This window comes from Campylobacter felis, from assembly GCF_030250085.1.
GTDB classification, from domain to species: domain Bacteria; phylum Campylobacterota; class Campylobacteria; order Campylobacterales; family Campylobacteraceae; genus Campylobacter_D; species Campylobacter_D upsaliensis.
In genome coordinates this window covers 1-56,481 of record NZ_JANURX010000010.1, presented here as the reverse complement: position 1 = coordinate 56,481, position 56,481 = coordinate 1, and the positions used below count along the sequence as shown (strand labels likewise).

The 56,481-nt window shown below is 35.9% G+C and carries 63 protein-coding genes and 1 pseudogene (1 of these 64 only partly in view); 40 read left to right on the top strand and 24 right to left on the bottom strand.

Annotated features, from left to right (window positions below):
• Positions 1–495: the beginning of an Asp-tRNA(Asn)/Glu-tRNA(Gln) amidotransferase subunit GatB gene (gene gatB / locus NYG92_RS06545; RefSeq protein ID WP_289233890.1), read on the bottom strand. It extends 924 nt beyond the left edge of the window; 495 of the gene's 1,419 nt are visible here — the first part of the coding sequence; the start codon lies at positions 493–495; the stop codon falls past the left edge of the window.
• 98 nt (positions 496–593) lie between these two features.
• Here gatB and NYG92_RS06540 point away from each other — a divergent pair, with 98 nt between their 5' ends.
• The 14 genes from NYG92_RS06540 (at position 594) to NYG92_RS06475 (ending at position 15,554) form a co-directional block, all read left to right on the top strand.
• Positions 594–1,316, top strand: coding sequence for a class I SAM-dependent methyltransferase (locus NYG92_RS06540; protein WP_289233895.1), 723 nt, complete (start codon positions 594–596; stop codon positions 1,314–1,316).
• Positions 1,309–1,980: an SAM-dependent methyltransferase gene (locus tag NYG92_RS06535; RefSeq protein ID WP_289233889.1), complete on the top strand. Its 672-nt coding sequence runs from the start codon at positions 1,309–1,311 to the stop codon at positions 1,978–1,980. The genes NYG92_RS06540 and NYG92_RS06535 overlap by 8 nt, the downstream gene beginning before the upstream one ends.
• Positions 1,973–3,931, top strand: a complete 1,959-nt coding sequence (locus NYG92_RS06530) for a formyltransferase family protein (RefSeq protein ID WP_289233888.1) — start codon at positions 1,973–1,975, stop codon at positions 3,929–3,931. Before NYG92_RS06535 ends, NYG92_RS06530 begins: the two co-directional genes overlap by 8 nt.
• Before the next feature lie 29 nt (positions 3,932–3,960).
• Entirely contained in the window at positions 3,961–5,082 is a 1,122-nt protein-coding gene (locus tag NYG92_RS06525; protein ID WP_289233887.1) for an N-acetyl sugar amidotransferase, read from the top strand.
• A gap of 291 nt (positions 5,083–5,373) precedes the next feature.
• Positions 5,374–6,045 carry a class I SAM-dependent methyltransferase gene (locus tag NYG92_RS06520; RefSeq protein ID WP_289233886.1) on the top strand — a complete coding sequence of 224 codons (672 nt, stop codon included), beginning with the start codon at positions 5,374–5,376 and terminating at the stop codon, positions 6,043–6,045.
• On the top strand, positions 6,042–7,040 hold the full coding sequence (neuB, locus tag NYG92_RS06515) for an N-acetylneuraminate synthase (protein WP_289233885.1): 999 nt from the start codon (positions 6,042–6,044) through the stop codon (positions 7,038–7,040). Before NYG92_RS06520 ends, neuB begins: the two co-directional genes overlap by 4 nt.
• Positions 7,033–8,187 carry a UDP-N-acetylglucosamine 2-epimerase gene (gene neuC / locus NYG92_RS06510; RefSeq protein ID WP_289233884.1) on the top strand — a complete coding sequence of 385 codons (1,155 nt, stop codon included), beginning with the start codon at positions 7,033–7,035 and terminating at the stop codon, positions 8,185–8,187. Before neuB ends, neuC begins: the two co-directional genes overlap by 8 nt.
• The gene (locus tag NYG92_RS06505) at positions 8,184–9,218 is read left to right on the top strand and encodes a nucleotidyltransferase family protein (protein ID WP_289233883.1); all 1,035 of its coding nucleotides are present in this window, start codon (positions 8,184–8,186) and stop codon (positions 9,216–9,218) included. The genes neuC and NYG92_RS06505 overlap by 4 nt, the downstream gene beginning before the upstream one ends.
• A complete protein-coding gene (locus NYG92_RS06500; protein ID WP_289233882.1) occupies positions 9,199–10,116 on the top strand; it encodes a Gfo/Idh/MocA family protein in 918 nt (305 codons plus the stop codon). Before NYG92_RS06505 ends, NYG92_RS06500 begins: the two co-directional genes overlap by 20 nt.
• Entirely contained in the window at positions 10,113–10,814 is a 702-nt protein-coding gene (locus tag NYG92_RS06495) for an acylneuraminate cytidylyltransferase family protein (protein WP_289233881.1), read from the top strand. The genes NYG92_RS06500 and NYG92_RS06495 overlap by 4 nt, the downstream gene beginning before the upstream one ends.
• Positions 10,801–11,559, top strand: a complete 759-nt coding sequence (ptmA, locus tag NYG92_RS06490) for a flagellin modification protein PtmA (RefSeq protein WP_289233880.1) — start codon at positions 10,801–10,803, stop codon at positions 11,557–11,559. The genes NYG92_RS06495 and ptmA overlap by 14 nt, the downstream gene beginning before the upstream one ends.
• Positions 11,559–13,451, top strand: coding sequence for a motility associated factor glycosyltransferase family protein (locus tag NYG92_RS06485; protein ID WP_289233879.1), 1,893 nt, complete (start codon positions 11,559–11,561; stop codon positions 13,449–13,451). The genes ptmA and NYG92_RS06485 overlap by 1 nt, the downstream gene beginning before the upstream one ends.
• On the top strand, positions 13,448–14,419 hold the full coding sequence (locus tag NYG92_RS06480; RefSeq protein ID WP_289233878.1) for a GDP-mannose 4,6-dehydratase: 972 nt from the start codon (positions 13,448–13,450) through the stop codon (positions 14,417–14,419). Before NYG92_RS06485 ends, NYG92_RS06480 begins: the two co-directional genes overlap by 4 nt.
• Positions 14,412–15,554, top strand: coding sequence for a LegC family aminotransferase (locus NYG92_RS06475; protein WP_082200553.1), 1,143 nt, complete (start codon positions 14,412–14,414; stop codon positions 15,552–15,554). Before NYG92_RS06480 ends, NYG92_RS06475 begins: the two co-directional genes overlap by 8 nt.
• Here the strand turns inward: NYG92_RS06475 and NYG92_RS06470 are convergent.
• Positions 15,551–16,231, bottom strand: a complete 681-nt coding sequence (locus NYG92_RS06470) for a F0F1 ATP synthase subunit A (protein WP_139454674.1) — start codon at positions 16,229–16,231, stop codon at positions 15,551–15,553. The two genes, NYG92_RS06475 and NYG92_RS06470, sit on opposite strands and share 4 nt — an antisense overlap.
• A 174-nt stretch (positions 16,232–16,405) precedes the next feature.
• Between NYG92_RS06470 and infA the strand changes: the two genes are divergently transcribed.
• Entirely contained in the window at positions 16,406–16,624 is a 219-nt protein-coding gene (infA, locus tag NYG92_RS06465; RefSeq protein ID WP_004275892.1) for a translation initiation factor IF-1, read from the top strand.
• Between the two features lie 15 nt (positions 16,625–16,639).
• Here the strand turns inward: infA and NYG92_RS06460 are convergent, their stop codons facing one another.
• The 4 genes from NYG92_RS06460 to purM form a co-directional block, all read right to left on the bottom strand.
• On the bottom strand, positions 16,640–17,473 hold the full coding sequence (locus NYG92_RS06460; RefSeq protein ID WP_289233877.1) for an ABC transporter substrate-binding protein: 834 nt from the start codon (positions 17,471–17,473) through the stop codon (positions 16,640–16,642).
• Positions 17,457–18,086 (bottom strand): glycosyltransferase family protein, encoded by a 630-nt coding sequence (locus NYG92_RS06455; protein ID WP_289233876.1) that lies wholly within the window; start codon positions 18,084–18,086, stop codon positions 17,457–17,459. The genes NYG92_RS06460 and NYG92_RS06455 overlap by 17 nt, the downstream gene beginning before the upstream one ends.
• 149 nt (positions 18,087–18,235) lie before the next feature.
• Entirely contained in the window at positions 18,236–18,433 is a 198-nt protein-coding gene (locus NYG92_RS06450; protein ID WP_289233875.1) for a hypothetical protein, read from the bottom strand.
• Positions 18,430–19,416, bottom strand: coding sequence for a phosphoribosylformylglycinamidine cyclo-ligase (gene purM / locus NYG92_RS06445; RefSeq protein ID WP_289233874.1), 987 nt, complete (start codon positions 19,414–19,416; stop codon positions 18,430–18,432). The genes NYG92_RS06450 and purM overlap by 4 nt, the downstream gene beginning before the upstream one ends.
• Before the next feature lie 61 nt (positions 19,417–19,477).
• Between purM and coaE the strand changes: the two genes are divergently transcribed.
• Genes coaE through NYG92_RS06430 form a run of 3 tightly spaced genes read left to right on the top strand, consistent with a single transcriptional unit; the run spans position 19,478 to position 21,505 of the window.
• Entirely contained in the window at positions 19,478–20,065 is a 588-nt protein-coding gene (gene coaE / locus NYG92_RS06440; protein ID WP_289233873.1) for a dephospho-CoA kinase, read from the top strand.
• Positions 20,062–20,811 (top strand): diaminopimelate epimerase, encoded by a 750-nt coding sequence (dapF, locus tag NYG92_RS06435; RefSeq protein WP_289233872.1) that lies wholly within the window; start codon positions 20,062–20,064, stop codon positions 20,809–20,811. Before coaE ends, dapF begins: the two co-directional genes overlap by 4 nt.
• Positions 20,786–21,505, top strand: coding sequence for a glucosaminidase domain-containing protein (locus NYG92_RS06430; RefSeq protein ID WP_289233871.1), 720 nt, complete (start codon positions 20,786–20,788; stop codon positions 21,503–21,505). Before dapF ends, NYG92_RS06430 begins: the two co-directional genes overlap by 26 nt.
• Here NYG92_RS06430 and NYG92_RS06425 read toward each other — a convergent pair.
• Genes NYG92_RS06425 through NYG92_RS06375 form a run of 11 tightly spaced genes read right to left on the bottom strand, consistent with a single transcriptional unit; the run spans position 21,473 to position 30,870 of the window.
• A complete protein-coding gene (locus tag NYG92_RS06425; protein WP_289233870.1) occupies positions 21,473–22,492 on the bottom strand; it encodes an ATP-binding protein in 1,020 nt (339 codons plus the stop codon). The genes NYG92_RS06430 and NYG92_RS06425 overlap by 33 nt on opposite strands.
• 1 nt (position 22,493) lies before the next feature.
• Entirely contained in the window at positions 22,494–23,003 is a 510-nt protein-coding gene (locus NYG92_RS06420) for a DUF2393 family protein (protein ID WP_270966505.1), read from the bottom strand.
• A complete protein-coding gene (locus NYG92_RS06415) occupies positions 23,003–23,533 on the bottom strand; it encodes a DUF2393 family protein (RefSeq protein WP_289233869.1) in 531 nt (176 codons plus the stop codon). The genes NYG92_RS06420 and NYG92_RS06415 overlap by 1 nt, the downstream gene beginning before the upstream one ends.
• A 9-nt stretch (positions 23,534–23,542) precedes the next feature.
• The gene (locus NYG92_RS06410; RefSeq protein ID WP_027304462.1) at positions 23,543–24,628 is read right to left on the bottom strand and encodes a prohibitin family protein; all 1,086 of its coding nucleotides are present in this window, start codon (positions 24,626–24,628) and stop codon (positions 23,543–23,545) included.
• Positions 24,629–24,637: 9 nt separating this feature from the next.
• Positions 24,638–25,552 carry a branched-chain-amino-acid transaminase gene (gene ilvE / locus NYG92_RS06405; RefSeq protein ID WP_289233868.1) on the bottom strand — a complete coding sequence of 305 codons (915 nt, stop codon included), beginning with the start codon at positions 25,550–25,552 and terminating at the stop codon, positions 24,638–24,640.
• A 49-nt stretch (positions 25,553–25,601) separates the two neighbouring features.
• Positions 25,602–26,447, bottom strand: a complete 846-nt coding sequence (locus NYG92_RS06400; protein ID WP_289233867.1) for an ATP-grasp domain-containing protein — start codon at positions 26,445–26,447, stop codon at positions 25,602–25,604.
• A complete protein-coding gene (locus NYG92_RS06395) occupies positions 26,447–26,884 on the bottom strand; it encodes a pseudoazurin (protein WP_034956056.1) in 438 nt (145 codons plus the stop codon). Before NYG92_RS06395 ends, NYG92_RS06400 begins: the two co-directional genes overlap by 1 nt.
• The gene (locus tag NYG92_RS06390; RefSeq protein ID WP_027304466.1) at positions 26,868–27,647 is read right to left on the bottom strand and encodes an ABC transporter ATP-binding protein; all 780 of its coding nucleotides are present in this window, start codon (positions 27,645–27,647) and stop codon (positions 26,868–26,870) included. Before NYG92_RS06390 ends, NYG92_RS06395 begins: the two co-directional genes overlap by 17 nt.
• Entirely contained in the window at positions 27,634–28,692 is a 1,059-nt protein-coding gene (locus tag NYG92_RS06385) for a FecCD family ABC transporter permease (RefSeq protein WP_027304467.1), read from the bottom strand. Before NYG92_RS06385 ends, NYG92_RS06390 begins: the two co-directional genes overlap by 14 nt.
• A complete protein-coding gene (locus tag NYG92_RS06380) occupies positions 28,682–29,776 on the bottom strand; it encodes an ABC transporter substrate-binding protein (RefSeq protein ID WP_289233866.1) in 1,095 nt (364 codons plus the stop codon). Before NYG92_RS06380 ends, NYG92_RS06385 begins: the two co-directional genes overlap by 11 nt.
• The gene (locus tag NYG92_RS06375) at positions 29,773–30,870 is read right to left on the bottom strand and encodes an ABC transporter substrate-binding protein (protein WP_289233865.1); all 1,098 of its coding nucleotides are present in this window, start codon (positions 30,868–30,870) and stop codon (positions 29,773–29,775) included. The genes NYG92_RS06380 and NYG92_RS06375 overlap by 4 nt, the downstream gene beginning before the upstream one ends.
• 196 nt (positions 30,871–31,066) lie before the next feature.
• Between NYG92_RS06375 and NYG92_RS06370 the strand changes: the two genes are divergently transcribed.
• The 18 genes from NYG92_RS06370 (at position 31,067) to NYG92_RS06285 (ending at position 46,068) form a co-directional block, all read left to right on the top strand.
• Positions 31,067–31,273 (top strand): tautomerase family protein, encoded by a 207-nt coding sequence (locus NYG92_RS06370; protein WP_004276739.1) that lies wholly within the window; start codon positions 31,067–31,069, stop codon positions 31,271–31,273.
• On the top strand, positions 31,270–31,728 hold the full coding sequence (gene bcp, locus NYG92_RS06365; RefSeq protein ID WP_220726258.1) for a thioredoxin-dependent thiol peroxidase: 459 nt from the start codon (positions 31,270–31,272) through the stop codon (positions 31,726–31,728). The genes NYG92_RS06370 and bcp overlap by 4 nt, the downstream gene beginning before the upstream one ends.
• Entirely contained in the window at positions 31,728–32,810 is a 1,083-nt protein-coding gene (locus tag NYG92_RS06360; protein WP_289233864.1) for an epoxyqueuosine reductase QueH, read from the top strand. Before bcp ends, NYG92_RS06360 begins: the two co-directional genes overlap by 1 nt.
• Complete coding sequence (locus NYG92_RS06355) at positions 32,807–33,664, top strand: hypothetical protein (protein ID WP_289233863.1); 858 nt, start codon at positions 32,807–32,809, stop codon at positions 33,662–33,664. The genes NYG92_RS06360 and NYG92_RS06355 overlap by 4 nt, the downstream gene beginning before the upstream one ends.
• 72 nt (positions 33,665–33,736) lie before the next feature.
• A complete protein-coding gene (gene fabZ, locus NYG92_RS06350; RefSeq protein WP_289233862.1) occupies positions 33,737–34,177 on the top strand; it encodes a 3-hydroxyacyl-ACP dehydratase FabZ in 441 nt (146 codons plus the stop codon).
• Between the two features lie 7 nt (positions 34,178–34,184).
• Positions 34,185–34,976, top strand: coding sequence for an acyl-ACP--UDP-N-acetylglucosamine O-acyltransferase (gene lpxA, locus NYG92_RS06345; protein WP_004276744.1), 792 nt, complete (start codon positions 34,185–34,187; stop codon positions 34,974–34,976).
• Positions 34,969–36,198, top strand: coding sequence for an ATP-dependent Clp protease ATP-binding subunit ClpX (gene clpX / locus NYG92_RS06340; protein ID WP_270977603.1), 1,230 nt, complete (start codon positions 34,969–34,971; stop codon positions 36,196–36,198). Before lpxA ends, clpX begins: the two co-directional genes overlap by 8 nt.
• Positions 36,199–36,208: 10 nt before the next feature.
• Positions 36,209–37,249 (top strand): rod shape-determining protein, encoded by a 1,041-nt coding sequence (locus tag NYG92_RS06335; RefSeq protein ID WP_027304477.1) that lies wholly within the window; start codon positions 36,209–36,211, stop codon positions 37,247–37,249.
• A complete protein-coding gene (gene mreC / locus NYG92_RS06330; RefSeq protein WP_289233861.1) occupies positions 37,239–37,988 on the top strand; it encodes a rod shape-determining protein MreC in 750 nt (249 codons plus the stop codon). The genes NYG92_RS06335 and mreC overlap by 11 nt, the downstream gene beginning before the upstream one ends.
• A 68-nt stretch (positions 37,989–38,056) precedes the next feature.
• Positions 38,057–41,338, top strand: a complete 3,282-nt coding sequence (gene carB, locus NYG92_RS06325; RefSeq protein ID WP_289233860.1) for a carbamoyl-phosphate synthase large subunit — start codon at positions 38,057–38,059, stop codon at positions 41,336–41,338.
• A gap of 4 nt (positions 41,339–41,342) precedes the next feature.
• Positions 41,343–41,507: a hypothetical protein gene (locus tag NYG92_RS06320; RefSeq protein ID WP_289233859.1), complete on the top strand. Its 165-nt coding sequence runs from the start codon at positions 41,343–41,345 to the stop codon at positions 41,505–41,507.
• A gap of 56 nt (positions 41,508–41,563) precedes the next feature.
• Positions 41,564–41,983 (top strand): PI-PLC domain-containing protein, encoded by a 420-nt coding sequence (locus tag NYG92_RS06315; RefSeq protein WP_257416658.1) that lies wholly within the window; start codon positions 41,564–41,566, stop codon positions 41,981–41,983.
• The gene (locus NYG92_RS06310) at positions 41,976–42,602 is read left to right on the top strand and encodes an HAD family hydrolase (RefSeq protein ID WP_289233858.1); all 627 of its coding nucleotides are present in this window, start codon (positions 41,976–41,978) and stop codon (positions 42,600–42,602) included. The genes NYG92_RS06315 and NYG92_RS06310 overlap by 8 nt, the downstream gene beginning before the upstream one ends.
• Positions 42,599–43,324, top strand: a complete 726-nt coding sequence (locus NYG92_RS06305) for a glycosyltransferase family 2 protein (RefSeq protein ID WP_139454893.1) — start codon at positions 42,599–42,601, stop codon at positions 43,322–43,324. Before NYG92_RS06310 ends, NYG92_RS06305 begins: the two co-directional genes overlap by 4 nt.
• Positions 43,317–43,649 (top strand): nuclear transport factor 2 family protein, encoded by a 333-nt coding sequence (locus tag NYG92_RS06300; RefSeq protein ID WP_139021255.1) that lies wholly within the window; start codon positions 43,317–43,319, stop codon positions 43,647–43,649. Before NYG92_RS06305 ends, NYG92_RS06300 begins: the two co-directional genes overlap by 8 nt.
• On the top strand, positions 43,646–44,992 hold the full coding sequence (locus NYG92_RS06295; protein WP_289233857.1) for a DUF8374 domain-containing protein: 1,347 nt from the start codon (positions 43,646–43,648) through the stop codon (positions 44,990–44,992). The genes NYG92_RS06300 and NYG92_RS06295 overlap by 4 nt, the downstream gene beginning before the upstream one ends.
• Before the next feature lie 48 nt (positions 44,993–45,040).
• Positions 45,041–45,346, top strand: coding sequence for a cupin domain-containing protein (locus NYG92_RS06290; protein WP_432264805.1), 306 nt, complete (start codon positions 45,041–45,043; stop codon positions 45,344–45,346).
• The gene (locus NYG92_RS06285; RefSeq protein WP_257405233.1) at positions 45,343–46,068 is read left to right on the top strand and encodes a glycosyltransferase family 2 protein; all 726 of its coding nucleotides are present in this window, start codon (positions 45,343–45,345) and stop codon (positions 46,066–46,068) included. The genes NYG92_RS06290 and NYG92_RS06285 overlap by 4 nt, the downstream gene beginning before the upstream one ends.
• Here NYG92_RS06285 and dcd read toward each other — a convergent pair whose 3' ends face one another.
• The gene (dcd, locus tag NYG92_RS06280) at positions 46,069–46,629 is read right to left on the bottom strand and encodes a dCTP deaminase (protein WP_257405234.1); all 561 of its coding nucleotides are present in this window, start codon (positions 46,627–46,629) and stop codon (positions 46,069–46,071) included.
• Between the two features lie 106 nt (positions 46,630–46,735).
• Here dcd and NYG92_RS06275 point away from each other — a divergent pair, with 106 nt between their 5' ends.
• A complete protein-coding gene (locus NYG92_RS06275; protein WP_289233855.1) occupies positions 46,736–47,497 on the top strand; it encodes a basic amino acid ABC transporter substrate-binding protein in 762 nt (253 codons plus the stop codon).
• Here the strand turns inward: NYG92_RS06275 and NYG92_RS06270 are convergent, their stop codons facing one another.
• The gene (locus NYG92_RS06270; protein ID WP_289233854.1) at positions 47,498–48,766 is read right to left on the bottom strand and encodes an aminotransferase class V-fold PLP-dependent enzyme; all 1,269 of its coding nucleotides are present in this window, start codon (positions 48,764–48,766) and stop codon (positions 47,498–47,500) included.
• A 112-nt stretch (positions 48,767–48,878) separates the two neighbouring features.
• Between NYG92_RS06270 and NYG92_RS06265 the strand changes: the two are divergent.
• Positions 48,879–49,672, top strand: a pseudogene (locus tag NYG92_RS06265) (DUF234 domain-containing protein).
• Between the two features lie 7 nt (positions 49,673–49,679).
• A complete protein-coding gene (locus NYG92_RS06255; protein WP_214142083.1) occupies positions 49,680–50,714 on the top strand; it encodes a fla regulon two-component system sensor histidine kinase FlgS in 1,035 nt (344 codons plus the stop codon).
• Here NYG92_RS06255 and flgG read toward each other — a convergent pair.
• From flgG to NYG92_RS06230, 5 genes are all read right to left on the bottom strand, one after another.
• The gene (gene flgG / locus NYG92_RS06250; protein ID WP_027304492.1) at positions 50,685–51,476 is read right to left on the bottom strand and encodes a flagellar basal-body rod protein FlgG; all 792 of its coding nucleotides are present in this window, start codon (positions 51,474–51,476) and stop codon (positions 50,685–50,687) included. The two genes, NYG92_RS06255 and flgG, sit on opposite strands and share 30 nt — an antisense overlap.
• Positions 51,477–51,501: 25 nt before the next feature.
• Complete coding sequence (locus NYG92_RS06245; RefSeq protein ID WP_270977943.1) at positions 51,502–52,314, bottom strand: flagellar hook-basal body protein; 813 nt, start codon at positions 52,312–52,314, stop codon at positions 51,502–51,504.
• 66 nt (positions 52,315–52,380) lie between these two features.
• Entirely contained in the window at positions 52,381–53,190 is an 810-nt protein-coding gene (locus tag NYG92_RS06240; protein ID WP_289233851.1) for a metal ABC transporter permease, read from the bottom strand.
• A complete protein-coding gene (locus NYG92_RS06235) occupies positions 53,183–54,010 on the bottom strand; it encodes a metal ABC transporter ATP-binding protein (RefSeq protein ID WP_027304495.1) in 828 nt (275 codons plus the stop codon). The genes NYG92_RS06240 and NYG92_RS06235 overlap by 8 nt, the downstream gene beginning before the upstream one ends.
• Complete coding sequence (locus NYG92_RS06230) at positions 54,010–54,858, bottom strand: metal ABC transporter solute-binding protein, Zn/Mn family (protein WP_432264804.1); 849 nt, start codon at positions 54,856–54,858, stop codon at positions 54,010–54,012. Before NYG92_RS06230 ends, NYG92_RS06235 begins: the two co-directional genes overlap by 1 nt.
• 140 nt (positions 54,859–54,998) lie before the next feature.
• Here NYG92_RS06230 and NYG92_RS06225 point away from each other — a divergent pair.
• Positions 54,999–56,481, top strand: a 1,483-nt coding sequence (locus NYG92_RS06225) for a cache domain-containing protein (RefSeq protein ID WP_289233849.1), incomplete at its 3' end; no start/stop codon positions are given.

Genomic DNA, 56,481 nt, shown 5'->3' with positions numbered 1-56,481 from the left:
ATAAGCCACCGCCTCATCACTGCTTCTAAGCTCAGGCTCACTCACTATCTCAAGCAAAGGCGTTCCCGCGCGGTTTAAATCGACCTTAGAAAAATTTGCTTCGTGGATATTTTTCCCCGCATCTTCTTCTAAATGCGCTCTTGTAATGCCTATGCGTTTTTGTGTGTCATTTATAGTGATAAAAAGCTCCCCACCCTCAACGATGGGTATGTCAAATTGCGAAATTTGATAAGCCTTTGGTAAGTCCGGATAAAAATAATTTTTGCGGTTAAAAACGCTTTTTTGATGAATTGTCGCATTAATGGCTTTACCAAAGGATACGGCTTTTTTTACCGCTTCTTCATTAAGCACAGGTAAGGCACCGGGCAAGGCTAGGCAAGTGGGACAGACATTAGTATTAGGCTCTTCGCCAAAGGAAGTGGCACAAGAGCAAAAAATCTTCGTTTTGGTATTAAGCTGGGCATGCACCTCTAGTCCTATCACAACTTCAAACATTGAGTTTTCCTTATGATTTAAATTTTGTAGTATTATAATCAAATAATATTAATTTATAATCTTATGTTAAAATAATACATCGCATTTAAAGGAAAATGATGAAAATTTACGCAGACAATAAAGAAGTTTCGAGTAATCAAGGCTCAAATGAAGAGATTTGGGAAGAAATCTTTTCTAAAAAAGAGTGGGGCAAATACCCAAGCGAAAGTGTGATTCGCTTTATCGCTAGGAATTTTTATAATGTAAAAGATAGAAACACGATTAAAATTTTAGAACTAGGACTTGGCACTGGTGCAAATTTATGGTTTTGTGCTAGAGAGGGCTTTAAAGTCAGTGGCATAGAGTGGAGTAAAACAGGAGTAGAGCGTTTTAAAGCAAGACTTAAAGAAGAAAAGTTAAGCACACAAATAGAACAAATTGAAATCGGCGATTATTTAGAAAAGCTTGATAATTTTAAAGATGAAAGCTTTGATGCGTGGCTTGATAGCTACTCTTTAGCTTACAACGATATAGAAAAAACAAAGCAAATCATAGAAAAAGCGGTGAAAAAACTCAAGGTTGGGGGTAAATTTTTTTCCATTACCCCTAGTCTTTATAATGAGGGCTTTAAAGAGGAGGCAAATTTAGGCTATCATTTGGTAAAGCCTGTTAGCGGTAGTGATGCCTTTACAGGCGTGATTCGTTACTGTGATGAGGGGGATTTAAAGAGACTTTATGAGGGGGAGGGTTACAAAATCACAAGTATTAAAATCCATATCCAAAAAGACTTAGAAAAACAGCTAAACGAGCTTTACATTATCGAGGGAGAGCGTTATGAATAAAAGTGTTTTATGGGAAGAAATCTTTTCTAAAAAAGAATGGGGTAAATACCCAAGCGAAAGTGTGATTCGCTTTATCGCTAGGAATTTTTATAATGTAAAAGACAGAAACACGATTAAAATTTTAGAACTAGGACTTGGCACTGGTGCAAATTTATGGTTTTGTGCTAGAGAGGGCTTTAAAGTCAGTGGCATAGAGTGGAGTAAAACAGGAGTAGAGCGTTTTAAAGCAAGACTTAAAGAAGAAAAGTTAAGCACACAAATAGAACAAATTGAAATCGGCGATTATTTAGAAAAGCTTGATAATTTTAAAGATGAAAGCTTTGATGCTGTTATTGATGTGGGAAGTTTGTGTTGTAATGATAGGGAGAAAACGCGTCAAATTTTCTTAAAAGCCTTTAAAAAGCTTAAGGTGGGTGGGAAATTTTTCTCCCTTACTTTAGCGAAAGGGCTTTTGGGTTATGAAGAGGGTAGGGGCGATTTTTTTGAACCAAAAGAAGGAATTTATACGCATTTGGGTTTATTACGCTTTGATGATGAGCTAAGTCTTAAAGAGCTTTATGCACACGAAAATTTAAAATGCCTTAGCCTTAGCACTCAAATTTTAGAAAATGATGGCGTAGTGCTTGATAAACTTCTCATTTTCGAAGGGCTTAAAAATGCTTAACACACGGGGGGGGGGGGGGGTAAAACCCCTTGTTATAGGATATTTAGGCGATGGAAAATGGGCAAGATTTGCTCTTTTGAAATTTTTAAATGATGAAAGATTAAAAGTGGCTTTTGTCATTTTAAGAGTGCAAAAAGATGTGAAATTGCAAAAATTAGCACGGAAATTTGACCTGCCTTGTTTTGTGTGTGAAGATATCAATAATGAAAAGAGTTTAAGGCTTATTGAAAGTTTTGCGCCTGATTTGCTTGTATCGATGAGTTTTGACCAAATTTTTAAAGAGCGGATTTTAAATGCTTTTGAGGGTAAAATCATCAATTGCCACGCGAGCAAACTCCCCTTTTATCGTGGGCGTAATAATTTAAATTGGGTTTTGATTAATGATGAAAAAGAATTTGGCGTAAGTGTGCATTTTATAGATAGTGGTGTGGATACGGGTGATATTATCTTGCAAAAAAGCTATGCTATTAGCGATGAAGATGATTATGCTACGCTTTTAAAGAGGGCTTATAAGGCGTGTGGCACTTTGCTTTATGAGGCGGTGCTTTTATTTTTAAACCCTCCTGTTAGGGCATATTCGCAACGAGGCTTTGTTTGCAAACGCCGCGTTGAGGGTGATGAGAGAATTGACTGGACTTTAAGCACGAGGGAACTTTTTAATTTTATCCGTGCCTTAAATGCTCCAAATTTAGGTGCTTCAGCCTTTATAAACGGCGTTTTAATTAAGCTTTATAAGAGTGAAATTTTAAAGCAAGAATTTAAGGGTGCTGTTGGAGAGATTGTAAGTGTAAATGATGAGGGCTTTATCGTTTGCACAAAAGACGGAGCTTTAAAAATGACACATTATGAAGGAGAAGTGGCTTTGGGAAGTTTTTTTGACACACACGGGGGGGGGGGGGGGGGGGGGGGGGTGGCTTCCCACCACTTCAAAATGAGAAAAACAGAGCTTTGGAAGATGAGTAGGATAAGCTTGGACGCTTTTTTGGGGGATAAGAGCGGAAATTTTGGCACGGATATTTATTTTCATAAAGACTACGCAAGGCTTTATGGGGAGGTTTTTGAATTTAGCTTTTGTCAAAATGGCTTCATTTTTAAGACACTTGGCATTAAAAACAAAATCCCAAATTCGCCCTTTTTTGACCTGCAAAGTCCCTATGGGTATAGTGGATTTTATAGTAATTCTAGCGATGAAGCCTTTTTAAAAGAAGCTTTAGAAAAGCTAAAGCAAAAGGCTCTAGCTGAAAATATCATCGCTTTTTTTATAAGATTACACCCTTTTGATACAAATTTGGCTTTTTATGAAAGGTATTTTGATTTTTTCAAAAAAGAAAGAAAAATCGTTTTAGTCAATACAAATCAAGATTTTACAAGCCTTAGAAAAGCTTATAGCCCTCGCATTTTAAGCTATACGAAAAAAGCAAGAAAAGAGCTTAATATCTCTTCTTGTGATATAAGTTTTTCTAAGCCTTTTTGTGAGCTTTATGAAAAAACGATGATACGCAATAAAGCAGATGATTTTTATTTTTTTAGTCAAGAGTATTTTGACACGCTTTTTAGTTTCAAATCTCATCTTTGCTTAAGAGCTGAGTATGAGGGGAGGATTTTAGCTTTTGCGGATTTTTTCGTGGAAAAAGATTTTGCTTATTATCATTTAAGTGCGAATTGTAATGAAAGAAATGCTAATGCCGCTTTGCTTGATTATTTTTTCGAGCTTTGTGTGGAAAGAGGTGTGAAATTTGTGCTTTTGGGTGGGGGCGTGGAGGATGATGATGCGCTTTTTTATTTTAAAAGCCGTTTTTCAACCCTTTGGACGCATTTTAGTATAGGCGGACTTGTATTTGACACTCTTAATTATGAAAAATTATGCGAGGGAAGCAAAAATGCTTTGTTTTTAAAATACCGCTCTTGTGCGGGGGGGGGGGGTAAGTTTTTTGTAAATTTGCCGATTTAATCTAAAATTAGATTTTAAAAAGGAAAGAAATGCAATATTGTGATTATTGCGTGATGCCAAACACACGCCCGGGGATTAAATTTAGCCTTGATGAAAAAGGCAAAAATATCTGCTCTGCTTGTATCAATCATCAAAATAAAGATAAAATCGACTATAAAGCACGCTTTAAAGAGCTTGAAGCCCTTTGCGATAAACACCGCCGCCGTAATGGTAAATTTGAATATGACTGCGCTATCGCTGTGAGTGGGGGTAAGGATAGCCATTATCAAGTGCATATTATGAAGGAAAAGCTTGGAATGAACCCTGTGCTTTTTAGCGTGGAGGATAATTTCACAATGACAGAAGCCGGGAAGAAAAACCTAAGAAATATCAGCGAAACCTTTAAATGCCACCTTATCACACTAAAGCCAGACATCAGCACTCAAAAAAGAGTAATGCTAAAAACCTTTGAAAAATACGGAAAACCAACTTGGTTTATCGACCGCCTCATTTATAGCTATCCTTTTGGTATGGCTTTGAAATTTAACACGCCTTTACTTGTGTATGGTGAAAATGTAAGCTATGAATACGGCGGAGGGGACGCTGTGGAAACGCCTAGCGCTAAGGGCATATTTTTAAACGGCGTAGCGAGTGATATGGACTTAAACGAGTTTTTAGACGATGAGGTAAAAGAAGAAAATTTACAGCTTTTCTTTGACCCTAGTAAAGATGATTTAGACAAACTTGAGCCTATATATTTGAGTTATTTTATAAAGTGGAATTCGTATCAAAATTATATTTTTGCGAAAAAGCGTGGCTTTTGTGATTTGCAGGGTGAGTGGGATAGAACGCACACGGCGGAAAATTTTGACCAAATTGATAGCATAGGCTACATTTTACACGCGTGGATGAAGTATCCTAAATTTGGGCACGCGATGAGTAGCGATTACGCGGCGCGTTTTGTTCGTTATGGATTACTAAGCCGTGAGGAAGCTGTGAAAATCGTTAAGCAAAGAGACCATAATTTAGATAATCGTTGCGTGGAGGATTTTTGCTCTTTTGTAGGGATTTCAAAAACAAAATTCTGGCAAATCATAGAAAAGCATTATAATAAAGAGCTTTTTTATAAAAATGAATTTGGCGAATTTAAGCTTAAAAATGAGCTTAAATAGGCTTTTGTGCTGACATTGCTAGGGACGGCAAGTTATAGATTGCCACGAGTTTTTAACAAACTCTCGCAATGACGGCTTTTGCGAAGCGGCGGCTTGGGCTTTAGCTAAGTAGCAAACTAAGGCAAATCCGTAGGATTTGGGCGAGTCGTGCCTTTAGCTTTAAATGAGTTTGAGTGGCAAAACTAGGGGCTTTTTGCTTTGCAAAAAGGGACGGCTTGGGCTTTAGCTTTGCTACTTTAGCAAGGCTTTGCCTTGCGTTAAAAGTAGGTAAAAAAAGGAAAAAATAAAACAATGCAAAATTCTTTATCAGCTTATACAAAAAAATATGATGATTTAAATTATGGACTCAGTTTTGCCGATGGACATATCGTGCGTTTTTATGAGAGAATTTTAAAATACAAGCTAGGCTTTAGGGCTGGAAATATGCTTGATTTTGGTTGTGGTAAGGGCGTGCATAGTGCATATTTTGCGAGTAAGGGCTATAAATGCTTTGGTGTGGATATAGTGCCAAGCTTAAAGCAAGCTTATGAAAAACTTGTTGGGGGGGGGGGCTGTAAGATTATACAGCCAAATTCAAGCCTTGCGGGACTTTTTGAGGAAAAGATGAATTTAATTATCGCGAATCAAAGCCTTTATTATTTGCCTAAAAGCGTTTTAGCGCAAAATGTGGCGGAGCTTTATGAAATGTGTGAAAAAGGGGCTATCTTTTTTGCAACGATGATGAGTGAGAAAAATTATTATTTCAAACACGCAGGAAATGAAGACTCTCAGGGGCTTAGAGAGGTTGTTTTAAAAGGTAGGTTAAATGAAACAAGCTATATTCATTTTGTCAAAGACGCACAGGATTTAAAGGCTTTATTTGCCCCTTTTAAGTGCCTTTATCTTGGAGAATACGATCCGATAAATTTTTATGAATTTGAGGGGAGTGCGCATCATTTTATTTTTGTAGGGATTAAAGAGTGAAAAAAGTGCTAATCATAGCAGAAGCTGGGGTTAATCACAATGGTGATTTAAATTTAGCCAAAAAGCTGATTGAACAAGCCGCTAAAGCAGGGGCTGATGTGGTGAAATTTCAAACCTTTAAGGCGGAGGATTGCGTTAGCATAAAAGCAAAAAAGGCAAAATACCAACTAGAAAATACTGCCAAAGATGAAAGCCAACTGGAGATGATAAAAAAGCTCGAGCTTTCCCGTGAGGCACATTTTGAGCTTATGAAGCATTGCAAAAAACATAATATCGCTTTTTTATCCACGCCTTTTGATTTAGAAAGTGTGGCGTTTTTGCAAAGTCTTAATTTGTCTTATTTTAAAATCCCAAGCGGAGAAATCACAAATTTACCCTATCTAAAAGCGGTAGCAAAGTGTAAAAAAAAGGTGCTTTTATCCACAGGTATGGCAAATTTAGCAGAAATTGAAGCTGCGCTTGAAATTTTACGCAAAAATGGCACGAGAGACATCACGCTTTTGCACTGCACCACTGAATACCCAGCCCCCTTTGAAGAGGTGAATTTAAATGCGATTAAAACCTTAAAAGAGGCTTTTAAACTTAAAGTGGGCTACTCGGACCACACTAAGGGTATAGTCGCAACCTTAGGTGCGGTGGCACTAGGTGCAGTAGTGATAGAAAAGCATTTTACTTTGGATAAAACGATGGAGGGACCCGACCACAAGGCAAGTTTAGAGCCTAGTGAGCTAAAAGAGCTTTGTGAGGGTATAAGGACGCTTGAAAAAGCCTTAGGAAATGGGATAAAAAAGGCAAGTAAAAGCGAGGCGAAAAATATCATCATCGCTAGAAAAAGTTTAGTAGCAAAGCGTGAAATTCAAAAAGGCGAGAAATTTAGCGAACAAAATTTAACGACAAAACGCCCAGGAAGTGGCATTAGTGCGATGCGGTATGAGGAGTATTTGGGAAAAAGAGCCTTAAAAACTTACAAAAAAGATGAGCTTATCAATGAGTAGGAAAAAAATAGCCCTTGTAAGTGCGACTAGGGCGGAGTGGTATTTACTATGGAATTTGGCAAAAGAGCTTGAGAAAGATGAAAAATGTGAGCTTTTGCTTTTGGTAACGGGGGCGCATTTGAGCGAAAATTTTGGTTACACTTTTAAAGAGATAGAAAAAGACTTCACTATCACTAAAAAAATTCCTATTTTACAAGATAATGATGGTAGCTTAAGCCTTGCGAAAAGCTTGGCGGTGGCGGTGAGTGCTTTTGCGGAGGCTTTTGAGACATTAAAACCTGATGCGGTGGTTATTTTAGGGGATAGATATGAAATGTTAGGCGTTGCAAGTGCGGCTTTGATGATGCATATCCCCATTATTCATCTTTGCGGAGGAGAGCTTACTTTGGGTGCTATGGATGATAGCATAAGACATAGCATTTCTAAAATGGCGAGTTTGCATTTTGTCAGCACCAAAGCTTATAAAAAAAGGCTTATGCAGCTTGGCGAGGAGGAGGGGCGTATTTTTAATGTCGGCTCCTTAGCAGGGGAAAATGTCAAAAAATTAAAGCTTTTAAGCAAAAAAGAGCTCGAAAGTGAGCTTGGTTTAAGCCTTAAAAATTTCTTACTCATCACTTATCACAGCGAAACGCTAAATTTGCAAAATACAAAAAAAGAAGTGCAAATTTTACTTGATTTTTTAGATACACTTAAAGATATTACACTTATTTTTACTAAGGCAAATGCCGATGAAAACGGACTTTTAATCAATCAAGCCCTAGAAAATTACTGCCTTAAAAACTCTCATAAAGCAAAGCTTTTTGATAATCTTGGGGCGCTTAAGTATCTAAGTGCCTTAAAACACGCAAAAGCAGTGGTGGGAAATAGTTCAAGTGGAATTTGTGAAAGTGGCTTTTTTAAAACCCCTTGCATTAATATAGGCGATAGGCAAAAAGGAAGAATTAGGGGGGATAATATCATTGATTGTAAGATGAAAGACTTAAAAAAGGCTTTTAAAAGGCTTGAAAGTAAGGAATTTAAAGAAAAGATGAAGCATTTTAAAAACCCTTTTGAAAGTAAAAAAAGTCCATCGATTTTTATAAAAGATGTGATTAAAAACACAAATTTAGCTACAATTTTACAAAAAGATTTTGTGGATAGAAAATGAATATAGAGAGTTTAAAGCTAAGTGTAAATTCCAGCATAGAAAAAGCCCTTGAGATTATAGGAAAAGAGAGGGTCAGGCTTGGCGTAGTGGTAGGTAAAAATGGGGAATTTTTAGGGATAATTTCTGATTCTAACATTAGAAAAGCCTTAATTAATGGCAAAACCTTAAAAAGCAAAATTAAAGAAATTTATACCAAAAACCCCATTACCATAGCCGAAAATACAAGCAAAGCAAAACTTTTAGAATTAAGTGCTAAGACTGATATTTATGATTTTCCTGTTTTAAATAAAAAGGGCGAGGTCGTTTCTATCCGCTCTATTTCTTCGCTTTTAAGCACGAAAAAACTCCCCTTTTATGTCATCTTAATGGCAGGTGGGCTTGGATCACGCTTAAAAGAGCTGACTAAAGAAACGCCAAAACCTATGCTAAAGGTCGGCAAAAAGCCTATTTTAGAAAATATTATCCAAAGGCTTCACACACAAGGCTTTGAAAAATTTATCTTTTGTGTGAATTATAAAAGGCAAATTATTGAGGATTATTTTAAAAAGGGCGAGGAATTTGATGTTAAAATTTCTTATGTTAAAGAGCGGAAAAAGCTAGGCACTGCGGGGGCTTTAAGCCTCATAAAGCAAAAATTTAAAGAAAGCTTTATTGTGATGAATGCGGACATTTTAACCGAGCTTGATTTTAATGAGCTTTTAAAAGCACATCAAAAAAGCAAGGCTTTAATGAGTGTTTGCGTAAGGGAATTTCACCAACAAGTGCCTTATGGGGTGATTAAGGAAAAAAATGGCTTCATCACGCACATTGAGGAAAAGCCAACGCAAAGCTTTTTAGTGAGTGCGGGAATTTATGTGTGTGAGCCTAGTATTTTAGAGCTTTTGGAGAAAAATATTTACCTTGATATGCCAGAGCTTATACAAAAGGTGATGCAAAAAGGCAAGGTGAATACCTTTTTAATCGAGGATTATTGGATTGATATAGGTAGGCTTGAGGAATTTAAAAGGGCAAATGATGAAATCAAAGAGTAAAGCCCTAATTATTGGCTTTGGAAGCATAGGCAAAAAGCATTTTTTAGCCCTTAAAACGCTTGGATTTGAGGTAAGCGTGGTGTCAAAAAGTGCGAGTGAGAGTCTTTTTGAGAAATTTGGAGTCTTTGAAATTTATCGCTCTTTAAAAAAGCCCCACTTAGATGAATTTGAGCTTTTTATCATCGCAAATATCACAACAAAGCATTTAAAAACACTTCAGTTTTTAGATAAAACGCTTAAAAATAAAAGCATTTTGGTGGAAAAACCGCTATTTGAAAAATCCTATCCTTTTAAAGAAAGTGGGAGAAACCACATTTTCATCGCCTATCTTTTGCGTTTTCACCTTGTGATTTTAACGCTAAAAGAGCTTTTGAGGGGGGATAAGCCTTATTTTGCAAGTTTGGAGTGCGATTCTTATCTGCCTAAATGGAGGGCGGTGGATTATAGGCAAAATTATAGTGCCAAAAAAGAGCTTGGTGGGGGTGTGCTGCTTGATTTATCGCACGAAATAGACTTGGCTTTGTTTTTATTTGGGGATTTAAAGCTTTGTTTTTCTCAAAATGCCAAAATAAGTGAGCTTGAGATCAAAAGCGATGATTTTGCCTTTTTAGCCTTAGAAAAAAAAGGTTTAAAGGTGCATATAAGGCTGAATTATTTTTCTAAATTTGAAAGAAGAGAAATTACTATCCACACGCCAAAACAAAGCTTTAGAGTGGATTTAAGAGCGGCTAGAATTCACATTTTTAAAGAAAATGAAGAGGAAATTTTAAATTATGAAAGTGATACTATAAGTCTTTTGGCAAAACTTCAAGAGGCGGTTTTAAGAAAAGATGAGAATCTTTGCACTTTAAAAGAGGCAAAAAAACTTTTAAAACTTTGTGATAAGGCTAGGAAATGATACTTTGCACGGTTTGCGCCCGTGGCGGAAGTAAGGGCGTTAAGAATAAAAATATCCGCCAAATTGACGGACTTGAATTAATCGCTTATAGCATTTTACAAGCGAGGGAGAGCGGGCTTTTTGAGCATATTGTGATAAGCACAGATAGCGATGAGATAGCCGCAGTTGCACAAAAACACGGCGGTGAGGTTTTTTTTAAAAGAGACGCACAAATGGCAAGTGATAGTGCGGCAAAAGTGCCAGCGATTAGAGACACACTTTTAAGAAGTGAGGCGCATTTTGGGCAAAAATTTCACACCCTCATCGACCTAGATGCCACCGCCCCCCTTCGCACGAGTGAAGACATAAAAAAAGCTTACACGCTTTTTAAAAGTGGGGATTTTGAAAATCTCATCACCGCCGTTCCTGCTAGGCGTAATCCTTATTTTAATTTAATCGAAGAGCAAAAAGAGGGAGGCTTTAACACCTCCAAGCCCTGCACCTTTGTGTGCCGTCAAGAAGCGCCTAAGTGCTATGATATGAACGCGAGTATTTATATCTTTGATAGAGAGCGGCTTTTAAAACGCGATGATGTGTTTGGTGAAAAAACGGCGCTTTATGTGATGAGTGAGGAAAGTGCTTTTGATATCGATAGTGAGCTAGATTTTAAAATCGTAGAGTTTCTATTAGGAGAAAGGAGGCTAAATGCTAAGAGATAAGGTCATTTTCATAGCAGGAGCTTGTGGGCGTATAGGCAGGGCTTTAAGCACTGAGCTTTTAAGTCAAAACGCTAAAATCATTATCGCAGACATTAACGAGGCGAATTTGGCTAAACTCAGTGAGGATTTAAAAGGCGAAGTTTTAAGCGTGAGGCTTGACATCACAAAAAAAGAAAGCCTAGAAGAAGCGATAAATAAGGCAAAAGAGCGTTTTGGCAAAATTGATGGCTTTGTCAATTCTAGCTATCCTTGCGGAAAAGACTGGGGCAAGATTGATTATTATGAAGCAAGTTTTGAGCAAATTTGTGAGAGTTTAAATTTACATTTGGGTGGTTTTATTTTAGCTGCAAATGCCTTTGCGAAATTTTTTAAACAGCAAGGCTTTGGAAATATCATCAATCTTAGCTCCATTATGGGCGTGTATGCGCCGAAATTTGAAAATTACGCAGGCACTTCTATGCAAAGTAGCCTAGAGTATAGCGTGATAAAGGCCGGGATTAATCACTTAGGCGCGTGGATGGCCAAAGAGCTTTTTAACACAAACATACGCGTGAATACTTTGGCGAGTGGGGGGATTTTAGATAATCAGCCTGAAAGCTTTTTAAAAGCGTATAGGAATTGCTGTGCAAGTAAGGGTATGCTTGAAGCTAGTGATGTGTGCGGAACGATAGCTTTTTTACTAAGCGACAAGGCTAAATTTATCACAGGGCAGACTCTAGTCGTGGCTGATGGCTGGGGGCTTTGATGTCTATTTTTGAAAGAAATTTAGCTCACCTTAGCCCCTCTTTACAAAACGCACTTTTAAACCTTGATGAAAAGAGTAAAAACGCCTTTAAAATCACCGAAGAATACGCAAAAAACGAAAGGGTGTTTTATAAAAATTTCATTGCAGAGGGGGGGGGGGCAGTGTTTGATTATGAGGAATTTGAGGAAAGGCTAAAAGAATTTAAAGAAAAATACCCCCTTTATCCTATGCTTTATTTTTATGGGATTTCAAATGCTTTTATGTTGCAGATTTTACTTAAAAATCCTAACCATTGCCATTTAGTGGTTTATGAAAAGAATTTGGCTTTGCTTTATGTTGTTTTATCAAGCATTGATTTAAGCACGGCTTTAGCACAAAAAAGGCTTTTGATTTTTAATGAAGTGAGCCAAATGGAGTATCTTTGTGGCACTCAGCCTTTTTTGGCTTATTCTAGGACTTATTTTTTAGAGCTTATGAGTGATTTTTATGCGACAGAGCAAAAAGAAATTTTAGCCCTAAATTCCTTTTTAATGGAGGGTTTTAAAAAAGAAATTTTAAAGCAAGGAAACGACCCAAAAGACGCTTTGCAAGGCATAAGGCAATTTGTTTATAATTTAGACACGATGATAAAACGCCCTAGTTTAAAAGAATTAAAAGCAAAAAGAAAAGCCCAATTTAAATCCTGCGTGATAGTAAGCACCGGTCCAAGCCTAGCAAAACAACTCCCCCTTTTAAAAGAATTCCAAGATAAGGTCGTCATTTTTGCGGCGGACTCAGCTTACCCTATCTTAATACAAAATGACATCATTCCTGATTATGTGTGTATGGTAGAACGCACAGATTTTACAGCAGAATTTTTTAAGCACGACTTTGGCACAAAAGATGACAAAACGACCTTTTTACTTGCTTCTTTAGTGCATCCAAAAGCCATAGAGTATTTAGAGAGAAGAAATAAGAAATTTATGCTCATCCCTAAATACCTCGATTTTGCAAGGTATGTTGATTTAAGACCTTTTGGTCTTATCAATTCTGCTTTAAGTGTGGCACATATGTCTTTGATGTTAGCAAAAGAGCTTGAATTTAAAACAATCGTTTTCATCGGGCAGGATTTAGCCTTTAATGACTTGGGACATTCTCATTCTAAGGACTATCAGCATAGTGTCAATTTTGAAAGTGAGGCTTATGAGAAAATAGAAATTCCAGCCTATGGTGGAAAGGGCTTTGTGAAAAGCCATTTTATGTGGATATTTTTTAAGCAAATTTTGGAAAGTTTGGTAAAAGATATGACAAGCATTAAAATTTACAACGCCACGCAAGGCGGTGCTAGGATAGAAGGTTTGATAGAAAAGCCCTTTATGGAGTGCTGTGAGGAATTTTTTACCGAAGAAAAGGGCGATTTGGCTACACTTAAGCCTTTTGACGAAAAAAAGCAAGATGAATTGAGGCTTAAAGCTTATGCGAGAGTAAGCAAAGTGATGAAAGAGTGTGTGAGGATTAAGGAATTTTTAGAAAATTCCCATAAGGACTTAGAAGAGCAATTTTTAAGTTTAAACACACTTGAACTCGAAGAAGCACTTTTAAAAGAAAAAGAGTGTTTGCAAAAGATTGATAAGTTTAGAGAGGCGATTTTTGAGGCGATTTTTGAGGCGATTCAGCCGTTTTTCGTGCATTTTAATGTCAATTTAAATAAAATTTTAGTGCTAAATCCTTTAAGTAAGGAAGATTTGTTTAATAAAAATGCCCTTGTCATTAAAGAGCATTTGGATTTTATGCAAAGCATTTTTGGCTTTATCCACGCAGAGTTACAAACACTAGAATTTGCCATAATTCCTCTTGAAAACACACTCAAAGCTAGGAATTTAAGCAAATACCAAGAAAGGCTAAAACGATGAAAAAAATTCTTATCACGGGTGCGGATGGCTTTATAGGCTCACATCTTTGCGAGGTTTTACACGCTAAGGGCTATAAAATCAGGGCTTTGAGCTTTTATAATTCTTTTAATTTTTGGGGGCATTTGGAGCATTTGCCTTGCAAGGACTCGCTAGAGATTGTCAGTGGGGATTTAAGAGATAGTTTTTTTTGCGATAGCCTTGTAAAAGGCGTGGATGCGGTGCTTCATTTAGGAGCTTTAATTGCTATACCTTATTCTTACACTGCACCGCAAAGCTATGTCGATACCAACATACAAGGCACTTTAAATTTACTTGAAGCCTCCAAAAGACACGGCGTAAAACGCTTTATCCATACTTCAACAAGTGAGGTTTATGGGAGTGCGCTTTATACGCCCATTGATGAAAAACATCCGCTTCAGCCTCAAAGTCCTTATTCTGCAAGTAAGATAGGGGCAGATATGTTAGCCCTTAGCTATTTTTACAGCTTTAATTTCCCTGTGATTGTGGCGCGTCCTTTTAATGCTTATGGTCCGCGTCAAAGTGCTAGGGCTTTTATCCCTGCGATGATAGTGCAAATTTTAAGTGGGGCAAAAGAGCTTAAGGTGGGGGATTTAAGCACGAAGAGGGATTTAAATTTCGTGCGAGATACTTGCGAGGGCTTTGCTACGCTTTTAAAATATGGCGAGTGTGGCGAGGTTTATAATATAGGCAGTGGGATTGAGTATGCTATGAGCGAGGTTTTAGAGCTGATTTGTAAGCTTTGTGGTGTGGAGCTTAAAATCACCCAAGATGAAAAAAGACTACGCCCTAAAAATAGCGAAGTGATGAGACTGCTATGCGATAGCTCTAAGTTAAAAAGCGTGAGTGCGTGGCAAAGTAGGGTTTCTTTAGAAGAGGGATTAGGGCAAACCATAGCTTATATTAAGGCGAATTTAAACGCTTATAAAACGGGGATTTATAATGTTTGAAAAAGAAATTGCCTTTATTAAAAACCTTTACAAAAAAGAGCAAATCGCCCTTCACGAGCCTTGCCTTGGGGTAGAAGAAAAGACGCTTTTAAATGAATGTATAGAAAGTGGGTTTGTCTCAAGTGTGGGGAAATTTGTGAGCGAATTTGAGGAGCAAATCAAAAAATTTAGCAAAGCAAAATATGCCGTAGCGACAAATTGCGGCACTTCAGCGCTTCACATCGCACTTTTGGCAAATGGTGTGGATAAAAAATGCGAGGTCATCACGCAGGCTTTAAGCTTTGTAGCGACTGCAAATGCTATTTTTTACACGGGTGCAAAGCCCATTTTTTTAGATGTGAGTCTTAAAACGCTTAGTTTAAGCGAGGAGGCTGTAAGAGAATTTTTAGCAAAAAATGCCTTTGTGAAAAATGGAAAATGCTTTAACAAGCACACGAAAAAGCATATAAAAGCTTTGGTGGTGATGCATACTTTTGGCTTAAGTGCTGAAATTTTAGAGCTTAAAGAGCTTTGCGAAAAATATCATATCATTTTAATCGAAGACGCCGCAGAGGCACTTGGAAGCTTTTATAAAAATAAAGCCTTAGGCACTTTTGGCAAGTGTGGAATTTATAGCTTTAATGGCAATAAAATCATCACAGGAGGCTGTGGTGGCGTGATTTTAAGCGATGATGAAAAAATCGCTAAAAAGGCAAGACACTTAAGCACAACGGCTAAAATCCCACACCCTTATCATTATAAGCACGATATGCTTGGTTTTAATTATAGGCTGTGTAATATCAATGCCGCTTTACTTGTAGCACAAATGAAAAAACTTAATGCGTTTTTAGAGGATAAAAGAAATACCGCTAAAATTTATAAAGAATTTTTTCAAAATAGCACATTTTGTCAATTTATCGATGAGGGTGAAAATGAAAAAAGTAATTTTTGGCTTTGTGCTTTAAAATTTAAAAAGGCAAGTGTGAGAAAAGAATTTATAAAAACTTGCCTTGAAAATCAAATTTTCGTGCGTCCTGTGTGGAAAAGCTTGGCAAGTTTAAAAATGTATAAAGATTGTCAAAAGGATAGCTTGAAAAATACTAAAATTTTGGAAAAAACTCTTTTAAATATCCCAAGTAGCGTTAGAGGCTCTTAATGCCCCTCATCTACGATGGTCGCCCCTGCTAAATAAACATAAGTTAAAATCATAAAAATGAAAGCTTGTAAAAATGCCATAAAACTTAAAAGCACATAGGCAGGAAGTGGAGCTATATAAGGCACAAGGGCTAAAATCACAGCTAAAAATAAATCATCGCCTTTAATATTACCAAATAAACGAAACGATAGAGAAATCACGCGTGAAATGTGCGAGACGATTTCGATAGGAAACATTAAGGGGGCTAAAATTTTCACAGGTCCCATAAAGTGAGCGAAGTATTTTACCACGCCCTGCGTTCTAATGCCCTCAAAATGATAATAAACAAACACGATAAGCGCCAAAGAAAGCGTTAAATTTAAACTTGCACTTGGGGCGTGAAAGCCCGGGATAATGCCTATAATATTACTAAAAAATACAACAATGCCCAAAGTCGCCACGAGGGGGAGGTATTTTCTAGCGGACTTTTCATTACCCATAGTATCATTACCCATAGACAAAACGCCCTCCAAAAAGGCTTCGCTTATATTTTGCATGCCTCTTGGGATAAGCTGCATAGAACGGGTAGAAAGTTTAGCAATAATCACGGCAAATAAAGCTACCAAAGCTAAGTGAAAAAAGTATGAAAAAGTATGACTTGAATCAATTAAAGAGCTAAATAAAAATAAATCTTTCATCTATATTCCTTAAGGGGCTAATTCTTAAAATCAAAAAGGCAATTCTAGCAAATTTTTGCTTAATATTTTAATATGCTTTCAAAAAAAGCGATATTTTTACGCATTTTTTTTCTTGTAAAAAAACCTTTTTTTTGTTAAAATGACGGCTTTAAATTGACTTATAAAGGATAAATTTTGGCAAAAGATGATGTCATAGAAATTGATGGAAATGTAATTGAAGCTTTACCTAATGCAAATTTTAAGGTCGAACTTGATAATAAACATATAATTTTATGCCACATAGCAGGTAAGATGCGTATGCACTATATCCGCATTATGCCAGGAGATAGGGTTAAGGTCGAGTTGACTCCTTATAGTCTTGATAAAGGGCGTATCACTTTTAGATATAAGTAGGAGCAAAAGCTCCTTTTACTCAAAATACTGCTTTGCGTAAGCGGCATTTTCATACAAATTTTCTTTATATTTTTCTTTTCCATAGTTTGTAATGATGTCTTGTCCCTCTTTTGAGCTTAAGAATTTCACAAATTCAAGGGCTAGTTTTGAGGGTTTTTCCGTTGTCATAGCGACATAGGTATTAATCAAAACCTTATCACCAGAGTAAAGAATGTCTAAATTTTTTAGCTCATTTTTAGCTAGTTTGTAGGTGCTAGAATCGCTCATAAAATAGCCCTTTGTCGCATCTGCCTTTTTTAAAGTGGCTAGCATAAAGTCTTGATTTTTAACATACCATTTTCCATTAGGCTCGATGTTCGCACTTTTCCAAATGCTCATTTCTTTCTTGTGTGTGCCAGAATTATCCGCTCTAGTGTAAAAAAGTGCTTGTTTTTGTGCGATTTTGCTATAAGCTTCTTTAGCACTTTTTGCGTTTTTAATGTTAGCTGGGTCGTCTTTTGGACCTAGGATATAAAATTCATTTGAGCCTATGAGGGTTCTATTAGCCGCCCAACCCTCTTTTATGGCTTCTTTTTCTGCTTTTGGTGTATGCACCATAGCGATGTCGATTTGCTTTTCTTTTAGGAGTTTTAGAGTTGCCCCGCTTCCTGCTTTTATCCAGCAAAGTGAGCTGTTATTTTTAGCATTGAAAGCTTTGGCAAGTTCTTCTAAAAGTCCAAGCTCACCCGGACTTCCAGTGGCGAGTTTGATTTGCTCTTTTCCCTCTCCATAAACAGCTGTGCAGTCCATAGCACTAACCCCCGTAAGTGAAATCATAGCAACTAGTGCCATTTTAGATAGCATTTTCATTTTTGATCCTTGTGGTAAAGTGATTTGCTTTTTTATAAAAGTTTTGCATAATCTTAGCATAATTTTTTTGATAGCCATTTTCTTGACTAAATTTATCGCACATTCCGCCGTAACTTCCACCACTAAACCTATAAAAAGTATGTTTTGGGATAAAAATGAGGCTTGGAATTTGTAAAATGTCGCAAATATGCACTATGCCAGTATCCACAGAGATAAGTCCATCAAGCTTTTTACAAAAGCCTATGAGTGAGGCTATGCTGTCACTATTAATAAAAACTTTTAAATTGTCTTTTTCTTTGAGATTGAATTGCAAAGCATTATGTGTGAAATTGACCAAAACAAACAAAATTTCAGGGTGTTCTTTGGCTAAATTTTGACTTAGATTAAGCCAAGTTCTTGGCAGGGGATTAAAGCCTATGTTTTCAGTTTGATTACCAAAAACATTAACGGCGATGATTTTAGAAAATTTTTTACATCGACTAAAAAATTCCTTACTTAAAGTTTCGTCGCTAGGAAGCAAATTTTTAACTTCTTTAAAATCGATTTTAGAAAAATTTGCATTGTAATGTTTAGGATTGATAGTTTTGACAAGTTTTAGGGCGATTTCGCTCATATGTAGTTTTTTTCTAAAATAAGGCAAGGGAGTATCAAAACGAAAAAGACTATTAAAATGAGGCTGGGCGATAATGCGTTTAAATTGAAATTTGTGCAGTGTTTTGAAAAAATGTGAATTTCTTATATTGGTGATAAAAATATCGCTTTTTAAATTTTCAAAATCCTTACCCCCCCCGTATAAATTTCATCAATGAAAGGGATATTTTTAAGAAAGTTTTCATCGCTAAAGCCCTTTTGTGCTAAGATGAGTTTATCCTTTGGATAAAGGCATTTTATGGCATAAAGAGCTTTGAAGCATACGAGCAAATCGCCAAAGCCGTTTTGATGAAAAACTATGCGTCTCACTCTAAAACTACGCCCTCATTAATCACAACTTCGCCTATAATAAAGGCATCTGTGCTTTCAAGCACCTTAGAGGCATTGCTAGGACTTACGACAAGCACTAAGCCAACGCCCATATTAAAGCTTCTATACATTTCACTTTCTTCGACCCTTTCGCCGATGTGATAGAAAATTTCAGGGGTTTTTAGATGATGTTTTCTTATCACAGCACCTAAGCCTCTGGGTAAAACGCGTGGTAAATTCTCTACTAAACCCCCACCTGTAATGTGTGCTAAAGCATTAATATGGGGCTTTAGAGCTAAAAAATCTTTCACATAAATGCGTGTAGGTTCTAGTAAAATGTCAATTAAATTTCGCCCTTCAATTTTATCGTCAAATTTCATTTTAAGGCTTTCAAAAAGCACTTTTCTCGCTAAAGAATAGCCGTTAGAATGAAGCCCCGAGCTAGGTAGTGCTAAAAGCAAGTCGCCATTTTTAACATAAGGGCTTCGCTCAAGCTCCTCTTCTTCGGCTATACCTACCGCAAAGCCCGCTAAGTCAAAATCATCTTTTGCATACATTCCGGGCATTTCAGCGGTTTCACCGCCAATTAATGCGCAATTTGCCATCTTACAACCCTTAGCTATGCCCTCAACCACAGCTTTTGCGACCTCTACTTCAAGTTTTGCCGTAGCGTAATAATCAAGAAAAAATAAAGGCGTAGCAAAATTACAAATCAAATCATTTACGCACATCGCCACTAAATCCTGCCCTATGGTATCGTAGCGTTTTGCATCGATGGCTAGACGAAGTTTAGTGCCAACCCCATCAGTCGCTCCTAAAATCACAGGCTTTTCATAGCCGCTTGGCAGTCTAAAAGCCCCTGCAAATGAGCCTATGCCACCGATGACATTTTGGTTAAAAGTCTCTTTTACAAGAGGCTTAATCGCCTCTACAAAGGCATTGCCATTATCTATACTTACTCCAGCATCTTCGTATGAAATCATTTATTTACCTTTAAGAATTTAAAGGGTATTTTAGTCAAAAAAAGTTTCGACAAGGTATAAAATGAAAAATGCGTATTTTGTGAGTGCGAGCATAGCTTGTGGGAAAAGTTCTTTTATAAAAATAGCAAATGAGCTAGGCTTTGAAAGTTTAAGTGCGGACTTGATCGCAAATGAAATTACACAAAAAAATGCTGCTGTTTTAGCTGAGATGTTTTTGCTAAATTTGGATAAAGAGGGCAAAATAGATAAAAAAGCCCTTGCAAATTTAATTTTTAAGGATAAAAAGGCTAAAGAAAAATTAGAAAATTTTATGCATCCTAAAATACGCGAAGAGCTTTTAAGAAAAATGCAAATTTTAGAGCAAAAAGGACGCATTTTTTTTGTAGAAGTTCCGCTTTTTTTTGAAAGTGATTTTTATCAAAATTTAGGCAAAAGTGTGCTGATTTATGCACCTAAAAATGTGAGTTTGCAAAGATTAATGCAAAGAGATGGGTTAGATAAAGATGAAGCATTAAGAAGAATAAAATCGCAAATGGATATAGAAAAAAAGCGTGAAATGGCGGATTTTGTAATACAAAATATCGGCTCTTATGAAGAATTTAGGCAAAATTGTGTTAAATTTATCAAAAGCTTAAAGGAGCAGGGGTGAAGTTTTTCAAATATTGTGCTAGTGGGAACGATTTTGTGATTTTCAATGCTGACAAAAAAGCAAACAGAAGCGAGTTGGCGCGCATTTTGTGTAATCGTTACGAGGGCGTGGGTGCTGATGGTATGATAGTGATTTTACCTCACGAAAAATACGATTTTGAATGGGAATTTTACAATAAGGACGGCTCAAGAGCGGCGATGTGTGGTAATGGCTCAAGAGCGGCGGCACATTTTGCTTATCATATCAATGGAGTCAATTCTAAAATGCGTTTTTTAAGCGAAGCAGGAGTGATTGAAGCGAGTGTGAAAAAAAGTGGGGTTGAGGTAGTTTTAGGGGAGGCAAGAGCTGTTAAAGAGCCTTTTGAATTTGGGGGGAGGGTGTGGCAGCATTGCGATACGGGAGTGCCGCATTTGGTGCATTTTTGCGAAAATATCGAGGAATTTGACAAAAAAACCTGTCAAATTTTAAGAAAAAAATATAATGCCAATGTGAATTTCGCACAAATTATCGATGATAAATTAATAAAAGTGCGAACCTTTGAGCGTGGAGTTGAAGATGAAACTTTAGCGTGTGGGACGGGGATGGCGGCTTGTTTTTATCTAGCATATTTGCAAAAAAAACTTAAGGATAAGGTTAAAATCGTGCCAAAAAGCGGGGAGCAGCTTAGTTTTAGGTTAAAAGATGAAAAAATTTATTTTAAGGGTAAGGTGAAGTGTTGTTTTGAAGCGAATTATTATTTTTCTTAGCCTATTTTCTCTAGCCTTTGCTGGTTTTGACGAAAGTTATTATAAGCTTTCAAATGAAGAAAGAAGGGCTGTTTTTTTTGCGAAAATGGACAAGCTTTTAGATCGCTCCTTTGCTAAGGTGGCTAAGGAAAGGGCTTTTGTAAAGTTTTTTTTAGAAAATGGTGCTAAAAACGGCTTTAGAGAGAGCGAGGGTTTAATCAAACTTGCAAATTTAAGGGAAAAATACCGCGTTAAAAATCTTTTTTCTTGGGAAGAATATGATAAAAAAATGCGTCTAGTGCCTAAATCTTTAGCAATGGCACAAGCTTTAATTGAAAGTGCGACCGCGACAAGTCGTTTTGCAAGAAAAGCAAATAATCTTTTTGGCGAATGGACTTGGGGAGAAAAAGGCATAGTGCCTGAAAATAGAGCGCCAAATTCTAAGCATAAAATTCGCATTTTTGATAGTTTAGAAGAAAGCGTGGATTCTTATGTGCTTAATTTAAATCGTCATTTTGCTTATGAGAATTTTCGCCAAAAACGCTACGAATTTGCTAAAGAGGGTAAGGAATTTAGTGGAATCGAAGCAGCTAAAAGCCTTCACTCTTATTCTGAGCTTGGTGGGAGCTATATTAAAATGGTAACTCAAGTGATACAAAAATATAAACTTATGGAGTATGACTTAAAGACTCAAAGCCCACTTATCAAATGGTAAAATTTCAAATTTAACGCCTTGTTCAAAAAAACTTTCTTCGCTTGAAAGTGTGATGAAAACTATGTGGAAAATACCTAATTCAAGGGCTTTTGGTAGAATTTTTTTAGCCCTTAGCTTAATGAGGTCTATGTCTAGGGTTGGACTTGAGATGTAGGCGTGATGCGTGGTGTAAAAGTGGAAAAATTTATTATAAAAAAGCTTTTTTTGGCATTTAAAAAGCTCGCATAGGAGCATATTTTCAAAAAGGGCGTTAAAATTTTTTTGTATGCAAAGGGCATTTCTTAGACTAAAATCTTTAAAATAAATTTTAAAAAGCTTTTTTTCTCCGTGTGTTAAATTTGTAATGATGAAGCGATTTTCTAAATCTTTTATGCTTTTATAAACGCTATCTTTTGAGGTTTTGATTTTTGTTTTAAGGTTTAAAAAAAGTTGGTTTATGCTGATTTCTTTGCCTAAATTAAGAGCCAAGTATTTTAAAATTTCAAGCTCTAAAAGACTAAATTCTTTTGGGGAGATTTTATCATTTTCTTTTTGTCCGTTTTGTAGAAAAAGCCCTAAGAGCTGTTGTATTGGAAGATTTTTTTTACTAATGCTAATAAATTCTTCAAAATCACAAAAATTTAAATAAAGCTCCTTAAAGCCCTTTAAATTTAACAAATTATTATGAGTGCAAACTATGGTATTTATGGGACTTTGAAAGTTTAAATTAGTGGGAGCATTATAAAGGCAGAGAATTTGAATTTGCGGATTTTGCTTTAAAAAGGATGTTAAATTTTTAAGACTTTCTTTTTCAAAACGCACATCTTCAAGGTCGATAAATAGCACCTCTTCACTTTTAAAAGAAGAGAAAAAATTCAAAATAAGGCGTTTTTTACCGCTATTTTTCGCACCTTTTAAAAGAATATTTGCAGGATAAAGTTTTAATTTTCTTTCATAATTTGCTTCAAATTTAGGATGATTTTCATAGAAAAAATTTAAGATTTTCACGCTAGATACATTTTAGGATATAGTAAAATTCAGCATTATCAAAGCTCGGTGGAAAGGGGACTTTGGCACTGAATTCTTTATAGGTGTTACCCGGGAGTTTATTGGCTATTTCTATGGTGTAGGTTGCGCTTGTATTTTTCATTGTAGCATTTTTGAGATTTTCACTCGCAAACACTTCACCGCCGACTGCTTTTTTGTTTGTAATGCTTAAATGAAGATAACATTTTCTAATGTCGTATTTTGTAAGGTTTTGCACTCTGCCACTTACAATGAGGCTTTCGTGCCTTAAATCTCTAGTATAAGTGAGCTTAGAAAGTGAAGCTTGTGTGGTAAATTCGCTAATGGTTACTAAAACGGAGTAAATTAAAATCGCCATAAATATGGTGTTAATACTATAAAGAATAAGGGCGATTTCTTTTTGTTTAAATTTGAGAAAGATTAAAACGCAAATTAAAATAAAACAAATGAATAAAAGCACAAAGGCAAGGATATGAAAAAAAGTAAATTGCATTAAAAACACTCCGAACTTAAACGAAGGGTATAATTGCCTTCTTTGTCAAAATTGTCAAAGGCTATTCTTTGAAACTGGGTGCTACCTTTTTCTAAATTATCAAAATTTTTGCTTTTTTGTCTAAAGGCAATAAATTGTTTTTTAAAGCTTGAAATGAAATTGTCATTTTCGTTTGGATTTTGATAAAGCTTGGCAGTAACTTTACAGTCTTTAAAATTAAATTTAGAGGCGTTTGTGATGTTAAAATCGACTATAAAAGCACCTGAGCTTTGTATGATTCTTTGATTTTGTATGGTTGTAATTCTACTTCTTAATTCAAAATCGATAAAGCGATAACCATAAATATAAATCAAAAATGAAGCAATAATGTCTAAAGCTATGATAAACAGAGCTATGATGGGTTTATGGCTTAGAAAAATACACAAAAATAAAATGCAAGTGAAAAACAAAAATACTAGCAAAATTAGCATAAAATCTGCTAAATAAAAATGGCTAGTATAAAAAAGAATCCATTCTTTTATGTTTTCCACTTAATTTTCCTAGTTTGGGCTAACTGCAGTTTGCTTTTTAGCATCCTTAGTATCGACCCAGATATTAGGCACTGCACCGCCAGGCGTTAGGAAAATTTTTGCATCTTGATTGACCTTTAGGGCTTCATTGAAAGCCTTTTGCGTTTCGATTTGTTTTAAGTTAAGTAAAGGCGTGTTAAGACTTTGAGCGATTTCTTTATTAGAATAAGCTTGTGCGTCCGCTTCTATCTTTACAGCCGTTGCCTTACCCTTAGCACTGATGATAGTCGCATTTGCTTCACCCTCTGCTAGTGCAGCCTTTTTAAGGGCTTCTTGGTTAGCTCTTTCGACTTCGTATTTTGTTCTTTCGGCTTCTTGCTTGGCGATTTGCACGCGTTCAATTTGCTCCTTAACTTTGGCTGGGAGTATGATTTCTCTAAGTTGCACAGCTCTAAGCTCGACAGGTTCATTTGGCTGGGCTATGATGGTTTTTCTTATGCCCTCTTCGATTTGCGTGGCTATGGCGTTACGATTGGTTGGTAATTCTTCAGCCGTGTAGCGTCCTACGACACTTCGCACAACATCACGCACAACAGGGTCGATGATTTTATTTTCCCAGTTTAAGCTCCAAACAGCTATGGTTTGAGGCACTTGAATAGGATTTAATTGATATTGCACTGTTACATCAATAGACACGGGCAAACCACGCGAGTCAAGCACAGAAATGCTATTTTTATTAATCACGCCCGTGCCAATACCCAAATTTTCGTTTGTTCCTTCCAAAGAAGCGTAATTAATCTGCCTTACCCTCGTATCCACAACAATCACTCTATCAATGAAAGGTAGGAAAAAGTGAAGTCCGGGCTCAAGGGGATTGGGATCATATTGACCAGTGCGGGCTTTAATGCCCATTTCGCCGGAATTTATGATGACAAAAGGTTTTGCGACAATTAAAATCAAAGCAATAATAATAAGCGTGTAAATCACAGGTGCAAATTTACCAAAGCCTTTAAAATTAAATTCTGGAGCTTTAAAATTAAAATTTTGGCGATGATTGTTTCCGCCGTTTGAATTTCCATTTTTTTTATTAAAATAATCATTTAAATCTGCTGGCATTTCTTTCCTTTAAATGTAAGTTAGCATTGAGGCGTATTTTTGATTACGCCCATAAACTATGTCAAAATAGGCATCTTGAAGAGCCTTTGTGATAATTCCTCTTGAGCCATTGCCTATAATTCTCGCATCGATATTGTTTATAGGTGTGATTTCTGCGGCTGTGCCTGTGAAAAATGCCTCATCAGCCGTATAAACTTCATCGCGTGAAATTCTTTGTCTAAGCACATCAATCCCTAAGTCGTGGGCGATTTTAAGCACTGTGTCTTGCGTTATGCTTTTGAGCGAAAAATCATTTGGAGGTGTGATGATAACGCCGTTTTTAACGATGAAAAAGCACTCTCCAGTCCCCTCAGCCACAAAACCTTCTTCATCAAGCATTAAGGCTTCTTCATATCCTGCTTCTATGGCTTCAAATTTAGCAATTTGAGAATTGAGATAATTTGCACTTGCCTTAGCCTTACCCATACAAGATTTAACACTATTTCTAGCAAAAGAAGAAATTTTTACTTTAATCCCTTTTTCAAGCCCCTCCTCGCCAAGATAAGCCCCCCATTCCCAAGCGGCTATCCCCACTCTTACAGGCGCTTTCATATGGTAAAGCCCCATTACCCCATCACCTAAGAAAATTAAAGGGCGTATGTAAGTGTTTTCTTTAAAAGCATTTGCTTTTAAGAGTTCAATTTGGGCATTTTCAAGTTCTTTTTGTGAGAAAGGACAATTTAAAAGCGTAATTTTTGCACTTTCAAGCAATCTTTTCGTATGCTCTTCTAGTCTAAAAATCGCCAAGCCATTTTGCGTTTTATAAGCTCTAGTCCCCTCAAATACAGCATTGCCATAATGTAAAGAATGGGTTAGAAAATGCAAAGTTGCATCTTTAAAATCAACAAGTTTTCCATCAAGCCAAATTTTTTCTGCGTGTATCATCTTTACCTCTTTTCATTTAAAATAAAAGCGTGATTGTAGCAAAAATAGGCTAACAATTAGTTTTTTGATAAAAATGAAGTAAATTTTTTATAAATATTTCAAGGGCGTTTTCGTGAAAGTCAAAATACAAGCTAGGCTCTATTAATTCAACTTCATTAATCAAAACATTGCCATTTTTTTGCGGCAATAAATCCACTCTAGCATAAAGCAAATTTGAGCTTTTAAGAGCTTTGAGTGCCTTTAGAGCTAGGTCAATGTGAGCTTTGCTAGGGTTTTTAAGTGGAGCTATTTTGACGCCGTAATTTGAATTTGCTCTCCAGTCTTTTTGCGTTTGTCTGTGAATCGCATAATTAAATTTTCCACCAAAAAAGATAAAGCAAAACTCTCCCAGCTCCTCCACACTTTCTATAAAAGGCTGAATTAATGCTCCGTGGGGAAATTCTTCTTTAGTGGGTATTTTTTGCTCTAAAAATCGCACTTTATACCCACTTTGCCCAACTAAAGGTTTAATCACGGCTTTTTGAAAAGGAATTAAGCTAAGATCAAATTCTTCATTTTGTTTAAAAATAATGCTATCAATGATAGGTAAATTCGCTTCTTCTAAGATCTTAAGATAGCTTTTATCAGCGTTCATCTTTAAAATTTCGCTAGGATTTAAGATGGAAATTTTTGCTCTTTCAAGTTCGTTTAAAAAGTGTAAAAAATTCGCATATTCTAAGCTATAATCCCACACAGCAAGGGGCAAAATGAGGGTGTTTGGAGCTAAATGACGCACTCTTATTTCTTGCCAAGCTTTTAACTCGCATTGATAATGTAAATTTTCTAATTTTGCTTTTAGTTTTTTTAATGCTTCATTGCCCTCTTTATAAGCTTTGCAAGTGGCGATGATAAGCATTATTTTAGCTCTTTAACATAAGCTTCAAGGCGTCCTTGATTCATCATTGCTCTTTTTTCAAGCTTAGGCACGGCGTTTTTGATTTGCTCTAAATTCTCTGCTTTGCCAACTTGTATGAAACCTAGCATATTCATCATTCTATGTGGTGGGCACTCATAAAGATAAACACCCTCTTTTTCAAATGTAAAAGTCGCTTTTTCATCAAGCTTGCTTTCAAATTTGCTAGCACCCTTAGGCACTATCACGCTTTTAGCCCAGTGGCTTTTGTGAGTTGGGACGAAAGTTACGCTATCGCCCACTTCTATGTGTAGGACGGCTGGCTCAAAAATCATCGTTTGATTTTTGCTATCAAGATCAAGCATTTTTACTTCATAGTTTTTTGCCTCTAAACTCATCATTAAAAGCCCTAAAATCGCTGTTTTAATTAAAATTTTCATTTTCTTTTCCTTTCAATTCTTTGGCGGCAGATTTAGCCAAAACACAAGGCAAACCCCGCTCACAATAAAAAATATCCGCATCAATGCGATACACCTCCTTTAACAAGTCCTTATTTAATACATTTTCAGGTTTATCTTTAGCCTTAATTTTTGCTTGATGTAAGATAATAAGCTCATCGGCAAATTGCGAAGCTAAAGATAAATCGTGTAAAATCACAAGGGTTAGCAAATTTTGCTCTTTTGTGTGTTTTTTGACATTTTCTAATAAAACGCATTGATGATGTAAATCTAAAGCCGAAACAGGCTCATCAAGCAGTAAAATTTGCGGTTCCTTCAAAAGCACGGAAGCAAAATTAACCATTTGTCTTTGACCGCCTGAAAGTGTGCTAATATCCCTCTCTGCTAGGTGTAAAATGCCAAGTTCTTCCATAAGTTTTGCGGCTTTTTTGATTTGCATATTGCTTAAATACATTCCAAGTTGATCTATAAGCCCTAGTAAAACAACTTCAAGTGCGCTTAAATTAGCGTCTATGTAATTATCTTGAGGCATATAGCCTATAAGCTTTTTGTTTAAATTCTTATCATCAAATTTCACCTGACCAGAACTTGCAAATTCTCCAAAAATAGCTCCTAAAAGCGAAGATTTACCCGCTCCATTTGCGCCTAAGATAGCATAAATTTTACCTTTTTCAAGTTTTAAATTGATTTGATCGACAACGCATAAATTTTTACGATGCACGCTAAAATTTTCAAGCTTTAGCATAATTTTTCCTTGAAAAAATAATCCAAAAAAAGAAAGGCACACCTATTAAAGAAGTGATGATACCAACGGGAAATAAAGCCCCCGGTATAATCACCTTTGATAACACAGAAGCCAAGGATAAAAATGCCGCCCCTACAAACATAGCACTAGGTAGGAAAAATCTTTGATCTTCTCCCACCAACATCCTTGCTATGTGTGGCGAAACAAGCCCTATAAAGCCTATAACGCCCACAAAAGAAATAGCAGTCGCTGTCATAATGGAAACCAAAACAAGAGTTTTAAAGCGTAGAAAATTGAGATTAATCCCCATACTTTTAGCCCTTGCCTCGCCTAATTTAAGTGCCGTTAAAGCCCAAGAATCGCGAAGTAAAAGTAAAACGCAAACAAGAGTTACTATGCTGACTATGGGTAGATTTGTCCAATTTGACTTTAGTAAAGAGCCAAAAAGCCAAAAAAGAATTTGTTGTGAAATTTCAGGGGCGGAGAGATACTGCACTAAAGATAGGAAAGATTGAAATAAAAAAAGTAAGGAAATTCCAACCAAAACAAGCATAGCTGAGTCAAATCTCTTAAAACTTGCAAAGCCAAAAAGTACGGAAGCGGCTAACATCGTCATCAAAAATGCTCCTATGGGAACAGCCGTGATGAGGGGTAAGCCAAAACTTCCAAAGGCTATCACCAAAGACGCTCCAAAGCCACTAGCTGCTGCAAGTCCTAGAGTGTAGGGGCTTGCCATAGGATTGTTAAGTAGGGTTTGAATTTCAGCCCCACCAATGCCAAGAGCCGCCCCAACAACTAAAGCCATCAAAGCCATAGGAAGTCTTAAATCATAGACTATGCTTAAGGTTGTTAAATCAACCTCTTTTGAAGTAAAAGGCGATAAAAGTGCGCTTAAAACTTCTTTAGGGGCGAGTAGTGAGGGACCTGTGGCGATGTCAAAAATCAAAGAGATGAAAGCAATCATTAAAAAACTTATGATGATATAAAATCTTTTTAATTCTCTTTTTCGATGTGCTTTGAGCGTGGCTACAATTTTATTTTGCATTTTTTGCCTTAATCATAAAAGTGCCTTGAGGTTTAGCCAGAAGAAATTTTTGATGAAAATCCAAATAAGTTTTTAAAGGGTCAATGTCTTCAAAAAGGCTAGGATAGAGAGTTTTAGCTATAAATTCTACCATAGCTACATCGGCTAAAGTAGTGCTTGCTCTGTGATAAGCACCGAAGAGTTTGTGATGGATGATGGCATTTAAATTCTCATATCCTTTTCTAAATTTAAACCCTTCAAGTCTTTTTAAAGCCTCATTTTCTTCAATATTAAAGCCCATAACCATAGCTTCTTTGTTTTTTTCCAAATCACTTTCTCTACCTGTAATGATGATAACATCAGGATTAGCCGCTAAGACGAGTTCAGGATTAATCACGCCCCATTTTTTCACCAAATTTTTAGCAATATTTTCACCTCCTGCTAAGTCAATCAAAGCTCCCCACATATCATCGCCAAAGGTAAAGCTATTTTCTTGCGGACCTTTATTGCCAAATTCTATGTAAATTTTTGGTTTAGGTAGTGTGGCTGATTTTATCCTCTCTTGCACGACATTGATTTTGCTTTTATAAAAATTAACTAATTCCAAAGCCCTTGCTTCCTGTTCTAAAATTTGTCCCAAAATTTCTGTGCTAAGACTATGTCTAGCGACACTTTCTTGATTGTAATCAATCACAACAACAGGGATATTATGCTTTTCAAAAGTGGCTAAATCTTCTTGAATCACTTCATATTGCCACGCTGCTAAAATGAGTAAATCAGGCTTTAAAGCGAGTACTTTTTCTACAGAAAAGGTTCCAAATTGAGGGTCGCCTACATCGGCTAAATTTTTAATACGAGGGATAAATTGAGCATAAAATTCATAACTATTTTTGGCATACACAGCCCAACCATCCTTTACAAAACCAACAACCTTATCGAAAGCTTCAATTCCACCTACTGCTAAAAAGTCAGTGTAATAAAATCCTAAAACAATGCGTTTTGCGGGTAAATCCACCCTAACTTCTCTATCTAAAACATCTTTAATCGCTACTTCTTTAGCGTTAAGACATACTATTAAGCTTAGAAAATAAAATAAAACTTTCATTTTGCTTGTACCCCAAAAGTCCCTTCAGGTATAACCGGGAGATAGTTTTTGTGAAAATTGATATAGGTTTGAATTGGGTCAATGTCCTCAAACAAGCTTGGATACAAAGCTTTGGCGATGTATTGGATCATTGCAGCATCAGCTAAAGTCCTTGAAGCACCCATATAAAGTCCGTAAAGTCTATTGTCCTTTATGGCAGGTAATGCACTCCAACCCGGTCTATTTTTATACGCTTCTAATCTTCTCAAAGCTTCTTTTTCTTCGATATTAAAGCCCATTACCATAGCCTCTTTATTTTTCTTAAGCTCTGTTTCTCTTCCTGCTATCATAATCACATCAGGCTTAGAAACGATCACTTGCTCAGGATTAATAGGCGCCCATTGTTTGACAAAAGGAGCCGCGATATTATCACCGCCTGCTAAATCAATGAGGCTTCCCCACATATCCTTTCCGTAGGTAAAGCCTGTTTCATTTGGACCTTTATTGCCAAATTCTATGTAAATTTTGGGCTTAGGAAGTTGAGCCTTTTCTATCCTGCTAGCAACTTCTTGAGCGGTATTTTTGTAAAATTTCACAAGTTCTTCAGCTCTTTTTTCTTCTCCTGTAATCACTCCTAAAAGCTCTGTGCTTTTGGCGTGAAGTTCGACTTTTTCCCTATTATAATCTAGCACAACGATGGGAATATTCGCTTCCATGATAGGTTCTAAGTCAAATTCTAAAACTTGATATTGCCACGCCGCTAAGATAAGCAAATCAGGCTTTAAAGAAAGAACTTTTTCCACAGAAAAGGTCCCTACTTCAACCTCTCCAAAATCAGCAAGCGTGTCTAATTTCGGTAAAGCTTTTTTATAAACTTCCCAACTAGCAGGCGTCCAATCCGTCCATACTGCTTTAGAAAAACCGACAACTTTATCTAAAGACTTTGTCCCTCCAACAGCTAAAAAATCTGTATAGTAAAAGCCTAAAGCTATGCGTTTAAGAGGTAAGTTAAGCTTAACTTCTCTATCTAAAACATCTTTGACAATAAGTTCTTTAGAAAAGCTAAAAGAAGAAATGAGCATTAAAAATAATGCAACTTTGAAAATTTTTCGCATCTTATCTCCTTAATAAATAATGATAAATAATTTCATTTTAAAAATTAAAAGCGTATTGTATTTTTTAAAAACTTATAATTTAATAAATTTTTTAATAAGCATTATCATTATTTAAAGATGAAAATTTTTTTGAGTTAAATTTAAAAAGCGTTTTAAAATTAGCGTTAAAATTTATCTTAAAATTAAAGGAGTAAAAATGCCTATTGTTAATATTAAACTTGCAAAACCTGCTTTAAGTAAAGAGCAAAAAGCCGAGCTAATCGCCGATGTAAGTGAGCTTTTAAGCACGAAATATCATAAAGCTAAAGAAAGAATCGTTGTGATGATAGAAGATGTTGAACCTTATGATATAGGCTTTGGTGGGGAGAGTGTGGAGAGCATTAAAAAAAGGATGCAACAATGAAAGCTTTAAAAATAGGAGATTTTGCTCCAAATTTCGAGCTTTTAAATCAGGACGGCGTTAAAATTGCTTTAAAAGATTTTATTGGAAAAAAGGTTATTTTATATTTTTATCCTAAGGATAATACGCCAGGCTGCACGAGTGAATCTTGCGATTTCTCTACGCTTTATGAGAAATTTCATACTAAAAATGCTGTCATTTTAGGTATAAGTCCTGATAGTATCAAAAGCCACGAAAAATTTATTCAAAAATATCATCTAAACCAAACCCTATTAAGTGATGAAAATAAGGAAGTTTGTAAAGCTTATGGAGCGTGGGGTTTAAAGAAAAATTATGGTAAAGAATATGAGGGTTTAATCCGTTCAACTTTCATCATCGATGAAGAGGGCAAAATCACTCAAATTTATAGCCCAGTGCGTGTGAAAGACCACGCTTTAAAAGTGCTTGAGAGTCTTTAATGCTTGTTCATATTTGTTGTAGTGTGGATAGTCATTATTTCATACAAGAGCTTCAAAAAACTTATCCTAGTGAAAAAATCATAGGCTTTTTTTACGACCCTAACATCCATCCTTATAGTGAATATGAATTGCGTTTTTTAGATGTGAAAAGAAGTTGCGAAAAGCTAGGCATAAAGCTTTATAAGGGTGAGTATGAGTATGAAAAATGGCTTAGTGCGGTAAAAGGCTATGAAGATGAGCCAGAAAAGGGTGCTAGGTGTGAAATTTGCTTTGATTTTAGAATAGGTGGGAGCGTGGAATTTGCGAAAAAAATGGGAGAGAAAAAACTCACAACCACTCTTTTAACAAGTCCTAAAAAGGATCTAGAGCAGCTTAAAAATGCTTTACAAAAAGAATGTGAGCCTTATGGGATAGAATTTTTAGCCCCTGATTTTCGCAAAAATGGCGGCACACAAAGGCAGTTTGCCCTTGCTAAAGAGGCTATGCTTTATCATCAAAATTATTGCGGTTGTCTTTACGCACTTTCAAAACAAAAGCAAAATAAGCCCTTTATTGACGAGCTTGCAAGCCCTTTAAATAGGCAAATTCTACCCGCTAGCATTGAGGATAAAATAAGGCTTTATAAAAAGGTGCAAGCTTTAGAAAAAAAGGGGATTAAATTCTCACTTGAGCGTGAGAAATTTTTAAATTATCGTCTTTTAAATGGACTTTTAAAAAGGGATAAAAGGGTCATTAAAAGTCATATTTTATTCTACTCACATTTTAAAAATGCTTTGAGTAAATTTCGTATCAATGAGGACTTAAGAGGCGAATTTAAGAGTGTTAAAGATGAGCTTTGTTTTTGGGATTTTGAGTATTTTAATGCAAAATGTGGAGCTAAATTTAAGAATTACGAGGATTTTTTAAAGCGTCCTTTAAGCGTTGCTAAAGAAATTTCTTTGAGACAGAAAATTTTTGGGGCGTATCACCTTTCGCCTATTATTATCGTAGAGAGCTTGAGTAGTGGCACTTATGAGCTTATGGCAAAGAGCGAAATTTATTTTGATGTGAGAGAAAAAATTGTTAAAGAGAGGGTCAAATGAAACGATTTATTTTATTGGCATTTGCGTTTTTAATGCTTAGGGCAGAGGATAGCGTTTTAAAATATGGCTTTGAGTTTAAAGATGGGAACTATCATTTGGTAGAATTTAAAGAGAGGCAAAGAAATTTGTGTCTAGGGAAAATTTGTAGTATTGAAAAAATATATGCCGAGGGCAATTATTCTTTTACTAGTAGCTATGGGGGTAAAGAAAATAAAGCTATTAATTTTTATAAAAACACTCTTTTTTTTATCCCAGATGAAAAGTTCATTTTAGGAAATTTAGAAAATGAAAATTTAAATAAAGACTTAAATTCTAGCTCTCCAAAAGAAGCTTTTAATAAACTTTTGCAAGATAAAAGACATTTTTTGGAAAATAAAGAATCAAATTGTTGCGGAAATGAAATCAGCCAAAATTTAAAGATTACAAAAATCACACAAGATAAGATTTTTTTTGAGAATTTTGTCGATTATTCTTACAGCGGTGCGGCACATCCTAGTTTTTATACAAGTGGCTTTTCTTTAGATACTAAGACTATGGAGCTTAAAACTTATCTTTTAAGTGATGTTGTTGAGGATAGTCCTAAATTTAGAGCTTTTATTAATAAAATTTTAAAAGAATATTTGACTAAAAATAAAGAAGAATGGGCGGATTGGGATAAGAGAGATTATTTTGGCAAAGATGAATTTGAATTTAATATTTTAGAGCAAGAGGTCGTTTTTAAGAAGAAAGGACTTTATATTAATTTGCGTTATTTACTTAGCGAAGCGGGACGCAATTTAGATTTTTTCGAAGTGCCTTATGAAAATTTAAAGGATTTTGCTAAGGGAGATTTAAAGCGAATTTTGGAGAAATAAAATGGGCGTTTTTTATCTTTTGTTAGGTTTTTTTATGTAGAATAATGATTTAAAATTTTTGAGGGCTTTGTGATGATAGATGTTATGCAAATTCAAGAGATTTTACCGCACCGCTATCCTTTTTTGCTTGTTGATAAAATCACAGAATTAAAAATCGGTGAAGTGATTAAAGGCTATAAAAATATTAGCATTAGCGATTATGTATTTATGGGGCATTTTCCAGGACATCCTATTTATCCGGGTGTTTTGATTTTAGAAGGTATGGCACAAACGGGCGGAGTTTTAGCTTTCGAAAGTATGGATAATAAGGTCAATCCTAAAGAAAAAGTTGTGTATTTTATAGGCATTGACGGGGCGAAATTTAGAAACCCTGTCCGCCCGGGCGATAGGCTTGATTATGAAATGCGTGTAGTGAAAAATCGCGGTGCTTTATGGATTTTTGAAGGGAAGGCTTTTGTGGAGGAAAATTTGGTCGCAGAAGCTGAACTTAAAGCGATGATAGTGGATAAGTGAGAGAATTTTGAAAAAGATTCATCCTAGTGCGGTCGTAGAAGATGGAGCGATTTTGGGTGATGATGTGCAAATTGAAGCTTATGCTTTTGTGAGTAAAGAAGCTAAAATCGGCAATGGCGTCATCATCAAGCAAGGGGCTAGAATTTTAGCCGATACGACAATAGGCGATGAAAGTCGTATATTTTCTTACGCTTGTGTGGGTGATATCCCTCAAGATATTTCTTATAAAGAAGAACAAAAAACGGGCGTGATTATAGGTAAAAATGCGACAATTAGAGAATTTGCTACGATTAATTCAGGCACGGCAAAGGGCGATGGCTTTACTAAAATAGGCGATAATGCCTTTATAATGGCATATTGTCATATAGCTCATGATTGCATTTTGGGGCATCATATCATTTTGGCAAATAATGCGACTTTAGCAGGGCATGTGGAACTTGATGATTATGTTGTCGTTGGGGGTTTAACGCCTATTCATCAATTTGTTAAAGTGGGAGAGGGTGCTATGATAGCGGGTGCTTCAGCACTTTCACAAGATATTGTGCCATTTTGTTTAGCGGAGGGAAATAGGGCTAGTATTAGAAGTTTAAATTTGGTAGGAATTCGCCGTCGTTTTGAAAAAGATGAAGTTGAATGCTTAAATAAAGCCTATAAATTTTTGTTTAAGAGTGGAACTTTAAAAGAAAATGCGAAAATTTTATTAGAAGAGGCAAAAAGTGAAAATGTCAAAAAAATGTGCCGTTTCATTTTAGAGACAAAACGCGGAATTCCTGTATATAAAGGCAAAAATAATGGCTAAACGATGCAGTTTTTGTAATAGAGATGATAGTGATAATATAAAAATTTTAGCAAATGAAGATGGTGATGCTTGCATTTGTGAGTATTGTGTTGAGGGTGCTTATAGTATTATTTATGGAGAGGAAAATTCTTTAAAAAAGGCTCAAAATACAGAAAAAAGTGATTTGAATTTTCAAAATATTACCCCTAAAAGCTTAAAGGCTTATTTAGATCGTTATGTAATAGGACAAGACAGGGCAAAAAAGATTTTTAGCGTAGGCGTATATAATCACTATAAAAGGCTTTTTAGGGCAGATTTAGAAGATGATGATACTGAGCTTTTTAAATCTAATATTTTGCTTGTTGGTCCCACAGGTAGCGGTAAAACGCTTTTGGCACAGACTTTAGCACGCTTTTTAGATGTGCCTATTGCTATTTGCGATGCGACTTCTTTAACGGAGGCTGGCTATGTGGGAGAAGATGTAGAAAACATACTTACACGCCTTTTACAAGCGGCTAATAATGATGTAGAAAGAGCGCAAAAAGGTATCGTTTTTATCGATGAGATTGATAAAATTGCTAGAATGAGTGAAAATCGCTCCATTACGCGTGATGTGAGCGGTGAGGGAGTGCAGCAAGCCTTACTTAAGATTATAGAGGGGAGTTTGGTCAATATCCCTCCAAAAGGGGGTAGAAAGCATCCTAATCAAGACTTTATACAAATTGATACGAGTAATATTTTATTTGTATGTGGTGGTGCTTTTGATGGTTTGGAGCAAATTTTAAAACGCAAACTTGGCGATAAAGTTGTGGGCTTTTTTGATGATAGTGGAGAAAAAGATAAGAATTTGCTAGAGAAAATCGAGCCTGATGACTTGGTGCATTTTGGACTTATACCTGAGCTTATTGGGCGTTTGCATATCATTGCTTCTTTAAATGAGCTTGATGAAGATGATATGGTAAGAATTTTAACTGAACCTAAAAATGCAATTATTAAACAATATCAAAAACTTTTTGCCATTGATGGGGTGAATTTGAAATTTGAGGAAGACGCTTTAAGGGCTATTGCAAAACTAGCGCTTGAGAGAAAGACGGGTGCGAGAGGACTTAGGAGCATTATCGAGGAAATGATGGTTGATTTAATGTTTGAATTACCTGAATATAAAGACTATGATATTGTTATCACAAAAGAGGTCGTTTGCGAGGGTGCGAAGGCTTTGTTGATTAAGAAAAAAATAAGTTAAAGGGATAGAAATGATTTTGGATCAATTAATAGGATTTTTCTCCAGTGATATGGGCATCGATTTAGGCACGGCTAATACTTTGGTATTGGTTAAGGATAAGGGTATAGTGATTAATGAGCCTTCTGTTGTGGCTGTGGAGCGTGAAAGATACGGCTCTAAGGCTAAAATTTTGGCTGTGGGTAAAGAAGCAAAAGAAATGGTAGGAAAAACCCCGGGCAATATTGAGGCGATTCGTCCTATGAAAGATGGCGTGATTGCGGATTTTGATATGACTGAAAAAATGATTCGTTATTTTATAGAAAAGACACATCGTAGGAAGAGTTTTTTGCGTCCTAGAATCATCATTTCTGTGCCTTATGGCTTAACGCAAGTTGAAAGAAAGGCTGTGCGTGAAAGTGCCTTAAGTGCTGGGGCTAGAGAGGTCTTTTTGATAGAAGAGCCTATGGCGGCGGCTATTGGAGCAAATTTGCCGATTCAAGAGCCTAAGGGGAATTTGGTCGTGGATATTGGTGGTGGGACGACTGAAATAGGAGTGATTTCACTTGGCGGACTTGTGATTTCAAAATCTATACGCACAGCTGGCGATAAACTTGATATGAGTATAGTTAATTATGTCAAAGAAAAATATAATCTTGTCATAGGCGAAAGAACGGGTGAAGAGGTTAAAATAACCATAGGTTCAGCCGTACAACTCCCAAAAGAGCTTTCTATGGTCGTAAAAGGACGCGACCAAATAAGTGGCTTACTCTCTCGCATTGAGCTTACGAGCGAAGATGTAAGGGAGGCGATGAAGGAACATTTAAAAGAGATAGCCGATGCACTTAAAATGGTGCTTGAGATGATGCCGCCTGATTTGGCGAGTGATATAGTCGAAAATGGTGTGGTTTTAACAGGAGGCGGAGCTTTGATTCGTGGGCTTGATAAGTATTTAAGCGAATTAGTGAGGTTGCCTGTATATGTGGCTGATGAGCCGCTTTTAGCAGTAGCTAGAGGCACAGGTAAGGCTTTAGAAGAAATTTCACTTTTACATCAACTAACGAATGAAGAATAAGATTTTTTATGTCTTAATCTTAGCTTTTTTGGTTTTTGTTTCTTTTTATTATGGGGGCGTGATAAAAAAAAATACTCTTTATGTTAATGATTTTGTCTTAAATAATCTTTATAATTTTAAGGATTATTTAAGTGCTTCTATTTCTAAGCATTTTGACCAAGCCGAGCAAATTGAAATTCTAAAAAAAAGAAATAAAGAATTGGAAGAAAATTCGATATTGCTTAATACTTTTGCAGATAGAATTAATCGTTTTTTAGAGGATAAAAATTCTACTCAATATTTTCCAAGTTTAACACTCACAAGAGCGATTTCTTATGTTGGTGTGAATAATTATCAAAAAGTATGGCTTGATGATTTCAAAACAAGCACGAAAAACCGCGGTTTAATTTATTCTGGTTTTAGTGCTGGTATAGCAGTTAATAAAGACGGCAGGACTATGGCGCTTTTGCAAGGTGATGAAAAGTGCATCTTTTCCGTTTATATAGGAAAGGAAAAATACCCCGGCATTATACACGGCGAAAATGGCAAGGTTGTGGTAAAATTTATCCCTAAATCTTCTAAGATAAAAGAGGGTGATGTGATTTATACAAGTGGGCTTGATAATGTCTTTTTTGCTGGAGTTGGTGTAGGTGTGATTGAAAGCATTAGTGAAGATGATATGTATCAAAATGCCCTTGTAAAACCTTATGTCAATCTTAATATCCCTTCTTATTTATACATCATTGAAAAAACTTATTGAAATCCACTTAAAAACTTTGATTAGTGAAATTTAGTTATAATTTTGCATTTTTACTTTAGGAAAGACTTATGCCGAAGCGAAATGATATTAACAATATTTTACTTATAGGAAGCGGACCTATCGTGATAGGACAGGCTTGCGAGTTTGATTATTCTGGCACTCAGGCGGCTAAAACTTTAAAAGAGCTTGGATACCGCGTTGTTTTGATTAATTCAAATCCTGCGACCATTATGACAGACCCTGAATTTGCTGATGCAACTTATATAGAGCCGATTACAAAAGAAAGTATTTTAAGCATTATTAAAAAGGAAAAGATTGATGCTATTTTGCCGACTATGGGCGGACAAGTAGCTTTAAATGTCGCTATGCAAGTTTTTGAGAGTGAAGAATTTAAAAAAGATTTTTCTTTCGTGAAATTCTTAGGCGCAAAGCCTGAGGCGATAAAAAAGGGCGAAGATAGACAAGTCTTTAAAGAGTGTATGAAAAAGATAGGTATGGATTTGCCCAAATCTATGTATGCTTATGATTATGACGAGGCTTTAAAGGCGGTCGATGAGATAGGCTTTCCTTTGATGATACGCGCTTCTTATACGCTTGGGGGTGCTGGTAGTGGCGTGGTGTATAATTTAGACGAATTTAAGGACCTTGCCACTGCTGCACTTAGCCTTTCTCCCATCCACGAAATTTTGATTGAGGAAAGTTTGCTTGGTTGGAAAGAGTATGAGATGGAGGTTATACGCGATAAATTTGACAATTGTATCATCGTTTGTAGCATAGAAAATTTAGACCCTATGGGTGTGCATACGGGTGATAGCATTACCATAGCTCCCGCCCTGACCCTCACGGATAAAGAATATCAAGCGATGCGTAATGCCTCTTTTGCTATTTTGCGTGAAATCGGCGTGGATACAGGTGGCTCGAATGTGCAATTTGCCATCCATCCACAAAATGGCAGAATGATAGTGATAGAAATGAATCCTCGCGTCTCACGCTCTTCAGCCCTTGCTTCTAAAGCGACAGGTTATCCTATTGCTAAGGTTGCCACGCTTTTAGCTGTGGGCTTTAGCCTTGATGAGATTAAAAACGACATCACAGGCACTCCCGCTTCTTTTGAACCTGCGCTTGATTATATTGTGACTAAAATTCCGCGTTTTACCTTTGAAAAATTTCCTGGTTCTAATGAAATTTTAGGCACGGCGATGAAGAGTGTGGGTGAGGTAATGGCGATAGGGCGCACTTTTAAGGAGAGTTTGCAAAAGGCACTTTGCTCACTTGAGAGAAATTATAGTGGGCTTGATAGGATTAAATTTGAGGATAAAAACGAGCTTATTTTTAAGATAAGAAATGCAAATGAAAAAAGGCTTTTATATCTAGGCGAGGCTTACAGGCAGGGCTTTAGCACGGAGGAGCTTTATGAGCTTTGTAGGATTGATAAGTGGTTTTTAGAGCAGATTAGAGAGCTTGTGGAATTTGAAAAACGCATTGATATGGATATTTTAAGCGATAAGGTGCTTTTAAGAAAGGCTAAAACTATGGGCTTTTCGGATAAGAAAATCGCCGCTTTGGTTAATGAAAAGGATAATTTAGAGCTTTCACAAAATGATATTTACTATGCAAGGATAAAGCATAAAATCATCGCCGAATTTAGCGAGGTCGATACTTGTGCGGGTGAGTTTGAGGCTCTTACGCCTTATCTTTACTCAAGCATTAATGCTAGCGAGCTTACGCAAAGTAAAAACGAGGCTAGGGATAAAAAAGAGAAAAAAGTTCTTATTATAGGCGGAGGACCTAACCGCATAGGGCAGGGTATTGAATTTGACTATGCTTGTGTGCATGCGTCTTTTGCGCTTAAGGATATGGGCGTGAAAACCTTGATGTATAACTGTAACCCTGAAACCGTCTCCACAGATTATGATATTAGCGATACGCTTTATTTTGAGCCTATTGATTTTGAGCATTTAAGAGCTGTGATTGAGAGAGAAAAACCTGACGGCGTGATAGTGCATTTTGGGGGGCAAACTCCGCTTAAATTTGCTAAAAGACTCAGTGCTTTTGGAGCGAAAATCATAGGAACAAGTGCTAGGGTGATTGATTTAGCAGAAGATAGAAAGAAATTTGCGCTTTTTTGCGAGAATTTGGGGATTAATCAGCCTAGAAATGCTACGGCTACAAAGGTGGAAGAAGCTGTTTTAAAAGCGAGTGAAATAGGTTATCCTGTGCTTGTGCGTCCAAGTTATGTTTTAGGTGGGCGTGCGATGCGTGTGGTGTATGATGAGGCAGAACTTCGTCTTTATATGCAAGAGGCTGTGGCTGTGAGTGAGCGAAGTCCTGTTTTAATCGATGAGTTTTTGGATAACGCTACCGAGCTTGATGTGGATGCGATAAGTGATGGTAAAGAGGTCTATGTGGCAGGCATTATGGAGCATATCGAGGAGGCTGGCATTCACTCAGGTGATAGTGCTTGTTCATTACCCCCTTGTAATATAGACGAAAAAACGCAAGGGCTCATCCGTGAAAAAACGGCGCAGATCGCTTTGAATTTGGGCGTGGTGGGGCTTTTGAATATACAGTTTGCCCTTTTTGAAAACAAGCTTTTTATGATAGAGGTTAATCCTCGCGCAAGTCGCACCGTGCCTTTTGTAAGCAAGGCGACTGGTTTGCCTTTGGCTAAGGTTGCTACGCGTGTGATGTGGCAGGGGAATTTAAAAGAAGCTTTAAGCTTTTATGATAAATTTGGCGTGGTGGATTTTAAGGAAAAAATTCTGTGTCCTAAAAAGTTAAATTATCTTAGCGTGAAAGAGGCTGTTTTTCCTTTCGCAAAATTAAGTGGAAGTGATTTAGAACTTGGACCTGAAATGCGTTCAACCGGTGAAGTTATGGGGATTAGTAAAGATTTTACTAAAGCGTATGCGAAAAGTCAAATTTGTGCGTTTAATCCTCTTCCTAAAAGCGGTGTCGTTTTTATCTCTCTTAAAGAAAAGGATAAAAAATTCGCTACTAAAATTGCTGAAGCTTATACTAAAATAGGCTTTTCTTTGTTTGCTACAAGTGGCACTTGTGCAAAAATTAAAGAGGCTGGTTATGCGTGTGAGTTAGTGTATAAGATTTCAGAAGGACGCCCTAATGTCGAAGATAGGCTTAAAAATGGCGAAATTCACCTTGTGATAAATACAAGCGATTCGCATAGTTTTGTGGGCGATACGAAGAAGATTAGAGAAAATATTTTGCGTTTTAAAATCCCTTATTTTACAAATTTACGCTCCGCTTTTGCGGGTGCAAAAAGCATTAAAGCAATGCAGGATAGAAGTTATTTAGAAGTCAAAAGTTTGCAAGAGTGGCTTAGGAGGTGAGGGTATGATAGAAATTTTAGCACATCGTGGGTTTTGGCGTGAAAAAAACGAGCAAAATTCCCTTGCAAGTTTAGCTAAGGCTTTTGAAATGGGTTTTGGCATAGAAACAGACCTTAGAGACGGGGGGGGGGTAATCTTTTACTTTCTCACGATATCCCCACATCTTTAAGTGAGAAAGCGGGAGAGTTTTTTCAATTTTATCATGCACATTCTTTTCATTTTCCATTGGCTTTAAATATTAAGGCTGATGGGCTACAAAAACATCTTTTAGAATTCATTAAACGCTACGAAATCAAAAATTACTTCGTTTTTGATATGTCAGTCCCTGATGCCCTTTTGTATCTTAAAGATGGCTTTAAGGTCTTTACGAGGCAGAGTGAGTGTGAAAAAGAACCAAGCTTTTACGAGGAGGCTTGTGGAGTGTGGCTTGATGAGTTTCATACGCATTATATCGATGAAAAGCTTATTTTAGAACATTTGGAAAATGGCAAACAAATAGCGATCGTTTCACCAGATTTACATAAAAGATCCTATGAAAAAGAGTGGGAGGAGTATAAAAAAATTATAACTAAGCATAAGCTTTATGGAAAAATAATGCTTTGCACAGATAAGGTTTTAGAAGCGAAGGAGTTTTTTAATGATTAGGGCGATTATTTTTGATATGGACGGAGTTTTGATTGAGGCGAAGGATTGGCATTATGAGGCTTTAAATAGAGCCTTGAGGCTTTTTGGTTTGGAGATTAGTCGTTATGAGCACTTGAGTGTATTTGATGGCTTACCAACGAGGGATAAGCTCGAGATGTTGAGCGTAGAAAGAGGGCTGCCTAGGGCTTTGCATAGTTTTATTAATGAAATGAAGCAGCAATTTACTATGGAGCTTGTGCATTGTGCTTGTAAGCCGCGTTTTTGCCACGAATTTGCTCTGTCAAAACTCAAAAGCGAGGGATATAAAATAGCGGTGTGTTCGAATTCTATCCGTAAAAGTATAGAGGTGATGATGCAAAAAGCAGCACTTGATACTTATTTGGATTTTTATCTTTCTAATGAAGATGTGAGTAAGGGTAAGCCTGATCCTCAAATGTATAATAAAGCGATTGAAAAATTTGGCTTAAACCCTAAAGAATGCTTGATAATTGAGGATAATGAAAATGGTATTAAGGCAGCGAAGGCAAGTGGGGCAAATGTGATGGTAGTGAGTGAAGTAGATGAGGTCAATTATGACAATATCAAAGTGCAAATAGAAAAATTTAAGGGGGCTTTATGATAAATATAGTCGTGCCTATGGCGGGTTCATCGTTTTTCTTCGATGAGAAAAAGGACGGCTTTATTAAGCCTTTTGTGGAAATTTGTGGCAAAACAATGCTTGAGCTTTTTATAGAAAATTATGCTTTTGTGGAAGATAAGCGTTTTATTTTTATCTTAAAAGAAGAGGATGTAAGAAGCTTTCATTTAGATGAGGCAATTAGCGTTTTAACACATCATCAAGCGTCTATTTTAACGACAAAAAATGAAACGGCAGGTATGCTTTGCTCGGCTTTATTGGCTGTGGAATTGATAGAAAATGATGAGCCTTTATTGGTGGTTAATAGCGATCAAATTTTTGAATTTGATATAAATGCAACATTAAAAGAATTTAAAGACTATGATGCGGGGGTTTTAAGCTTTGAAAGTATTCATCCGCGTTTTGCCTATGTGAAATGTGATGAGAGGAATTTGGTGCTTGAAGCTTTTGAAAAGCGACCGATGAGTAAAAATGCTGTGGCGGGCTTTTATTATTTTAAAAAGGGGCGATTTTTTGTCGAGGCGGCGAAAAGGACGATAAGAAAGGATATGAGTTTAAATGGGAAATTTTTTATCGCTCCGCTTTTAAATGAGCTCATTTTGCAAAATAAAAAAATTTTAAATAATAAAATCGATAAAAATGCTTATCATACATTTTATTCTAAAGAAAAAATTAACGAATACGAAAGGATAAAAAATGCTTAAAAATTTGACAAAAGCTTACATTAAGGCTTTTAATGATAGGGATTTAAAAGGTGTTTGTGCTCTTTTAGATGAGGATTTTGTTTTAGAAGATCCTGCGGTTAAGAGGATAGAAGGGAAGCAAAAAGCCCTTGAGGCGGTTGAAAATATCTTTAATTCTTGCAAGAATTTGGAATTTAAGGCAAAAAATATTTATAAAGATGGGCAAACGACTTTGATAGAATTTATTTTAAATCTTGATGAGGTAAAGCTTGAGGGTGTGGATATTTTGGAGTGGCAAGGAGATAAGATTAAAGAGCTTCGTGCTTATTTGGATTTACCTAAATGAAGCCTTTTAAAATCGCTTTTTGTTTGAGTGGAGCTTTAAGATATGATTATTGTGAAGATTTAAGGCATATTGTTAAAAATGTCGCCACCCCTCTTAATGCGGACATTTTTCTTTTTTCTTGGGACGAGGCTTATTTGTGGGCTGGAGCTGGTGGGCTTGGTGTGGGTTTTTTGCGAAATTTTATCGATGAAAAGTTACTTCAAAATGCTCCAAATGAGCTTTTGATTGATAATTATCAATTTTCAAAACTCTTTCCTAATGTCTTTTCTTTAATCGAGCAAGAATACGCAGCTAAAATTCCAAAGAAAAATTTAGATACTATTAAAAATTTTACAAATTTTAAAGCTTTGGCTTTAGAAAATGTCGATTTTTTTATGCAAAATTATCCTAGAATTTTACCTATCCATAATAGTTCAAAAATGTTTTATGGTTGGAATAGAGTTTTAAATTTACTTTTTGAATACGAAAGAAAAATGAAAGAGCGTTATGATTTTATCATTATGCTTCGCCCAGATAAACGCTACACTTTAAATTTAAGCCTTGATGAGCTTAAAAATTTAAAGACTAAAGATCTTGTCATTGAGACTTCTAGTGATGAAAAACAACTTGGCGATGTTTATGCTTTTGGTAGGCGTTTTGCTATGGTGGAGTTTTTATCGACCTTTGCTAAGGCAAGTGGAGGTGTAAATGAAGAATTTTTTGAACATTTTCCTTGTGGGATTAATTGTGCGAGTTATGGTTGTTTAGATCACGCTATGTTAAGGCGTTATGTAGATTTTATAGGGCTTAATGTGATTAAGGGGCAAAATTATGTCAAATGGCAAAGTGCAAGTAAGGCGACACATTTTCCTAATGTTAGGGAAGCATTGAAGAAAGATTTGAAAAAATTATCACAAAATTATCCTAAAGAGAAATTAAAAGAATTTGAAAGCTTTTTTGAGGGATTAAATTCTCATCTAAAATCACTTAAAATTCATAGAAAATATTTTTATTACAATAAAACTTTAGCAGATGAGAGAATTAAGGCGACTTTAACTTACAGACTAGGCTTTGAGCTGGTGCAAACTTATAAAAATAGGAATTTGGTTGATTTTATAGCTTTACCTTATCGTTTATTAAAAATCAAAAAACTTCATAAAATTGAAAAAGAAAATTACCAAAAAGCGATAAAAATTAATCCAAAGCTTAGTTTGCCACCTTTAGAGCATTGTGCTGATTATGAAAAAGCTTTATATGTTAAAAATCATCTATCTTACAAAGTGGGAGAGAGTTTTTTAAAAGCTTGTAACACGGGGGGGGGGGGGGGTGGCTCCGCTTCTTTTTCAAGGAGCTGCCTAGGATAAAAAAAGAATTTAAAAGGAGAAAAAGTGCAAATTTTTAAATTAGAAAATATGATAAGGGGCTGGTTTGTAGGAAATTTTGAGCCTAGCGTTTTAAAAAGTAAAGATGTGGAAGTTGGCGTTAAAGAGTATCAAAAAGGCGATTATGAGCAAAAACATCATCATAAAATCGCCACAGAAATCACACTTATAGTAAGAGGTAGAGTAAAAATGAACGGCGTAGAGTATCAAAAAGGCGATATTATCGTTATAGAGCCTAATGAGGCGAGTGATTTTGAGGCGCTTGAAGATACGATTAGCGTTGTGGTAAAAATGCCTTGCGTTTTAGATGATAAGTATTTAGGAGAAGCAAAATGAATATAGTTATCCCAATGGCAGGGCTTGGAAGTCGCTTTGCAAAGGCAGGTTTTAAGAAGTCAAAACCTTTTATCGATGTGCTTGGAAAGCCTATGATAGTGCGTGTTTTAGAAAATTTAGCTTATGAAAATGCAAAATACATTTTAATTGCTAGAAAAGAGCAGTTGGAAAACGAAAAAGAAGCGATAGAGGAGATTAAAAAAGAATTTAATGTCGAATTGATTTGCATTGATTCTCTTAGTGAAGGCACTGCTTGCACGGTGCTTTATGCAAGAAAACTTATTGATAATGACACGCCCTTACTCATCGCAAATTCCGATCAAGTGGTCGATTTTACTTTGAAGGATTTCATTGAGGATTGTTTTAAGAGGAATTTAGATGGGTCTATTTTAAGCTTTATTGATGGAGAAAAAAATCCTAAATGGTCTTTTGCTAGACTTGAAAAGGATTTGGTTGTGGAGGTTAAGGAAAAAGAGGCGATTAGCGATATTGCGACTGTGGGAATTTATCTTTTTACTAGAGGGAGTGAATTTGTGGATAGTGCGATTGATATGATTTGCCGAAATGATAGGGTTAATAATGAATTTTACACCTGCCCTGTGTATAATTATGCTATAAAAAATGGCTTAAAGATAGGAATTTACAATATCGATTTCGCTCATATGCACGGACTTGGCACACCGGAGGATTTAGAGGCGTATTTAGGGTTTTTACGCTCTTAATCACTTCAAAATGCGAGGCAAAGTAATGCCTGTTTGTTTTTGATACTTGCCTTTTTTATCCTTATAGGTCGTATCACAAGGGCTATCCCCCTCTAAAAATAGCACCTGAGCTATGCCCTCATTAGCATAGATTTTGGCAGGTAGGGGGGTGGTGTTAGAAATTTCTATGGTGATATGTCCTTCAAAGCCTGGCTCAAATGGCGTTACATTGACTATAATCCCACATCTTGCATAAGTGCTTTTACCTAGACAAATGGCTAAAACATCATCGGGCATTTTAAAATACTCCACCGTCCTAGCCAGAGCAAAGGAATTTGCGGGCACTATACACACATCGCCCTCAAAATCGACTACATTAGCTTCAAGAAAGTTTTTAGGGTCGATGACAGTGGAATTAATGTTGGTAAAAATCTTAAATTCTCTCCCCACTCTTATATCATACCCATAGCTTGAAAGCCCGTAGCTTACGACACCCTTGCCTATGTTTGCTTCACAAAATGGCTCTATCATTTTACATTCTTGTGCCATTTTTCTTATCCAATTATCCGCTTTTAAACCCATTTTTTTCCTTTAAAATTTGCCAAAATTCTAGCAAAAAAGAGTTTAATTTTCCTACTATACACTTAAAAAGTTTATAATGACATTTTAAATTTTTTAAAGGATTGAAATGAGAAAGATTTTTTCTATTTTTTTACTAGCTTTAATAAGCTTTTTTATGGTGGCTTGTGGTGATTCTTCTAAGCCTAGCACGGATACAAATGCAAGTTTAAGTTTAAAGGTCGGCACTGCACCTAATTATAAGCCTTTTGATTATAAAGAAGATGCGAAATTAACGGGCTTAGATATTGATTTAGTTAATGAAATCGCTAAAAGAGAAGGCATAGAGCTTACTTGGGTGGAGATGAGCTTTGATGGGCTTATTCCTGCTTTAAAAACAGGTAAGATTGATATGATAGCCTCTGCGATGAGTGCGACAGAGGACAGAAGAAAGAGTGTGGATTTTAGTGATGTGTATTACACAACTAAGAATCTTTACATTAAGAAAAAAGATAATGAGGCTTTGAATTCTAAAGAGGATTTAGAAGGTAAGATTATAGGCGTTCAGCTCGGCACTTTGCAAGAGCCAGCTGCTAAGGCGATTAAAGATACTAAAGTGCAAAGTAATGAAAGCTTGAGCGTGGTGATTATGGAGCTTAAAGAGGGCAAAATTGATGCGGTAGTTGCCGATAAAGATGTTTCAATGGGCTATTTGAAAGAAAATGCTGATCTGATAGGCTTTTTTGAAGAAGAAGACGGAAGTGAGGGCTTTAGTTTCGCTTTTGATAAAGATAAGCAAAAAGTGGCGATTGAGAAATTTAATAAAGGATTAAAAGAATTAAAAGAGGACGGCACTTATGATAAAATTTTAGCTAAATACGAACTTAAATAATTAAAAACTAAGCCTTGCGATACTTTCTTGCAGGGCTTTAAAAAATCTATCAATATCTTCTTTTTCGTGTGTGTAGTGAAAACTCACTCTAACCCAGCCCGGTCTAAATTTTAATGTTTCATTATCTTTTAAACCAAGCAAATCGTGTCCATAAGGACCAGCACAAGCACAGCCAGCTCTTGTTTCTATGTGAAATTTCTTACTTAAATCATAAGCTAAATCAAAGGGAGAAAGTTTTTTGATATTAAAAGAAAAAATGGCTAGTCTTTTTGTCAAATTTTTAGCATAAAGTTCTAAATTTGGCACTTCTTGACATTTTTGAAAAAAATAATTTTTTAAAAGCTCTTCTTTTTTTTCTATATAATCAAGTCCTATTTTATCTCTTATTTCAAAGGCTAAAGAAGCGCGTATGAGCTGCAAAATTCCGGGCGTTCCTCCTTCTTCTAAATTTTCTTCATTACAAAGATAATTTTGCGAAGTGCGTGAGACATAATCCACCGTTCCTCCAGCAGCAAAACTTGGCGTTGTTCCACATAAAGTCTTTTTGATAGCTAAAAGCCCACACGAACCTACCCCACCTATGAGTTTATGTGCGCTGATGAAAAGAGCATCGTAGAATTTGCAAGGGATATTTTTATAGGGGATAAAGCTAGAGGCATCAAAGGCGACTAAACCTCCATATTGCCTTACTAGGGTCGAAATTTTTTCATAATCACTTAAAATCCCTGTTACATTAGAGGCTAGAGAAAAGCTAGCGATGACTTGCCTTTTTTGATTGAGATTTAAAATTTGCTTTAAAAATGCAAAATCAATCTCCCCTTGCTTATCTAGTGGCACTCTTACACACTCACAAAGGGCTTCTCTAAAGGAAAGCTCATTAGAATGATGTTCATAAGGTCCTACAAGCACGAGTGGGAGGGATTTGGGATCTATTTGACTAAGATATTTTTGCTTTAAAACAGGAGGTGCATAAAGTCCTAAAAGCTCTTGAAATTTCTTAATTGCTCCACTACTACCTGTTCCACAAGCGATTAGGGCGAAATCTTCGTTTAAATTTAAGCTTTTTTTAATTTTAATCCTTGCTTCTTCGTAGAGTTTTTGCATTTTAAAGGCATTAAGTGAGCTTTCTGAGTGAGTGTTTGCATAAAAGGGCAAAATCGATTTGATGCGTTTTTCTACACTTTTAAGAGCTAAAGCACTTGCCGCAAAGTCCAAATAAAGCGTATTTTTACGCAAAATGATGTCTTTTTTTAAATCCTTTATTTGCAAACATTATCCTTAATGAAATTTTGTTAAAATTATACAAAAATTATTCTAATAAAGGAAAAGCATTAAATTTCATAGTTTTGCGTGTTTGCATCCTGAGCTTGATTTACATCAAATGGTTGATTTTTATAGCGTGTTTGATGGGCTTTGGGTGGAGTATTTTTCTAATGATATTTTTGATAGTATTAAGGCGTTGATTTTACCAAATTATAAGCTTTTAGATGAAAAATTTTTGATTAATGAGACAGAAGAAAAGGCTTTGATTTTATTTGCTAAAAATAATCGCAAACGCTATTCTATTAACCGAGAAATTCAGCACTTTAAGGCGTTAAACACTTTTAATAAGCTTTTGAAATCTGGCATTTTACGCATAGAAAAAAGCAAGGAAAATAAAATAGAAAAATCCAAGCACCACAAGCTAAAAAAAGAGTTAAGAGACTATGTCATTCAAGATAAAATTCTTTTTAAAGATCATTATACGCGTTTTCATTTTTATTTTTTAAAGCCTAATGAAAATTTGATTTTGGTGGGGAAATTTGATGAGCTTTTGGAAAAGATAAGGGAGAAATTTGAGTTTTATCAAAGCTTTTGTTTTGAGCAATTAGCAAGGGAATTTGTGGAAAAGTATTTTAATCTTTACTGCGTTCAAAGCTATTGGGATAGAGGAATTTGGAGCTTGATTTATATTATAAAGATGAAGCAATTTCTCTCATAGGCGAGGTCAAATTTAAAAATAAAAAAATTTGCAAAAATGTCTTAAATGATCTTTATAAAAAAGCACAAGAGCTCAATTTAAAGCCTAATTATTATATAATCTTTTCTAAAAATGGCTTTTCTAAGGAGCTTGAAAGCTTACAAAATGAGCATTTGCTTTTGTTTGATTTAAGTCATTTTAAAGCTTTGATGTGAGGATAAAATGGATAAAAATATTTTGCAAAGTTTAGACTCTAATGAAAAAGAAACATTGCAAAAAGGGCTTCAAAGCCTCATTGAGCAAACTTATGTGATAGAAAATGAGTATAAAATACTTAATGAAAATTACAACGCCCTAAGGGCTATGATGAGTGAAGTTATCGAGGTTTTGCCTACGGCACTTTGGATTATGGATAGAGATAAAAAGATCATTTTGCAAAATAGAGCCGCCGCGCAAAATGCAAATTTATTGGAGCAAATTGATCTTAAAAGCACCCATTATGAGCTTGAATTTGAGAACAAATTTTATACGATAAAAATCATAGCTCAAAATGAAAAAACCATCATTTCAGCCACAGACATTAGTGATGAAAAAAGAAATGAACGCCTTGCTAGTATGGGAAGTGTGGCAGCACATTTAGCTCACGAGATAAGAAATCCCATAGGCTCTATATCTTTACTTGCCTCCACGCTTTTTTCTAGAGTCGAGCTTAAAAATAAAAATATCGTGCTTGAAATTCAAAAAGCTATCGCTAGGGTTGAAAGAATTGTAAATTCTACGCTACTTTTTACTAAGGGTGTGCATATTAATAAGAGCTTTTTTAATCTTTTAGAATTAAAAGAAGAGTGCGAACAAGCCATTGTATCTTATAATTTTTCTAGTGATATTAGCTTTGAAATGGAATTTTTTGATTTGGAAATTTATGCGGATAAGGCTTTGCTAGGCTTAGTTTTGCAAAATCTTATTTATAATGCTATTGATGCGATTGAGGAAGAGGAGAGCGAAGAGCCTAAAATTTGCATTAAAGCTTATGTAAAAGGGACGAATTTGCATGTAGAAATTTTAGATAATGGTTGTGAAATTAAGGACGAAAAGCTTGTTTTTGAAGCCTTTAAAACGACTAAACTTAAGGGAAATGGGCTTGGACTTTCTTTGTCGAAAGAAATCATCAATGCCCATAAAGGAGAGCTTGGCTTTAAGATAAAGCCTAAGCTATTTTATTTTACCTTACCTTTTGAGTTGATTGACAATACTTAGCATTTCATCACTTGTGGTAATCGCCTTTGAACCTGCTTCATAAGCTCTTTGTCCTGTGATGAGGTCGGTCATTTCTTCGACAAGTTGGACATTGCTAAGTTCCACAAAGCCGTGTCTTATGTTTCCTAAGCCGTCCTGTCCTGCTATACCTGCTACTGGTGCGCCACTAGCTCCGGTTTCAAGGTAGAGATTATCCCCCATAGAGTGAAGTCCTGCTGGGTTGATAAACTGCACTAGTTCAATTTGCCCGATTTGCGTTTCTTCTTGCTCCCCTGCTAGCATCACAGAGACGGTGCCGTCTTTTGCTATGCTGATGTTTGTCGCACCCTCTGGCACGGTCATTTCTGGGATTAATCTATATCCGTCTGCATTGACGACATTTCCTTCATTATCCCTTGTAAATTGTCCATTTCTTGTATAAGCTGTCGTTCCGTCAGGAAGTTGAATTTGAAAAAAGCCATTACCCTCGATCGCCATATCAAAGCTATCTGTGCTAGTAGATTTATAGCTACCCGGTGTAAAGACCTTTGTAACAGCCGTAGGACGCACCCCTAAGCCTACTTCTATGCCTGATGGAGAAAGCGTAGTGGCAGAGGTGGAAGTGCCTGCATATTTCATCGTTTGATACATCAAGTCCGCAAATTCGGCTCTTGATTTTTTAAAGCCTACGGTATTGACATTTGAGATATTGTTTGAAGTTACATCAATTTGTGTTTGTTGGGCGACCATACCTGTGGCTGCCGTGTGAAGTGAACGCATCATTTTTTATCCTTTTTTATTTATTTTATCACTTAACGCTTGCGAGTTTATTAATCGCATCTTGATTTAAATCATCCATATGAGCTGTCATCACTTTTTGATACATCTCAACCATTCTATTTGCCTCGATAAGTCCGACCATTTCGCTAACGGGATTGACATTTGAGCCTTGAGAAAAGCCTTGTTTAACCGAATTTGAAATTTCTAAATCTCTAATGCGCGTTAAATCATCGATTTTATAGGTATTATCCCCGTCTTTATCTAAAGCTCTTATATCATCAACTTGAGCGATGAAAAGCCTAGCATTATCCTCTCCATCGACACTAATATTGCCATTTTTATCTGCATTAATATGCACCGCACCGTTTCCTATAATGATGCCAGCACCTTCTGGATTATTAAAATAATTACTGCTTAAGACCTTATAGCCTTGCTTATTAACCAAATAGCCCTCATCATCAAGTTGAAAATTTCCGTCTTTTGTGAGTCTTAGCTCCCCATTTTTAGTTTGCACGAGGTAAAAGGTATCCTCTCTTGTCATTGCAAAGTCTAAAGGGTTGTTTGTCGCCTTTAAAGAACCTGTGCTAAAGTCTGTGTAATCTTGCGAAATTTGAGGCACTCTATCTATTGTCGTATTGACAAAACGCGCCGCGTCTTTTGTGTGATTTTCTATAGGCAACTCATCCTGAGTTTCTTTAAAAATCCTTTTAAAATCCGCAATAACAACATCATCTCTTTTATAACCACTTGTGTTAATGTTTGCTAGGTTGTTTGTGATAACTTCAAGTTTGTTAAACTGCGTTACCATACCACCTGTGGCTTGATAATATCCATTTTGCATATTTTCACCTATATTTTAAGATTTACAGCTATTCTAGCAAAATGTGTTCCACTTTTTAAAAAGGCTTTATTTTGGGCGTTTAATCAGCCTAAAAGCAAAATGAAGCATAAAAAAAAGACAAGAAATTCCTATAATGCAAGCTCCACTTGAAAGATTAAACGCTGCACTTACAAATAAGCCAAACACACAAAAAATGCCGCTAATGCAAGAAGAAATGAGCATCATAACTCCCAGTCTTTTGGCAAAAGATTCTGCGATAAAACTAGGGATACTTAGCATAGCCATAACTAAAATAAGCCCAACCAAGCGTATAGAAATGACGATGCAAAAAGCTAGCATTGCGATTAAAAGATAATGAAAAAAGCTCGTGTGAATTCCCTTAACTTTTGCAAATTCTTTGTCAAAACTTAGAATTTCAAATTGTCTATAAAATAAAAATAAAAGCAAGATAAAAGCACCATCGACAAAAGCCATAAGCCATAAATCATCGCTTGAAACGGCTAAAATAGAACCAAATAAATAAGCCATTAAATCGCTATTTTGCCCTGGACTTAAATCAATGAGTATAACCCCCACAGCCATACCAAAAGCCCAGATTACCGCAATAAAACTATCGCTTCTATGAGAATAATGTTTGCTTAAAAAGGCGACTAAAAAAGCTAAAAAAAGTGTAAAAATACTCGTGCTAAGTAAAATGGGCAAAGAGAAATAAATCGCCAAGCCTATGCCTCCAAAAGCACCGTGCGTAATGCCTCCAGCCATAGAAAAGAGGCGATTTATCATCACTAAAATCCCCATAGCTCCACAGGCAATACTTACTAAAAGGGCGGCTAAAAGGGCGTTTTGAAAAAAGGTGTAGTTTAAAAACTCAAGCATTATTTTGTCTAAGATTTGTGATGTTTTGTGTTATATTTTTACTATAATTTAAAATTTTACTTTCGCAATTTTGCTTTTCTTCGCACTGCAAACAATGCTCCAAGCTCATCTCCACATCACAAAAATGTGTATGATTTTCATACAAATGCTTTAAAAAAACACTTTTTTGTCTTTCTTTTTTGTCATTTTGATGTAAAAAAAGCTCTTTATTTAAATGTGCGATTTTATCACTATAAGCAAGGACTAAATTAATATCGTGGCACACGGTTATAACGCCTATTCCTTCATTATGCAAGGCACTTAGCATTTCAAAAATTTGCACCGCACTTTTACTATCAACACTTGCCGTTGGCTCATCTAGGATAAGTAGTTTGCACCTATCGATTAAAGCTCTAGCAATGAGAACTTTTTGCCTTTGTCCCCCGCTTAATTCATTAAAGCTTTTATCCCAAAATTCCTCCATACCTATATTTTTAAGGCTTTTTAAGGCTTTTTTTTGATCTTCTTTTGTGTAAAAGCCAAAAATTTTTTGTCCTACAAGTCCCATTAAAACGATCTCAAGCACACGCGCATTGAAATTTGTGTTAATAAGGCTTTGTTGTGGGACATAGGCAATTTCATTTTTTTGGATATTAAAAAATTCAATTTGTTTTTTAGAGTTTAAAAGTCCCAAAATGAGCTTTAAAAGCGTTGATTTCCCAGCTCCATTTGCACCGATGATGGAGAGAAATTCGCGGCTATCATAGCTAAGATTGATATTTTTTAAAATTTCTTCTTTGTCGTAGCTATAATTTAAATTGTTAATTTTAAAATAAAGCACTAAAAAGCCTTTTTTAACGCCTTAGTCGTTTCTAAAAGCTCTTTGTCCCACTCCTTTGAGAGATGATTAATCATTGCAATTCTTGCATTGCACTCTTTTGCTAAAACCCTTGCAGCATTTTCAGGAAAGCCCGGCTGCACGAAAATGACTTTGATATTTTCTTCTCTTGCTTTTTTTATAATGCGTTTTAAATCGCTGATTTTAGGCTCTTTTCCTGCTATTTCTACCGGAATTTGCTCCAAATGATAGCGTTTTGCAAAATATGCCCAAGAAGGGTGATAAACGATAAATTTGCGATTTTTCACTCCTTTTAATTCCTCATCGATTTGCGAATTTAGACTTTCTAGTTCTTTATGAAAATTTTGCAAATTGTTTTCATACATTTTAGCATTTTGTGGGTATTTTTCTTTGAGGGCTGTGGCTATGTTTGTCGCTAGGATTTTGACTAAAATGGGATCAAGCCAAGTGTGTATATCCTTAGCGTGGTCGTGGTCGTGGTCGTGGTCGTGATGCTCGTGTTCTTCTTCAAATTCTAAAAAGTGAATATTTTTTTGAGTATTTACAATGCTTAAGTTTGGAAAATTACGCTTAAATTTATCTAAAAAAACTTTTTCAAATTCCAAACCCATCGTAAAATAAAGATCACTTTTTTCAAGTTTGCTAAGATGAGATGCTTTAAATTCAAAGGTATGCTCATCACTATTTTGCGGTAAGAGCGTGTTAATTTCTACGCTATCTCCTGCGATTTTTTTTACAAAAAACTCCTGTGGAGCTATGCTAACACTCACTATGGGCTTTGCCATCAAAAAACTGAAACCAAAAAATAAAAAGAGAAGAATTTTTTTCATCATTTCCTACCTAAATTTTAAATGCAAAATTATACAAAAATAATCTTAAAAATGCACTAATTTACAAAAAAAACAAATTAATTTTTAAGAATTCTTGTATTAAAATTGCCACTTTGCAAGAATTCCTAAAGGAGAAAGTTATGACAAAAACACTTGGAGGCAAGATTTTAGCCTGTGTTGTGGCGATTTTTGTTGTAGTGATTGGTGTGATTGTAACTTACAACTATATTTCTAGTTCAAGTCAAATTTCCACACTTTTTAGAAGCATTCAAAAGGGTATTTTAGACGCTTCTTATACTACGATAGATATTACGATGAATGTTGAGGCAAAGCAGCATTTAAATGCTGTAGCGGAGCAAATTGTCGCACTGGATAAAAATGATGTTATCGCTCAAAGACGCGTTTTGATGACGGCGGAGGAGCTTATTAAATATCCTTCTATGTATATTGTTTATGAAAATGACGGAAAGGTGATTTTACAGGATTACCATCCTGAAGTGGGTATTGAGAATTTATCTTCAAATTTTGATAATGTCGGTTTAGACTTAAGAGATAGATTTTGGTACAAAGAAACTAAGGAGAAAAGGCAAGGCATTATCTCTTCTACCTATGTTTCAAGTGCGGGTAATTATAAGGGTCAAAGACTTGCAACAGCAACTTATCCTTTAATTAAAAATGGCGAATTTATCGGTGTTATTGGTATGGATTTATTTGTCGGTGATTTTCAAAAAAGATTTGAAAATTTTGAAAGAGAGGAATTACCTGGACTTGATGTTTATATTACCGATGCAGATGGGAAAATTTTCTCCCATAAAGATCAAAAAATTATTGAAAGCACCACTCGAACCGAAGCAGAAATAGCCTTGCAAACAGCTTTAAAAAATGCACTTGAGGGCGAATTTGTCTATATACACGATGGCAAAGAAAGAATAGGCTTTTATAAGCAATTTCCTTTTGGCTGGACCATAGTTTCTGCGACAACGCAAAGCGATTATACTGAGGCGATTAATAAGCAATTTTTCATCAGCACGGCAATAGCTTTAGTCTTGCTTGTTGTTGGTGCGATGTTTTTAGTGGTGTTTGTGAAAAAGCTTGTCGCTCCACTCAACTCCATCCAATCCGGTCTTAACTCCTTCTTCGATTTCATCAATCATAAAACTCAAAACATCTCTACTATCAATGTAAATACAAGTGATGAGTTTGGTCAAATGGCAAAAGCCATTAATGAAAATATCCTAGCAACTAAAGAAGGCTTAGACCAAGATAAACAAGCTGTAAAAGAAAGTGTTACCACAGTAGGCATAGTTGAAAACGGAGATTTAACAGCAAGAATCACAGCTAATCCTAGAAACCCACAACTTATAGAACTCAAAAATGTTTTAAATGATCTTCTTGATGTTTTACAAACTAGAGTGGGTAAAGATATGAATAAAATCCGTTCTATCTTTGAAGAATTTAAAAGCCTAGACTTTAGAAATAGAATTGAAGATGCAACAGGTAGTGTAGAAGTAACCACTAATGCCTTAGGCGAAGAAATCATCAAAATGCTTAAACAAAGCTCAGACTTTGCAAATTCTTTAGCTAATGAAAGCTCCAAACTTCAAAACGCTGTGCAAAACTTAA

Bases quoted from the DNA above. Each gene is read 5' to 3' on its own strand.
- coaE (WP_289233873.1), top strand. From the start codon at position 19,478: ATGAAAAATGCGTATTTTGTGAGTGCGAGCATAGCTTGTGGGAAAAGT.
- NYG92_RS06385 (WP_027304467.1), bottom strand. From the start codon at position 28,692: ATGCAAAATAAAATTGTAGCCACGCTCAAAGCACATCGAAAAAGAGAA.
- NYG92_RS06380 (WP_289233866.1), bottom strand. From the start codon at position 29,776: ATGAAAGTTTTATTTTATTTTCTAAGCTTAATAGTATGTCTTAACGCT.
- NYG92_RS06305 (WP_139454893.1), top strand. From the start codon at position 42,599: ATGATAAATATAGTCGTGCCTATGGCGGGTTCATCGTTTTTCTTCGAT.
- NYG92_RS06540 (WP_289233895.1), top strand. From the start codon at position 594: ATGAAAATTTACGCAGACAATAAAGAAGTTTCGAGTAATCAAGGCTCA.
- NYG92_RS06500 (WP_289233882.1), top strand. From the start codon at position 9,199: ATGATGAAATCAAAGAGTAAAGCCCTAATTATTGGCTTTGGAAGCATA.
- NYG92_RS06525 (WP_289233887.1), top strand. From the start codon at position 3,961: ATGCAATATTGTGATTATTGCGTGATGCCAAACACACGCCCGGGGATT.
- NYG92_RS06460 (WP_289233877.1), bottom strand. From the start codon at position 17,473: ATGAAAATGCTATCTAAAATGGCACTAGTTGCTATGATTTCACTTACG.
- NYG92_RS06300 (WP_139021255.1), top strand. From the start codon at position 43,317: ATGCTTAAAAATTTGACAAAAGCTTACATTAAGGCTTTTAATGATAGG.
- NYG92_RS06320 (WP_289233859.1), top strand. From the start codon at position 41,343: ATGATAGAAATTTTAGCACATCGTGGGTTTTGGCGTGAAAAAAACGAG.
- NYG92_RS06395 (WP_034956056.1), bottom strand. From the start codon at position 26,884: ATGAAAATTTTAATTAAAACAGCGATTTTAGGGCTTTTAATGATGAGT.
- ptmA (WP_289233880.1), top strand. From the start codon at position 10,801: ATGCTAAGAGATAAGGTCATTTTCATAGCAGGAGCTTGTGGGCGTATA.
- NYG92_RS06295 (WP_289233857.1), top strand. From the start codon at position 43,646: ATGAAGCCTTTTAAAATCGCTTTTTGTTTGAGTGGAGCTTTAAGATAT.
- NYG92_RS06520 (WP_289233886.1), top strand. From the start codon at position 5,374: ATGCAAAATTCTTTATCAGCTTATACAAAAAAATATGATGATTTAAAT.
- NYG92_RS06370 (WP_004276739.1), top strand. From the start codon at position 31,067: ATGCCTATTGTTAATATTAAACTTGCAAAACCTGCTTTAAGTAAAGAG.
- neuC (WP_289233884.1), top strand. From the start codon at position 7,033: ATGAGTAGGAAAAAAATAGCCCTTGTAAGTGCGACTAGGGCGGAGTGG.
- clpX (WP_270977603.1), top strand. From the start codon at position 34,969: ATGGCTAAACGATGCAGTTTTTGTAATAGAGATGATAGTGATAATATA.
- NYG92_RS06285 (WP_257405233.1), top strand. From the start codon at position 45,343: ATGAATATAGTTATCCCAATGGCAGGGCTTGGAAGTCGCTTTGCAAAG.
- dcd (WP_257405234.1), bottom strand. From the start codon at position 46,629: ATGGGTTTAAAAGCGGATAATTGGATAAGAAAAATGGCACAAGAATGT.
- NYG92_RS06390 (WP_027304466.1), bottom strand. From the start codon at position 27,647: ATGCTAAAGCTTGAAAATTTTAGCGTGCATCGTAAAAATTTATGCGTT.
- carB (WP_289233860.1), top strand. From the start codon at position 38,057: ATGCCGAAGCGAAATGATATTAACAATATTTTACTTATAGGAAGCGGA.
- NYG92_RS06485 (WP_289233879.1), top strand. From the start codon at position 11,559: ATGTCTATTTTTGAAAGAAATTTAGCTCACCTTAGCCCCTCTTTACAA.
- NYG92_RS06255 (WP_214142083.1), top strand. From the start codon at position 49,680: ATGGATAAAAATATTTTGCAAAGTTTAGACTCTAATGAAAAAGAAACA.
- NYG92_RS06505 (WP_289233883.1), top strand. From the start codon at position 8,184: ATGAATATAGAGAGTTTAAAGCTAAGTGTAAATTCCAGCATAGAAAAA.
- NYG92_RS06535 (WP_289233889.1), top strand. From the start codon at position 1,309: ATGAATAAAAGTGTTTTATGGGAAGAAATCTTTTCTAAAAAAGAATGG.
- NYG92_RS06455 (WP_289233876.1), bottom strand. From the start codon at position 18,086: ATGAGCGAAATCGCCCTAAAACTTGTCAAAACTATCAATCCTAAACAT.
- purM (WP_289233874.1), bottom strand. From the start codon at position 19,416: ATGATTTCATACGAAGATGCTGGAGTAAGTATAGATAATGGCAATGCC.
- NYG92_RS06290 (WP_432264805.1), top strand. From the start codon at position 45,041: ATGATAAGGGGCTGGTTTGTAGGAAATTTTGAGCCTAGCGTTTTAAAA.
- NYG92_RS06355 (WP_289233863.1), top strand. From the start codon at position 32,807: ATGAAACGATTTATTTTATTGGCATTTGCGTTTTTAATGCTTAGGGCA.
- NYG92_RS06420 (WP_270966505.1), bottom strand. From the start codon at position 23,003: ATGCAATTTACTTTTTTTCATATCCTTGCCTTTGTGCTTTTATTCATT.
- NYG92_RS06275 (WP_289233855.1), top strand. From the start codon at position 46,736: ATGAGAAAGATTTTTTCTATTTTTTTACTAGCTTTAATAAGCTTTTTT.
- NYG92_RS06410 (WP_027304462.1), bottom strand. From the start codon at position 24,628: ATGCCAGCAGATTTAAATGATTATTTTAATAAAAAAAATGGAAATTCA.
- NYG92_RS06495 (WP_289233881.1), top strand. From the start codon at position 10,113: ATGATACTTTGCACGGTTTGCGCCCGTGGCGGAAGTAAGGGCGTTAAG.
- NYG92_RS06400 (WP_289233867.1), bottom strand. From the start codon at position 26,447: ATGCTTATCATCGCCACTTGCAAAGCTTATAAAGAGGGCAATGAAGCA.
- NYG92_RS06360 (WP_289233864.1), top strand. From the start codon at position 31,728: ATGCTTGTTCATATTTGTTGTAGTGTGGATAGTCATTATTTCATACAA.
- NYG92_RS06375 (WP_289233865.1), bottom strand. From the start codon at position 30,870: ATGCGAAAAATTTTCAAAGTTGCATTATTTTTAATGCTCATTTCTTCT.
- flgG (WP_027304492.1), bottom strand. From the start codon at position 51,476: ATGATGCGTTCACTTCACACGGCAGCCACAGGTATGGTCGCCCAACAA.
- bcp (WP_220726258.1), top strand. From the start codon at position 31,270: ATGAAAGCTTTAAAAATAGGAGATTTTGCTCCAAATTTCGAGCTTTTA.
- ilvE (WP_289233868.1), bottom strand. From the start codon at position 25,552: ATGATACACGCAGAAAAAATTTGGCTTGATGGAAAACTTGTTGATTTT.
- fabZ (WP_289233862.1), top strand. From the start codon at position 33,737: ATGATAGATGTTATGCAAATTCAAGAGATTTTACCGCACCGCTATCCT.
- NYG92_RS06230 (WP_432264804.1), bottom strand. From the start codon at position 54,858: ATGAAAAAAATTCTTCTCTTTTTATTTTTTGGTTTCAGTTTTTTGATG.
- NYG92_RS06335 (WP_027304477.1), top strand. From the start codon at position 36,209: ATGATTTTGGATCAATTAATAGGATTTTTCTCCAGTGATATGGGCATC.
- NYG92_RS06475 (WP_082200553.1), top strand. From the start codon at position 14,412: ATGTTTGAAAAAGAAATTGCCTTTATTAAAAACCTTTACAAAAAAGAG.
- NYG92_RS06530 (WP_289233888.1), top strand. From the start codon at position 1,973: ATGCTTAACACACGGGGGGGGGGGGGGGTAAAACCCCTTGTTATAGGA.
- mreC (WP_289233861.1), top strand. From the start codon at position 37,239: ATGAAGAATAAGATTTTTTATGTCTTAATCTTAGCTTTTTTGGTTTTT.
- NYG92_RS06470 (WP_139454674.1), bottom strand. From the start codon at position 16,231: ATGAAAGATTTATTTTTATTTAGCTCTTTAATTGATTCAAGTCATACT.
- NYG92_RS06240 (WP_289233851.1), bottom strand. From the start codon at position 53,190: ATGCTTGAGTTTTTAAACTACACCTTTTTTCAAAACGCCCTTTTAGCC.
- NYG92_RS06310 (WP_289233858.1), top strand. From the start codon at position 41,976: ATGATTAGGGCGATTATTTTTGATATGGACGGAGTTTTGATTGAGGCG.
- NYG92_RS06245 (WP_270977943.1), bottom strand. From the start codon at position 52,314: ATGCAAAATGGATATTATCAAGCCACAGGTGGTATGGTAACGCAGTTT.
- NYG92_RS06480 (WP_289233878.1), top strand. From the start codon at position 13,448: ATGAAAAAAATTCTTATCACGGGTGCGGATGGCTTTATAGGCTCACAT.